The 57,671-nt window shown below is 31.9% G+C and carries 59 protein-coding genes (2 of these 59 cut by a window edge); 37 read left to right on the plus strand and 22 right to left on the minus strand.

Annotated elements, in window-relative coordinates:
• Nucleotides 1–1,129, minus strand: the 5' end (the start) of a protein-coding gene (gene gcvP / locus ACVC3Y_RS04940; protein ID WP_303425401.1) for an aminomethyl-transferring glycine dehydrogenase. It extends 1,715 nt beyond the left edge of the window; the window shows 1,129 of its 2,844 coding nt (coding positions 1–1,129); its start codon is at nt 1,127–1,129; the stop codon falls past the left edge of the window.
• A gap of 119 nt (nt 1,130–1,248) precedes the next feature.
• Here gcvP and ACVC3Y_RS04945 point away from each other — a divergent pair, with 119 nt between their 5' ends.
• Nucleotides 1,249–2,088, plus strand: coding sequence for a hypothetical protein (locus ACVC3Y_RS04945; RefSeq protein WP_452226286.1), 840 nt, complete (start codon nt 1,249–1,251; stop codon nt 2,086–2,088).
• Here the strand turns inward: ACVC3Y_RS04945 and ACVC3Y_RS04950 are convergent.
• The 8 genes from ACVC3Y_RS04950 to ACVC3Y_RS04985 form a co-directional block, all read right to left on the minus strand.
• Nucleotides 2,056–2,319: a glycine dehydrogenase gene (locus ACVC3Y_RS04950; RefSeq protein ID WP_452226287.1), complete on the minus strand. Its 264-nt coding sequence runs from the start codon at nt 2,317–2,319 to the stop codon at nt 2,056–2,058. The genes ACVC3Y_RS04945 and ACVC3Y_RS04950 overlap by 33 nt on opposite strands.
• 1 nt (nt 2,320) lies before the next feature.
• Nucleotides 2,321–2,875 (minus strand): sigma-70 family RNA polymerase sigma factor, encoded by a 555-nt coding sequence (locus tag ACVC3Y_RS04955; RefSeq protein WP_303425406.1) that lies wholly within the window; start codon nt 2,873–2,875, stop codon nt 2,321–2,323.
• A 46-nt stretch (nt 2,876–2,921) separates the two neighbouring features.
• Nucleotides 2,922–3,824, minus strand: a complete 903-nt coding sequence (locus tag ACVC3Y_RS04960) for a TIGR01777 family oxidoreductase (protein WP_452226288.1) — start codon at nt 3,822–3,824, stop codon at nt 2,922–2,924.
• A gap of 3 nt (nt 3,825–3,827) precedes the next feature.
• On the minus strand, nt 3,828–4,259 hold the full coding sequence (locus ACVC3Y_RS04965) for a hypothetical protein (protein WP_452226289.1): 432 nt from the start codon (nt 4,257–4,259) through the stop codon (nt 3,828–3,830).
• Between the two features lie 3 nt (nt 4,260–4,262).
• Complete coding sequence (locus tag ACVC3Y_RS04970; RefSeq protein WP_452226290.1) at nt 4,263–4,688, minus strand: hypothetical protein; 426 nt, start codon at nt 4,686–4,688, stop codon at nt 4,263–4,265.
• A gap of 7 nt (nt 4,689–4,695) precedes the next feature.
• Nucleotides 4,696–6,735, minus strand: coding sequence for a M3 family metallopeptidase (locus tag ACVC3Y_RS04975; protein ID WP_452226291.1), 2,040 nt, complete (start codon nt 6,733–6,735; stop codon nt 4,696–4,698).
• A gap of 349 nt (nt 6,736–7,084) precedes the next feature.
• Nucleotides 7,085–7,564: a 5-(carboxyamino)imidazole ribonucleotide mutase gene (gene purE / locus ACVC3Y_RS04980; protein WP_303425629.1), complete on the minus strand. Its 480-nt coding sequence runs from the start codon at nt 7,562–7,564 to the stop codon at nt 7,085–7,087.
• Nucleotides 7,565–7,607: 43 nt separating this feature from the next.
• On the minus strand, nt 7,608–8,762 hold the full coding sequence (locus ACVC3Y_RS04985) for a 5-(carboxyamino)imidazole ribonucleotide synthase (RefSeq protein ID WP_452226292.1): 1,155 nt from the start codon (nt 8,760–8,762) through the stop codon (nt 7,608–7,610).
• 166 nt (nt 8,763–8,928) lie between these two features.
• On the opposite strand from ACVC3Y_RS04985, the gene ACVC3Y_RS04990 reads away from it, so the two are divergent.
• The 4 genes from ACVC3Y_RS04990 (at nt 8,929) to ACVC3Y_RS05005 (ending at nt 12,377) form a co-directional block, all read left to right on the plus strand.
• Nucleotides 8,929–10,038, plus strand: coding sequence for an adenylate kinase (locus ACVC3Y_RS04990; protein WP_303425424.1), 1,110 nt, complete (start codon nt 8,929–8,931; stop codon nt 10,036–10,038).
• Nucleotides 10,039–10,111: 73 nt separating this feature from the next.
• Nucleotides 10,112–11,110 (plus strand): GTPase ObgE, encoded by a 999-nt coding sequence (gene obgE, locus ACVC3Y_RS04995; RefSeq protein WP_303425426.1) that lies wholly within the window; start codon nt 10,112–10,114, stop codon nt 11,108–11,110.
• 8 nt (nt 11,111–11,118) lie between these two features.
• The gene (locus ACVC3Y_RS05000; RefSeq protein WP_303425428.1) at nt 11,119–11,829 is read left to right on the plus strand and encodes an ion transporter; all 711 of its coding nucleotides are present in this window, start codon (nt 11,119–11,121) and stop codon (nt 11,827–11,829) included.
• A 23-nt stretch (nt 11,830–11,852) separates the two neighbouring features.
• On the plus strand, nt 11,853–12,377 hold the full coding sequence (locus tag ACVC3Y_RS05005; protein ID WP_303425429.1) for a DUF4136 domain-containing protein: 525 nt from the start codon (nt 11,853–11,855) through the stop codon (nt 12,375–12,377).
• A gap of 15 nt (nt 12,378–12,392) precedes the next feature.
• Here ACVC3Y_RS05005 and ACVC3Y_RS05010 read toward each other — a convergent pair whose 3' ends face one another.
• From ACVC3Y_RS05010 to ACVC3Y_RS05020, 3 genes are read right to left on the minus strand one after another with little or no spacing between them, the layout of a single operon-like run.
• A complete protein-coding gene (locus tag ACVC3Y_RS05010; protein ID WP_452226293.1) occupies nt 12,393–13,778 on the minus strand; it encodes a M64 family metallopeptidase in 1,386 nt (461 codons plus the stop codon).
• Between the two features lie 2 nt (nt 13,779–13,780).
• Nucleotides 13,781–14,278: a hypothetical protein gene (locus ACVC3Y_RS05015; RefSeq protein WP_303425442.1), complete on the minus strand. Its 498-nt coding sequence runs from the start codon at nt 14,276–14,278 to the stop codon at nt 13,781–13,783.
• Nucleotides 14,279–14,281: 3 nt separating this feature from the next.
• Complete coding sequence (locus ACVC3Y_RS05020) at nt 14,282–20,374, minus strand: alpha-2-macroglobulin family protein (protein WP_452226294.1); 6,093 nt, start codon at nt 20,372–20,374, stop codon at nt 14,282–14,284.
• Nucleotides 20,375–20,624: 250 nt separating this feature from the next.
• Between ACVC3Y_RS05020 and ACVC3Y_RS05025 the strand changes: the two genes are divergently transcribed.
• From ACVC3Y_RS05025 to ACVC3Y_RS05050, 6 genes are all read left to right on the plus strand, one after another.
• Nucleotides 20,625–21,578, plus strand: a complete 954-nt coding sequence (locus ACVC3Y_RS05025; RefSeq protein WP_303425444.1) for a tetratricopeptide repeat protein — start codon at nt 20,625–20,627, stop codon at nt 21,576–21,578.
• 105 nt (nt 21,579–21,683) lie between these two features.
• Nucleotides 21,684–22,355: a TetR/AcrR family transcriptional regulator gene (locus tag ACVC3Y_RS05030; protein WP_303425445.1), complete on the plus strand. Its 672-nt coding sequence runs from the start codon at nt 21,684–21,686 to the stop codon at nt 22,353–22,355.
• 4 nt (nt 22,356–22,359) lie between these two features.
• A complete protein-coding gene (locus ACVC3Y_RS05035; RefSeq protein WP_303425446.1) occupies nt 22,360–24,015 on the plus strand; it encodes a peptidase domain-containing ABC transporter in 1,656 nt (551 codons plus the stop codon).
• An 11-nt stretch (nt 24,016–24,026) separates the two neighbouring features.
• On the plus strand, nt 24,027–25,382 hold the full coding sequence (locus tag ACVC3Y_RS05040) for an HlyD family secretion protein (RefSeq protein WP_452226295.1): 1,356 nt from the start codon (nt 24,027–24,029) through the stop codon (nt 25,380–25,382).
• Complete coding sequence (locus ACVC3Y_RS05045; protein ID WP_452226296.1) at nt 25,379–26,770, plus strand: TolC family protein; 1,392 nt, start codon at nt 25,379–25,381, stop codon at nt 26,768–26,770. Before ACVC3Y_RS05040 ends, ACVC3Y_RS05045 begins: the two co-directional genes overlap by 4 nt.
• Nucleotides 26,771–26,850: 80 nt before the next feature.
• Nucleotides 26,851–28,206, plus strand: a complete 1,356-nt coding sequence (locus tag ACVC3Y_RS05050; RefSeq protein WP_452226297.1) for a UDP-N-acetylmuramate--L-alanine ligase — start codon at nt 26,851–26,853, stop codon at nt 28,204–28,206.
• 50 nt (nt 28,207–28,256) lie between these two features.
• Here ACVC3Y_RS05050 and ACVC3Y_RS05055 read toward each other — a convergent pair whose 3' ends face one another.
• Nucleotides 28,257–28,796: a hypothetical protein gene (locus ACVC3Y_RS05055; protein ID WP_303425454.1), complete on the minus strand. Its 540-nt coding sequence runs from the start codon at nt 28,794–28,796 to the stop codon at nt 28,257–28,259.
• Nucleotides 28,797–28,932: 136 nt separating this feature from the next.
• Nucleotides 28,933–29,340 (minus strand): nuclear transport factor 2 family protein, encoded by a 408-nt coding sequence (locus ACVC3Y_RS05060; RefSeq protein ID WP_452226298.1) that lies wholly within the window; start codon nt 29,338–29,340, stop codon nt 28,933–28,935.
• Between the two features lie 218 nt (nt 29,341–29,558).
• Here ACVC3Y_RS05060 and ACVC3Y_RS05065 point away from each other — a divergent pair, with 218 nt between their 5' ends.
• A complete protein-coding gene (locus tag ACVC3Y_RS05065) occupies nt 29,559–30,206 on the plus strand; it encodes a hypothetical protein (RefSeq protein WP_452226299.1) in 648 nt (215 codons plus the stop codon).
• Here ACVC3Y_RS05065 and ACVC3Y_RS05070 read toward each other — a convergent pair.
• Nucleotides 30,199–30,798 (minus strand): FMN-binding negative transcriptional regulator, encoded by a 600-nt coding sequence (locus ACVC3Y_RS05070; protein ID WP_303425460.1) that lies wholly within the window; start codon nt 30,796–30,798, stop codon nt 30,199–30,201. The genes ACVC3Y_RS05065 and ACVC3Y_RS05070 overlap by 8 nt on opposite strands.
• An 82-nt stretch (nt 30,799–30,880) precedes the next feature.
• Between ACVC3Y_RS05070 and radC the strand changes: the two genes are divergently transcribed.
• From radC to ACVC3Y_RS05100, 6 genes are all read left to right on the plus strand, one after another.
• On the plus strand, nt 30,881–31,579 hold the full coding sequence (gene radC / locus ACVC3Y_RS05075; RefSeq protein WP_303425463.1) for a RadC family protein: 699 nt from the start codon (nt 30,881–30,883) through the stop codon (nt 31,577–31,579).
• Nucleotides 31,580–31,698: 119 nt separating this feature from the next.
• Nucleotides 31,699–33,000 carry a polysaccharide deacetylase family protein gene (locus ACVC3Y_RS05080; protein WP_303425466.1) on the plus strand — a complete coding sequence of 434 codons (1,302 nt, stop codon included), beginning with the start codon at nt 31,699–31,701 and terminating at the stop codon, nt 32,998–33,000.
• A complete protein-coding gene (locus ACVC3Y_RS05085) occupies nt 32,993–33,679 on the plus strand; it encodes a YjjG family noncanonical pyrimidine nucleotidase (protein ID WP_303425468.1) in 687 nt (228 codons plus the stop codon). The genes ACVC3Y_RS05080 and ACVC3Y_RS05085 overlap by 8 nt, the downstream gene beginning before the upstream one ends.
• A 49-nt stretch (nt 33,680–33,728) precedes the next feature.
• Nucleotides 33,729–34,304 carry a hypothetical protein gene (locus ACVC3Y_RS05090; RefSeq protein ID WP_452226300.1) on the plus strand — a complete coding sequence of 192 codons (576 nt, stop codon included), beginning with the start codon at nt 33,729–33,731 and terminating at the stop codon, nt 34,302–34,304.
• Nucleotides 34,301–35,719, plus strand: a complete 1,419-nt coding sequence (locus ACVC3Y_RS05095; protein ID WP_452226301.1) for a DUF5723 family protein — start codon at nt 34,301–34,303, stop codon at nt 35,717–35,719. The genes ACVC3Y_RS05090 and ACVC3Y_RS05095 overlap by 4 nt, the downstream gene beginning before the upstream one ends.
• Entirely contained in the window at nt 35,709–36,602 is an 894-nt protein-coding gene (locus ACVC3Y_RS05100; protein WP_452226302.1) for a hypothetical protein, read from the plus strand. The genes ACVC3Y_RS05095 and ACVC3Y_RS05100 overlap by 11 nt, the downstream gene beginning before the upstream one ends.
• A 12-nt stretch (nt 36,603–36,614) precedes the next feature.
• Here ACVC3Y_RS05100 and ACVC3Y_RS05105 read toward each other — a convergent pair whose 3' ends face one another.
• Nucleotides 36,615–37,892 (minus strand): replication-associated recombination protein A, encoded by a 1,278-nt coding sequence (locus ACVC3Y_RS05105; protein WP_303425480.1) that lies wholly within the window; start codon nt 37,890–37,892, stop codon nt 36,615–36,617.
• A 119-nt stretch (nt 37,893–38,011) separates the two neighbouring features.
• Here ACVC3Y_RS05105 and ACVC3Y_RS05110 point away from each other — a divergent pair, with 119 nt between their 5' ends.
• Entirely contained in the window at nt 38,012–38,767 is a 756-nt protein-coding gene (locus ACVC3Y_RS05110) for a rhomboid family intramembrane serine protease (RefSeq protein WP_303425483.1), read from the plus strand.
• Nucleotides 38,768–38,777: 10 nt separating this feature from the next.
• On the opposite strand, the gene rlmB is transcribed toward ACVC3Y_RS05110, so the two are convergent.
• The 6 genes from rlmB to ACVC3Y_RS05140 all read right to left on the minus strand — a co-directional run bounded on the left by rlmB (nt 38,778) and on the right by ACVC3Y_RS05140 (nt 47,933).
• On the minus strand, nt 38,778–39,512 hold the full coding sequence (gene rlmB, locus ACVC3Y_RS05115; protein WP_303425631.1) for a 23S rRNA (guanosine(2251)-2'-O)-methyltransferase RlmB: 735 nt from the start codon (nt 39,510–39,512) through the stop codon (nt 38,778–38,780).
• Between the two features lie 271 nt (nt 39,513–39,783).
• On the minus strand, nt 39,784–40,704 hold the full coding sequence (locus ACVC3Y_RS05120) for a hypothetical protein (RefSeq protein ID WP_452226303.1): 921 nt from the start codon (nt 40,702–40,704) through the stop codon (nt 39,784–39,786).
• Nucleotides 40,673–41,539, minus strand: a complete 867-nt coding sequence (locus ACVC3Y_RS05125) for a hypothetical protein (protein WP_303425487.1) — start codon at nt 41,537–41,539, stop codon at nt 40,673–40,675. The genes ACVC3Y_RS05120 and ACVC3Y_RS05125 overlap by 32 nt, the downstream gene beginning before the upstream one ends.
• A 17-nt stretch (nt 41,540–41,556) precedes the next feature.
• The gene (locus ACVC3Y_RS05130) at nt 41,557–42,969 is read right to left on the minus strand and encodes a SusD/RagB family nutrient-binding outer membrane lipoprotein (RefSeq protein WP_452226304.1); all 1,413 of its coding nucleotides are present in this window, start codon (nt 42,967–42,969) and stop codon (nt 41,557–41,559) included.
• An 11-nt stretch (nt 42,970–42,980) separates the two neighbouring features.
• On the minus strand, nt 42,981–46,118 hold the full coding sequence (locus tag ACVC3Y_RS05135; RefSeq protein WP_303425491.1) for a SusC/RagA family TonB-linked outer membrane protein: 3,138 nt from the start codon (nt 46,116–46,118) through the stop codon (nt 42,981–42,983).
• A 120-nt stretch (nt 46,119–46,238) separates the two neighbouring features.
• Complete coding sequence (locus ACVC3Y_RS05140; protein ID WP_452226305.1) at nt 46,239–47,933, minus strand: POTRA domain-containing protein; 1,695 nt, start codon at nt 47,931–47,933, stop codon at nt 46,239–46,241.
• A gap of 181 nt (nt 47,934–48,114) precedes the next feature.
• Here ACVC3Y_RS05140 and rpsL point away from each other — a divergent pair, with 181 nt between their 5' ends.
• The 18 genes from rpsL to rpsN all read left to right on the plus strand — a co-directional run.
• On the plus strand, nt 48,115–48,489 hold the full coding sequence (gene rpsL / locus ACVC3Y_RS05145) for a 30S ribosomal protein S12 (protein WP_008269190.1): 375 nt from the start codon (nt 48,115–48,117) through the stop codon (nt 48,487–48,489).
• A gap of 21 nt (nt 48,490–48,510) precedes the next feature.
• Entirely contained in the window at nt 48,511–48,987 is a 477-nt protein-coding gene (gene rpsG, locus ACVC3Y_RS05150) for a 30S ribosomal protein S7 (protein WP_303425496.1), read from the plus strand.
• Nucleotides 48,988–48,993: 6 nt separating this feature from the next.
• Nucleotides 48,994–51,120 (plus strand): elongation factor G, encoded by a 2,127-nt coding sequence (gene fusA, locus ACVC3Y_RS05155; RefSeq protein WP_452226306.1) that lies wholly within the window; start codon nt 48,994–48,996, stop codon nt 51,118–51,120.
• Between the two features lie 12 nt (nt 51,121–51,132).
• Entirely contained in the window at nt 51,133–51,438 is a 306-nt protein-coding gene (rpsJ, locus tag ACVC3Y_RS05160; RefSeq protein ID WP_010181931.1) for a 30S ribosomal protein S10, read from the plus strand.
• 119 nt (nt 51,439–51,557) lie between these two features.
• Nucleotides 51,558–52,175, plus strand: a complete 618-nt coding sequence (rplC, locus tag ACVC3Y_RS05165) for a 50S ribosomal protein L3 (protein ID WP_303425502.1) — start codon at nt 51,558–51,560, stop codon at nt 52,173–52,175.
• A complete protein-coding gene (gene rplD, locus ACVC3Y_RS05170) occupies nt 52,175–52,804 on the plus strand; it encodes a 50S ribosomal protein L4 (RefSeq protein ID WP_303425504.1) in 630 nt (209 codons plus the stop codon). The genes rplC and rplD overlap by 1 nt, the downstream gene beginning before the upstream one ends.
• Before the next feature lie 7 nt (nt 52,805–52,811).
• Complete coding sequence (gene rplW, locus ACVC3Y_RS05175; RefSeq protein ID WP_055442882.1) at nt 52,812–53,102, plus strand: 50S ribosomal protein L23; 291 nt, start codon at nt 52,812–52,814, stop codon at nt 53,100–53,102.
• 10 nt (nt 53,103–53,112) lie between these two features.
• Complete coding sequence (gene rplB / locus ACVC3Y_RS05180; RefSeq protein ID WP_303425508.1) at nt 53,113–53,937, plus strand: 50S ribosomal protein L2; 825 nt, start codon at nt 53,113–53,115, stop codon at nt 53,935–53,937.
• A 3-nt stretch (nt 53,938–53,940) separates the two neighbouring features.
• Nucleotides 53,941–54,219, plus strand: a complete 279-nt coding sequence (gene rpsS, locus ACVC3Y_RS05185; RefSeq protein WP_072349809.1) for a 30S ribosomal protein S19 — start codon at nt 53,941–53,943, stop codon at nt 54,217–54,219.
• A gap of 4 nt (nt 54,220–54,223) precedes the next feature.
• Nucleotides 54,224–54,631, plus strand: a complete 408-nt coding sequence (gene rplV / locus ACVC3Y_RS05190; protein ID WP_303425513.1) for a 50S ribosomal protein L22 — start codon at nt 54,224–54,226, stop codon at nt 54,629–54,631.
• 7 nt (nt 54,632–54,638) lie between these two features.
• A complete protein-coding gene (gene rpsC / locus ACVC3Y_RS05195; protein ID WP_215966971.1) occupies nt 54,639–55,361 on the plus strand; it encodes a 30S ribosomal protein S3 in 723 nt (240 codons plus the stop codon).
• Nucleotides 55,362–55,381: 20 nt separating this feature from the next.
• On the plus strand, nt 55,382–55,801 hold the full coding sequence (gene rplP / locus ACVC3Y_RS05200) for a 50S ribosomal protein L16 (protein ID WP_055442878.1): 420 nt from the start codon (nt 55,382–55,384) through the stop codon (nt 55,799–55,801).
• Nucleotides 55,802–55,813: 12 nt separating this feature from the next.
• On the plus strand, nt 55,814–56,005 hold the full coding sequence (gene rpmC, locus ACVC3Y_RS05205) for a 50S ribosomal protein L29 (protein ID WP_215967034.1): 192 nt from the start codon (nt 55,814–55,816) through the stop codon (nt 56,003–56,005).
• Nucleotides 56,006–56,018: 13 nt separating this feature from the next.
• On the plus strand, nt 56,019–56,276 hold the full coding sequence (gene rpsQ, locus ACVC3Y_RS05210) for a 30S ribosomal protein S17 (protein WP_013869035.1): 258 nt from the start codon (nt 56,019–56,021) through the stop codon (nt 56,274–56,276).
• Between the two features lie 2 nt (nt 56,277–56,278).
• Nucleotides 56,279–56,647, plus strand: coding sequence for a 50S ribosomal protein L14 (gene rplN / locus ACVC3Y_RS05215; protein WP_183486600.1), 369 nt, complete (start codon nt 56,279–56,281; stop codon nt 56,645–56,647).
• A gap of 13 nt (nt 56,648–56,660) precedes the next feature.
• Nucleotides 56,661–56,972: a 50S ribosomal protein L24 gene (rplX, locus tag ACVC3Y_RS05220; protein WP_303425524.1), complete on the plus strand. Its 312-nt coding sequence runs from the start codon at nt 56,661–56,663 to the stop codon at nt 56,970–56,972.
• Between the two features lie 2 nt (nt 56,973–56,974).
• Nucleotides 56,975–57,526 carry a 50S ribosomal protein L5 gene (rplE, locus tag ACVC3Y_RS05225; protein ID WP_303425527.1) on the plus strand — a complete coding sequence of 184 codons (552 nt, stop codon included), beginning with the start codon at nt 56,975–56,977 and terminating at the stop codon, nt 57,524–57,526.
• Nucleotides 57,527–57,529: 3 nt separating this feature from the next.
• On the plus strand, nt 57,530–57,671 hold the 5' portion of the coding sequence (rpsN, locus tag ACVC3Y_RS05230) for a 30S ribosomal protein S14 (RefSeq protein ID WP_034043320.1). 128 nt of this gene lie beyond the right edge of the window; 142 of the gene's 270 nt are visible here — the first part of the coding sequence; it begins with the start codon at nt 57,530–57,532; the stop codon falls past the right edge of the window.

Consider the following 57,671-nt stretch of genomic DNA (forward strand, 5'->3'; position numbering starts at 1 on the left):
TGAATCCTAATTTTTCAAGTGATTTTGCTAAAACTGAAGCTGCATTATGTACTTGGTTTGCTATAAATTGTAATCCTTTAGGACCATGATAAACGGCATACATTCCAGCCATAACAGCTAGTAATACTTGTGCTGTGCAAATATTAGATGTTGCTCTATCACGTTTTATATGTTGCTCTCTAGTTTGTAAAGCCATTCGTAAGGCTCTATTTCCATCAGAGTCTTTAGTAACACCAATAATACGACCAGGAATATCACGTTTATACACTTCTTTCGTAGCAAAATATGCAGCATGTGGTCCTCCATATCCCATTGGAATGCCAAAACGTTGCGTAGTACCAACCACTACATCTGCACCAAATTTACCAGGAGCCTCTAGTTTTACTAAGCTTAAAATATCTGCTGCAACTGCAACTTTTATTCGTGCTTCGTTTGCTTTAGCTATAAACGATTTGATGTCTGTGACTTGTCCGTTTTTTCCTGGGTATTGAAGAATAGTTCCAAAAAAATCTGAAGAAAAGTCGAAAGTGTTTTCATCTCCAATAACTAATTCTACTCCAATAGGGTTCGCTCTGGTTTGTAAAAGAGAAAGTGTTTGCGGTAAAATGTTTTCAGAAACAAAAAACTTATTTATACCAGCTTTTTTTTGGTCACGTTCTCTAACAGCAAATAGTAGACTCATGGCTTCTGCAGCTGCTGTACTTTCATCTAAAAGCGAGGCATTTGCAAGTTCCATTCCTGTTAGGTCTGTAACCATAGTTTGGTAGTTTAAAAGTGCTTCTAAACGACCTTGTGCTATTTCTGCTTGGTATGGAGTATAAGCTGTGTACCAACCTGGGTTTTCTAAAATGTTACGTTGTATTACTGCAGGTAAAATGGTTGGGTGGTATCCTAAGCCTATGTATGTTTTGTAAACTTTATTTTTTTTGGCAACCTCATTTAGGTACACTAAATATTCTTGCTCACTCATGGCTTCTTCAAGATCTAAATCTTTTTTTAACCTAATATCATCTGGGATAGTTTCGTAGATAAGTTGGTCTAAACTATCTACGCCTATAGTTTTTAGCATTTGTTCTTGGTCTGTTTCTCTAGGACCAATATGGCGAAGTGCAAAAGCGTTTGTATTCATCTTTAAAAAGTTGTGTTTTGTGGCGCAAAAATACGGAATTATTAAAGTTTTTTTGTTTTGAAATATGAAAGTTTTTAACCAAATGAAACTGTTATTAACAGTTTGCTTATTTTTGTTTTATGCGAATAATAAAGCAATTTTTTGATTTTTATATAAATGCTAGTATTCATGTAGCTTTAAGTGTTTTTTCTTTAACTTGGATTACACTTTTAGAGTTTGGGATTTCTTACAATGAAACCGTTTTATTTTTTAATTTTTTTGCAACGATTACTGGTTACAATTTTGTGAAGTATTTTGGCTTAGCAAAGTTTCATCATAGAGGATTGGCTTATAAGTTGAAAGTAATTCAGATTTTTTCATTTCTCTGTTTTATAGCATTATGTTATTATGCATTTATGTTAGAGGTTAAAACGTGGTTGTATATTTTGTTGCTTGGGGGAATTACTTTTTTTTATGCTATCCCTTTTTTACCAAGAAATGTGTTTGTAGATAGTAATCAGAATTTACGAGAAATAAGCGGGTTAAAGATTTATGTAATTGGTTTGGTTTGGTCTGCAGTAACTGTATTGTTGCCTGTTATAAATAATGAAATGAATATTTCAACCGATGTGATTTTAACTGTTTTACAGCGTTTTGTTTTTGTATTGGCACTTATGATCCCTTTTGAGATAAGAGATTTACAATATGATAGTTTAAAATTATCTACAATACCACAAAGAATAGGAGTAGGTAAAACAAAAATGATAGGATTTGTTTTATTAACGTTTTTTTTCTTTTTAGAATTTTTTAAAGATCAAACTAGTACTGAAAATGTTTTTGTTTTATTAACGATAACCCTAATAACCTTAGGTTTTGTGTTGTTTTCTATAAAAAATCAAACCAAGTATTATAGTTCTTTTTTTGTGGAAGGATTGCCAATTTTATGGCTAATTTTGTTGCTCTTTTATAGCTTTATTTAAATTTTCTTTTAAAGCTTTCTTTTCTTCTCTATGCATACATTCTACATTTGCATCGTGCATTTTTTTTGTAAGCTTTTGGTTATTACTTGAATATTTTCTGCAAGCCTTACAAAAGATTAAGTGTATGTTAAGCTTGATTTTTTCTAAAAAAGTAGCCTCTTTGTATTGTGATTTATCACAAACATGATTTGCTTTTTCACAAGCTTTATTTATTTTTATTTGTGTATTCATATTAAAACCAGTTTTTCTCCATGCAAGAAGCCATTGCTGTTCTTGCTCTATGAATGATAACCCATAGGTTAGACGCTGTAATTTTTAATTCATTACAAATAGTTTCTGTGTCTATTCCTTCAATGGTTTTCATTTTAAAAATAGTTGCTTGCTTTTCAGGGAGTTTGCCTAAGCAACTGTATATAGCTTCTCCAAGTTCTTCATTTTCTATAGTATCTTCTGCTGTTTTATCGAAAGGATCTGCAACGCGTTCTTCTAACCAATCTCCTTCAGTTTCAGAATCGCTATTGTAGCTCATTCGTACTTCTGCTTTCCCTTTATTAGAATTGATTTTACGATAATAATCAATAATTTTTCTTTTTAAAATTGAAATTAACCAAGTACGTTCACTTGCTTCTCCTTTAAAGTTTTTCATCGATTTTAAACCAGCAAAAAAAGTGTCTTGAACCAAATCTTTAGCCAAATCTCTATCATTAACACGAGAAATGGTGTAGTTGAATAGATAATCGGAATAGGAATCAATCCATTTGTTTGGATCTATTTGATGGTTTGGCATATTTTTTCAGCTAATTTTTATCAAAAGTAAGCAAAAGTATTTATATCTAATCGATTAAATTTTTTACAGCGGAAGTAATTGTTGAAAACTGAAAGATAAACCCACTTTCTAATAGCTTTTTAGGAATCACATTTCTGCTATTAAGAATAAGTTCTGGTTCTGTTTGCATAAACAGAGCTCCAATTTGTAGCATAAATTTTGGACTAGGAATACCAATAGTAACGTGCATTGCTTTTCTAAAATCTTGCATCATGGTTGCGTTGTCTGTTGGTTTTGGTACACAAAGGTTAAAAGGTCCAACAGCTTCTTTGTTTTGTATTAAAAAATCTACAGCTCTAGCAAAATCGGTTTCATGAATCCAGCTAACCATTTGTTTTCCGTTGCCTTGTTTGCCTCCTAAACCAAATTGAGTAAGTTTTTTTAATGGAACAAAAGCGCCATCAGAATTACCAAAAACAATAGAAGTTCGTAGTATAATTTTTCTTGTTTTAGGATTTACGGTTTTGTAAAATGCTTTTTCCCAAACGGTTGCTACCTCTGCTTCAAAATCGTTACCAAATGTTGTGCTATCTTCTGTTCGTTCTTCTGTAAAAGCTTCTTTATAAATGGAAGTGGTTGAAGAGTTCATCCAGAGTTTTGGTGGGTTTTGACATGTGTCAATTGCTTGACCTAAAAGTTCTGTAGCTATTATTCTAGATTCTTTAATGGCTTTTTTATTAGCGTCTGTAAATTTGCAATTAATAGTTTTTCCTGTAAGATTGATAAGTACATCTAGGTTTTCTAAGTGAGAAATCCAAGAGTTTTCTATGGTCTTTGCGTTCCAAAGAATTTCATTTTCTCGTTTAGGGTTTCTACTTAATATTTTAACAGTATGCCCTTTTTTAGAAAAAAAATCTTCTAAAGTTTGACCAATAAACCCTGTTCCTCCAGCTATTAGTATTGTTTTCATTTTTTAGTGGTTTGTTAGATTTACAATTAATAAAAGGGAATAAACTATAGCAAAAAATACAAATAATGCATTCATGAAGAAACTACCTATTTTAAAAATTTTTTTCTGAGGGATATCATACATAGGATAATATGCAATTTGTGTAATCACTTTTCCAACCCAATAAGCAGCTATTAAACCGGTTATTGCAATTGCTAGATTTGTATGGTTTTTTAAATCGGAAGGCATTAAAATGGCTATCAGCCCAAAGGAAAAATTTAATCCTTGAATATATCTACCATAGGTTTTTGCAATTTCTTGATTTAATGGTTTTAGTTGTTTCACATCGTTATACCAATCAAAAACTTTATGTCTTATATAGGGGTAAATTAGTGCAGTGAAAATTTGACCAATTCCACCAAGAATAATAATCCAATTTGGTATTTCTAGCTTCATCTTTTAATTTCTATCTATACTAACATTTACATTAATATCTTCTTTTTCTATATTCTCATCAAACTTTAAAATGAAGCGTTCTACTTTATCTGGATTTAATTTGCAGTTTTCTATAACTTTATTAGATAGCAATCTTCTTACTAGCATTTTACGTGTAAAAATAATAGACTTAGAAGTAAGAGAAAGTTTTTGGTCTAAGAAAGTTATTTTCATATAATTTTCACCACGTTTGGTGTCCAAATATTTCATGAAAATTATTTCTTCACCATTGGTATCGTAAAAAGAGATGTTTATTGGGTCTCCATCTGTAGATAAGCATGCAGTGCCATCAACAGAAATGATCCCTTTTTTTATTTTAATTTTTTGCGCTTGCATGATGCTTATGGAAAGCATTAAAAACAATATTGTAAGAGCGTGTTTTAATTTCATTATAAATTTATTTTTTAATTAAACCGGCCCTTTTTAATAAAGCTTCTGGTTTAGGTTCTTGTCCTCTAAAGCGTTTGTAGAGCGTCATCGGGTTTTCGGTTCCGCCTTGACTTAGTACGTTGTCTTTAAATTTAGTTGCTACCGTTTTATTGAATATGCCTTCTTCTTTAAAATATTCGAATGCGTCTGCATCTAAAACTTCGGCCCACTTGTAGCTGTAATATCCTGAAGAATATCCGCCTTGAAAGATATGTGAAAAAGCAGTACTCATACAATTTTTAGCTACATCTGGATATAATTGTGTATCTCCAAATGCTTGTTTTTCATGTGCTTTTACGTTTTCAATTCCCGAGGGATCTACAGCGTGCCAAGACATGTCTAATAATCCAAAACTGATTTGACGCAGTGTTTGCATGCCTTCATGAAAAGTTGCAGATTCTTTTATTTTCTCCACCAAATCCATAGGGATTACTTCTCCTGTTTCATAATGTTTTGCGAAAATTTCAAGAGCTTCTTTTTCGTAACACCAGTTTTCTAAAACTTGGCTAGGTAATTCTACAAAATCCCAAAAAACGTTTGTTCCCGATAAACTAGGGTAGGTAGTGTTTGCTAGCATGCCATGTAAAGCATGGCCAAACTCATGAAAAAGAGTAGTTACTTCATTAAAAGTTAAAAGTGAAGGTTTACTTTTTGTAGGTTTTGTGAAATTACAAACTATAGATACATGTGGTCTATCGTTAATACCATTTTTAATACTTTGCGATTTGTAGCTTGTCATCCAAGCGCCATTTCTTTTTCCTTTTCTTGGGAAGAAATCTGCATAGAAAATAGAAACCAATTCTCCATTTTCATCTTTTACTTTATACGTTAAAACATCTTCATGATATTTGTCAATAGTATCCATTTCTTCAAATTGTAAACCGAATAATTTGTTAGCAATGATAAAAGAACCTTCAATTACATTTTCTAGTTTGAAGTATGGTTTTAATTGTTCATCATCTAAATTGAAAAGCTTTTGTTTTAGTTTTTCAGAATAGTATCCAGAATCCCATTTTTGTAAAGTGTCTATGCCATCTAGATCTTTAGCAAAATTTTCTAGATTGGTATATTCTATTTTGGCCGCAGGTTTCGCTTTATCTAATAACTCGTTTAAAAAGCTTTTTACTTTTTCTGGTGTTTTTGCCATACGTTCTTCTAGAACAAAATGCGCATGTGTTTTATAACCTAAAAGGTTTGCTCTTTTATAGCGAAGCGTTGCAATTTTTAGTACAATATCTTGATTATCTAAAGCATCGTTTTTAAAAGCTTTACTTCCTGCTGCTAAGGATAATTCTTTTCGTAATTCTCTATTGTCAGCATAGGTCATAAAAGGAATGTAGCTAGGGTAGTCTAACGTGATTAGCCATCCTTTTTTTTGTTTAGATTCAGCTAATTGTTTTGCTGCTTCTTTTGCGCCATCTGGTAAACCTGCTAAGTCTTCTTCTTTTGTAATTAATAATTCGAATTTATTTGTTTCGGCTAAAACATTTTCACCAAATTGTAATTTTAATTTACTTAGTTGCTTGTCTATTTCTCTTAGTTCTTGTTTTTTGTCCTTAGGAAGATTAGCGCCATTTCGAGAGAAACTTTTATATTTTTTATCTAAAAGGGTTTCTTGTTCTGTAGTTAATTGTAGTTCTGCTTTATTATCGTAAACCGTTTTTACACGTTGAAACAGTTCTTGGTTAAGCGTAATGTCGTTACCAAATTCGGAAAGCATTGGAGATACCTCTTGTGCTATTTTTTGAATTTCTTCATTTGTTTCTGCAGCATTAAGATTAAAAAATATGCTGGATATTCTATCTAATTGTTCGCCTGAAAAATCTAAAGCTTCAATAGTGTTTTCAAAAGTAGGAGCTTTTGTATTATTAACAATAGTATCTATTTCAGCTTTTGCATTTTCTATTCCTAATTTAAATGCCGGAAGGAAATCGGAAGTAGCTATTTTAGAAAAAGGAGCAGTTTGAAATTCTGTTGTGAATTTATTTGTAAGTATATTCTGTGACATTTTGTAATTTTATGTTAAAAGCAGACTTTAATAATTGTGTATAGTAAATAGTTTATATCTTTGTAAAGATTTTTTCATATAGAGCTGGTTACTCGTTGATAAAATTATTGATTAATAGCTAAAAACCTTGATGTAAATCAAGGTTTTTTTTTGGGTAAAAAACAAAAAAAAACACTTAAACGGATTTATGTGCTTTTAATCGAAAAAAATAAATACACTCCTTTTTTTATTAAGAATAATGTGAAATAGTTGAACATTTGCATAAGTTTTTTCATGTGAGATATCATCTCATGTTTAAGAAATTGATTAATAGCGTTATAACCTCAAGAGCAATCTTGAGGTTATTTAGTTATAGACTTTTCGCTGATTCAATGACTTTAATTTTTAAACCTTCTTTGTAAGCAATTACTTTATCTAGTACGCTTTTATTAGAAGTAGCAATAATTTGTGCAGCAAGTATTCCTGCGTTTTTAGCTCCATTTAAAGCGACAGTTGCCACAGGAACTCCTCCAGGCATTTGAAGAATAGACAAGACAGAGTCCCACCCATCTATAGAATTACTGCTTTTTACAGGAACTCCAATAACGGGAAGAGGAGATAAAGAAGCAATCATTCCTGGTAAATGTGCAGCGCCACCAGCTCCAGCAATAATAACGGCAATGCCATTATTGTGTGCGTTTTTACCATAGTCGAACATTTTTTCTGGTGTTCGGTGTGCAGAAACAATATCCACTTCTACTTCTAAATCAAAGCCCTTTAAAATATCTATGGCTTCTTGCATTACTGGAAGGTCACTTTTACTTCCCATGATTACTCCTACTTTCATAATATGTATTAATGTTTTATATCAAAAATCTTAAATTAAAATGGATTTAATTACTTATCACTTTAATCGTATTCTTCACTTTTTCAGCAACTTTACGTGCTTCATTTATATCTGGATGAACAATAGTAACATGTCCCATTTTACGAAAAGGGCGTGTTTCTTTTTTACCATATATATGAGGTGTTACGCCTTCCATACTCATAATCTCTTCTATGTTTTGGTAAACGACATTACCTGTGTAGCCTTCTGCTCCAACAAGGTTTACCATAATTCCGCCAGCTTTATTTGCTGTACTTCCTAATGGGAGATTTAAAATTGCTCTTATATGTTGTTCAAATTGCGAAGTGTAATTAGCTTCAATAGTTTGATGTCCAGAATTGTGCGGTCTTGGAGCAACTTCGTTGATTAGAATTTTATTGTCTTGTGTTAAAAACATTTCGACTGCTAATACACCAACATGATTAAATGCTTCTGATGTTTTTAAAGCAACTTCTTCTGCCTTTTTTGCAATTTCCGGATCTATTCTAGCCGGACAAATTACATATTCTACTTGGTTTGCTTCAGGATGAAATTCCATTTCTACCACTGGAAAAGTTTTTACTTCACCTTTAGCATTTCTAGAAACTATGATTGCTAATTCGTTTTTAAACGGAATTAATTCTTCTGCAATACATTCTCCTTTTGGTAAATCTTTTAAGTCTTCCAGACTTCTCACCACTTTTACACCATTACCATCATAGCCAAATTGAGCCGCTTTCCATACAAAAGGAAAATGTAATCCTCCATTATCTACTGCGTCTTCAATTTCGGAAATGTAAGCGAAACGAGAAAAAGGAGCTGTTGGTAAATTATGATCTATATAAAACAATTTTTGTTTTGCTTTATTTTGGATAACTCGAAGCGTTTTAGATGCAGGATATACGGTAATTCCTTCTTTTTCTAATTTTTCAAGTGCATCTATATTTACGTTTTCAATTTCAATAGTTAGTACATCTACCTGCTTGCCAAAGCTGTAAACCGTGTCAAAATCCATTAGGCTTCCTAGATGAAATTCATTGCTTCCTATTTTGCAAGGAGCTTCTGTACTACCATCTAAAATACAAGTGTAAATATCTAATTTTCTAGTTTCGGTGAGTAGCATTTTTCCAAGCTGCCCTCCGCCAAGAATACCAAGTTTAAAATTTGAAGAAAAATAATTCATTTTATTGCCACGAAAGTGGTAAACTTTAAGTTATAAAAATCGTACTATTTTACAAAAATACACTTAAAATTAGAATGAGTTTTAAAAACTTCCAGTTTCTAGCTTCAGACTTCAAACTAAAAGAATTATCTTTGCTTAGAATTAATTAAAAACAAGTTAGTCTTACATGATTAAGCTAGACGATTTATATTTTAAACCATTTATTTCCGCAGAAAAAATTGATGCTGCTGTACAAAAAATGGCAGACGATATTGCTGCAGACCTAGGAGACGAAGTGCCCGTATTTGTTGGTATTTTAAATGGCTCTTTTATGTTGGTCAGTGATTTTGTGAAAAAATACCCGAAACCTTGCGAAGTTACTTTTATAAAATTAGCTTCTTATGAAGGTATAAAATCTTCAGACGACATACAAAGACTGATTGGCTTAACGCAAGATTTAACAGGACGTACTGTTGTGATTTTAGAAGATATTATAGATTCTGGAAAAACGCTAGCTGAGGTACATCGCATATTTAAAAATGAAAATGCGAAATCTTTGTTAATAGCTACTTTGTTTTTTAAGCCAGAAGCATATAAAAAAGACTTTAAACTACATTATGTAGGTATTGAAATTCCAGATAAATTTATAGTTGGTTATGGATTAGACTATAATAATTTAGGAAGAGATTTACCTGAAATATATCAATTAAAAACCACACAACACATGACAAACTTAGTGCTATTTGGACCTCCAGGAGCAGGAAAAGGAACGCAAGCTAATTTTTTAAAGGAAAAGTATAATTTAGTACACATCTCTACTGGAGATGTATTTCGTTTTAATATAAAAAATAAAACAGCTTTGGGTATGTTAGCGAAATCTTTTATGGATAAAGGAGAGTTGGTTCCAGACCAAGTGACTATAGACATGTTAGAAGCTGAAGTAGAAAAAAATGCTGACGCTAAAGGTTTTATTTTTGATGGTTTTCCTCGAACTAATGCACAAGCCGAAGCTTTAGATAATTTGATGAAATGTAAAGATTCGCAAATTAATGCAATGGTTGCACTAGAGGTCGATGATGAGGTCTTAGTACAACGTTTATTAGAACGTGGTAAAACTAGTGGAAGAGCAGATGATGCAGACGAGAATATAATTAGAAATAGAATTAAAGAATACTACAATAAAACAGCTATTCTAAAAAATTTCTATACAGCACAAGATAAATATTTTGGTGTGGATGGTGTTGGTAGTATCGAAGATATTACAAAGCGATTAAATAAAGTAATAGATAAACTATAAAACACATTTGTTTTAGTTAATAAGTAAGAGTGAAAACTTTTTAACTTTTAACTTTTTAACTTTTAACGGTATTATGACTGAGGGAAATTTTGTTGACTACGTGAAAATGCATGTTTCTTCTGGAAAAGGAGGACAAGGATCTACGCATTTACATCGTGAGAAATATTTAGAGAAAGGTGGCCCAGATGGAGGCGATGGTGGTCGTGGTGGTCATATCATTCTTAGAGGAAACTCTAATCTTTGGACGCTTTTGCACTTAAAATTTAAAAGGCACATACGCGCTACTCATGGAGGTAACGGAAGTAGTGGAAGAAGTTCTGGGGCAGATGGAGAAGACCAGTATGTAGATGTGCCATTAGGAACGGTAGTTAGAGATACAGAAACCAACGAAGTATTATTTGAAATTACCGAAGAAGGAGAAGAAAGAATTGTAGCCGAGGGAGGAAAAGGTGGCCGTGGTAACTGGCACTTTAAAAGTTCTACCAATCAAACGCCTCGTTATGCACAACCTGGAATTCCGTTAGAAGAAAAAGACATTACATTAGAACTTAAATTACTCGCAGATGTTGGCTTAGTTGGTTTTCCAAATGCAGGAAAATCGACATTGCTTTCTGTAGTTACATCTGCAAAACCTAAAATTGCAGATTATGAATTTACAACGCTTAAACCAAATTTAGGTATTGTAAAACATAGAGAATTTCAAACTTTTGTAATGGCAGATATTCCTGGTATTATTGAAGGAGCTGCAGAAGGAAAAGGGCTCGGTTATTACTTTTTACGTCATATTGAACGTAATTCTATACTTTTGTTTTTAATTCCTGCAGATGCAGAAGATATTAAAAAACAATACGATATCCTTTTAGATGAACTAAGACGTTACAATCCAGAAATGTTAGACAAAGAACGTATGATTGCGATCTCTAAATGTGATATGTTAGACGATGAATTAAAGGCAGAATTAAAAGAAGAATTAGATAATAACTTACCAATTGATTATATGTTTATCTCCTCTGTTGCACAGCAAGGCTTAACAGAGCTTAATGATAAACTCTGGAAAATGTTAAATGACTAAGTAATACCATGAAAGCCTATATTAAAAGTATAGTTGAAATAAATGACAATAAATTAAGCAGGTATTTTGCTTTGTTTATACAAGCGTTAATTTTAGTTTCTATTGTTACTTTTTCTGTTGAAACCATTCCAGATCTTAAACCGCAAACGAGAAAGACTCTTCAGTATATTGAACTGTTTAGTGTACTTATTTTTTCTGTAGAATACTTTTTAAGAATTTATGTTGCCGATAATAAGACTAAATTTATATTTAGCTTTTATGGAATAATAGATCTTCTTGCTATTCTTCCTTTTTACTTGTCTTTTGGTTTAGACTTACGATCCTTAAGAGCTTTACGTTTTTTACGTTTATTTAGAGTGTTAAAATTAGTGCGTTATAATAGGGCAATGAACCACTTTACTAGAGCAATAAAATCTGCAAAAGAAGAAATATTACTCTTTATTCTTATAACACTTATTTTAATATATTTTTCTGCAGTAGGGATTTATTACTTTGAAAGCCAGGCGCAACCAGAACATTTTTCTTCTATTTTTGATAGCTTATGGTGGGCAATTATAACCTTAACCACAGTTGGTTATGGAGATGTTTACCCAATTACTGTAGGAGGTAAAGTGTTTACATTTATTATTTTAATGATTGGTTTAGGTATTGTAGCTATTCCAACAGGTATTATTTCCTCAGCTTTAACGAAATCTATAGATAAAAAGGATAAATTTTGATTAATTTTAAGGAAAAGAATTCCATGAAATGTATTAAAATAGTATTTTTTATTTTCTTAATTACTGCTTGTGCTCCAATTTATGTAGTAAGTGATTTTGAAAAAGATACCGACTTTTCTAAATATAAAACCTATAATTATTATTCCGATATAGATACTGGTTTAAGTGAGCTTGATTTTAAACGATTGTTAAATGTATTAGATAATCAATTACAAATTAAAGGGTTTAGACTTTCTGAAAACCCAGATTTCTATATAGATATTAATAGTAAAGAATACCCACAAGAACAGCGAAGTACAGTTGGAGTAGGAGTTGGTGGAACAAACAGAAATGTAGGAGGAGGCGTTTCTATTGGGATCCCTGTTGGGCAAACAAAAATTACAAGGCAAATTGTATTCGACTTTGTAGACGAAAAAGGAATTGGACTTTTTTGGCAAGCAGAAACCGAAAGTGCTTTCAATCCTAATGCAATACCAGAAAAGCGAGAATCTGTGCTTCAGGCTGTTGTAGAAAAAATGTTGGCGAAATATCCTCCCGAAACTAAATAAGGAAATTTACAATTTTTAATTCTTTACTAACTTTTTGCTAGCTATTAAAGTATTATTTTGATAAAAGTTAGTAATGTATAATCCTCGACTTAATGCGCTAATATCCATTTGTGATGTTTCCGAATTAGATAAATTAAGAGCCTTTATTTTTTTGCCATCTATGCTAATAATTTCTACTAAAACATCTTTTCCTAAAGTGTTTTCTATGTTGAAATTTACAAACGTATTGGATGGATTTGGATACATAGAAATATTAAAATCGTTAGCAATCACATCTTGAATACCTAAAGTATTATCTATAGTCCATGAAATTGTTGCTACGTGAATAGATTCGTGATTGTCTATATTTAATTGTGTCGTTGCATCGTGAACTACTACTGTTAAGTTGTTTGTTCCTGTGTCTAAATCGCTTTCAAGTACATTCACGGTTTCTACATTAGTTGCATAAGTACTACTGTTTAGTGTCCATGTGTTTTCTAGTGTAGTACTAGGTATTGTTTGAATGGTATTTATTAGAAATGGTATAGGGAAAGTTGGATTACTTATAGTAGCTTCAGTTGGAGAATAGGAATCTACAGGAGAAACTAAATCGTGAATTTTTTCAATAATACCTTCCTTACAAACAGCGCAAAAAGGAAATCCTAAATAGCGCATTTTGCATGTTTGATGTGGTCTATTCCAATCTGCAGCATTTCCGGAAGTTGCATAAGCGTATACACCAACATTGTCTACACCAATCCAGTTTTTCCAACGTACTAAAGTAGGATCTGTTTCTTGTGTCATATTAATAGCTTCAGCTGCAAGTGCATCTCCAGGATAATATTCATCTTTTAAATTCACAAAAGAATGCCCTAATTCATGAATAGCAATCTCTCCAGAATCCAGCCCTGTAGAAGCAATAGGAAATGGTCCGCCACTTCCTCCGTAATATGGCGAATTCACCAGAATAAGTGCTTGGTCATAAGCAGGGAAATTTGTTGCTAAAACGGTAGAGATGCTTCCTTGGTTTTCTGTATAAAGTAATCTGTGTATATCATAACTATCATACATGGTACCAAAGTAATTATTTACTGTTTGTATTGGTACACTATAGCTTGCTTCGTCTGAAGCAGTTCCTGGATGTGATGCACCACTTTCCATAGATATTACTTTTATAATATGTACATTAAAGTAATTTTCATAGCTAGCAAAAGGTTCTTCTGCAAATAAATCGTTCATAAAACTAGTTGCATCTGTTTCAAATTGGCTAAGCTCACTTGATGTATAACCATCCCCTAAAATAACTAGATTAATACGTTTGTTATCTGCACCAGAATCTTTAATTTTTACTACATCAAAAGTTTGCGAAAAGGCAACTTGTAAATTAAAAGCCAGAAGTATTAAAAGTAATAGTCTTTTCATGCTTATTCTATTTTAGTAGTAATATGTTGTATTGGTTTGGTATTTGTAAATTCTGATATAGCAATATGTTTTGCTTTGGCAGGTAATTGCAATCGTATATGAAATTGCACAGTATCTAAATCTAAAACTTTTTTTTCAAAATTACCAAAATCGTTAATAAACTCCACTGTTTTTTTTAATGGATTTTTTAAAACATGTTTTTCTAGTATATTTAATTCTGCGTCTAGAATGGCATATTCTAAATCGCCATATGTTGTGTTTTCGATCTCTACAGACTTTCCTTTTAACTTTCCCTTTGTATTAATTTGATTGATTAGTGTAATGCTTTTTTTCTCTTTTTCATTTTTTACTATTTGATAGTTTAAAAATAGAATTTTGTTTTGTACACTAGTGATAGTCTCTTTATTTATGGAATCAGTTTCAGGCATTATTTGTTTTTTTGAAGCACAAGAAAACACAACAATACTAGTAATTAAAAATAGGTATACTTTTTTTTTCATTTGTTATTCTACAGTGATTTTAACGCCTTCACTATGACTACTAAATTCTGGTGCATACATACTTTGAATGGTTGTAATACCATTACTCATGTATCCTGAATTATTTACACGTAAATCATATTCGAAAACAAATACACCTTTTGGTAAATAGTCAAAAAAGAAATTTGTAGCGGCATCTTTTGTGCTTTCGTAATACCCCAATCCATCTTGCCATTTGTATTGGCTAAGCACATTTATTGGTTCTAAACCTGCAGCTCGCATATCTTTCATATGTACAAACTCCATAGCACGATCACTTCGTAATTCTATTCGAACTCTTACCAAATCACCAACTTGTAATTTAGTATCTATAGAAACTTCTTGAAGTTCTTCTCCTGAGTCAGTATTCTTTTTTAGGAAGAGTTTTTTCTTCAATTGCAAAGGGGTTTCTGCCGAAGTAATTTTATCTAAATCCTCAAAATACTGCCAATACAAACTTCCCCAAGCAATACCTTTTCCTTTTTTAGAAATCTGTACTTCTGCCATCTCAGGTTTAATTTCTGCACCTTTCCATGCCGTTTTAAAATATCCAGTTCCAGCTTCTATTTTTACGTCTTTCAGTTTTTTAGGATCTAACTCTTGATTACCAATTACAATATCTACCATATCTGTAATACTTAACCAATCGCTTCCTTGCAGTAATAAAGCATAAACGGCTTCGGTAGTTGCTTTGGTGGTTTTCCATCGATTTGTTTGTTTGTTTTTAAGCAGCCAGATTTTAAGATTGTCAATGGTTTCTATATCGTTTTCAATTTCAGAAAACGCTTCAATAAGCAAAGCTTGTGTTTCTATTGGAGCTTGATGCCAATACCACGAATTGGTGTTTTCTTTCCAATACATTCCTAAAGCATCACTAGTAATGCTGTTTTCTTTTAAAGATTTAATAATCGCTTTTGCAGTTTTATTATCGTCTAATCTTTCTGCAATTAAAGCCATCATTCCTTTTGCATACAAGCTTCTAGATAACCAATATTTTTCTATTTGTGTTTTGTAGTACCTGGTAATGTCTTGTACTTCTTTGCTCTTTTTTATTTCAGGAAAAAAGCTACGCATGTATAAATAATGTAATTGCGTGTAGCTTAAATGATCTTTAGACATATCGACATCTTTGTTGAATTTTTGAATGTCTTTGTATTCTTGAATAAATGCAGCATCTAAATAACGTATAGCATTTTCAATCATTTTTGATGCTTCGGAAGCTTCTACTTTTAAATGTTTAAGATGTCCAAAACCAGTAATAATATGTTGCGTGATATAACGGTTTTCTCTTCCGCCAGCAAACCAAGACCAAGCACCATTTTGCATTTGGTTTTGTTCTAGTTTACGTTTTGCAGACTGTAACTCGTTATTCATTTTGTTTAAATCGAATAATAAGGCAATACGTTTTTTTTGTTCGGTTTCACTTTGTGCATCTCGTAACCAAGGAGTTTCTTGAATTAAAAGAGCTTTTAATTCTTGATTTTTTTCTAAGTTTGAAAGTAATGCGTCTGTGTTTTTCCACTGGTTAAAAACCTCCTGAATTCTAGGGTTACTATTTGCAATATGACTTGCCAATGCGTTTGCATAATATCTACTGAAGGTTTGTTCATTACAATCGTAAGGATATTCCATTAAATACGGTAGCGCTTGCACAGCATACCAAGCAGGATTGCTGGTCATTTCTAACGCTAGATTATGATTTTTAAGCGTTGTGGAATGGTTGTTTTTTAGTTTGTCTAAAGTGAAGGTTTTTGTCTCGTTGCTTTTAATCCACATAGGAAGCGTTTCGGTAACCAGCAATCTATTGGTTAACACCGGAAGCACGTTTTGTTCGCCATCGCTATAATCATTAGAATGTGCAATAATTTTATATTGCACAGCAGATATATCTTCTGGAATGTAAAGTAGCCAAGAGACTTGTGTGTTTCCTTTTGCATCTACCGTAAATTGTCTTGTTCCAAATGCGCCAGAATAATTCCCAGTATAATTAGGGCTTGATATTTCGGCTACTGTGAATAGTTTTTTATCAATACGTTCGCCAGTTGTAGCATCAAAAAGTTGTAAAACCGCTTCGCCAGAAATTTGCTTTTCGGTAAGATTTGCAATTTTAGAGCGGATAACAATTTCATCTTCTTCACGTAAAAAACGTGGTGCATTAGGAATTACCATCAACTCTTTTTGTGTAACAGTTTCTAAACGATTTACAGTACTTTCTAGTTTTTTGGTATGTGCTAATAGTTGGAGGTTCCATTTTGTTAATGCTTCTGGAGTAGTAAAACTAAAGCTAATATTTCCGTCTGAATCTGTTTGTAATTGCGGAAAGAAAAAAACGGTTTCTTGTAGGTTTTTTCTAATGGAAACACCTTCGAAGTTGGATTCCTCTTTTGTTTCTGCTTCATTTACTTTAATTCCAGATATTTTTCCTCCTAATGTATCTTGAACTGAAATTTCTTCACTAACAGATATATCTGCCATATCCATTTCAGCAACAGGAGCTCCAGCAACTTGTGTTTTTTGTGAAGCACTTCGTTTTACTAGCATCCTGTTTTCTGTTTTATACATTAGTCTTCTGTATCCAAAATGCAAACCAAACCAATTAATCTGGTCATAATTTTGTTGCGAATATGATGCTGTATAATTGTTTTGGTTGTGTATTCTAAAACCAATAGCGCCAAAACTTTGTCTTGCATTTGTTCTATTTCGAGTATAGTAATTTTGTTGTTTTATTGGATTAAAATTCCATGTATGCGGTTTAAATGGATCTAAAGAAGCGTCATACATACTTGCTAGTAATTCGGCACTTACTTTTTCACCTTGCGGTCCTTTAATTTTAAAACTCCAAGTTTCGTCTGTTCCTGGTTGTAGTTTGTCTCTAAAGGTTTTGGTTTCTATTTCTAATTCTGTTTTAGGATACGGAACAACAATGTTTACACTAGAACCTTGATAACTGTTATAGGCTGAGAAACTATAATGCACCACAAAGCCACCAACATCTTCTTTGTTAACGGGAATGCTAATCGTTTTTTTGTTGTTATTTAAAGTAATGATTTCTTGTTGAATGATTTCCTGATTTTTTTCTACAGCTACGGTTACGTATACCTCTTTTGCTGCAGAAGCAAAGGTGACTTTTGCATTTTCACCTATTTTATAAGCGTCTTTGTTTGTAGTAACATTAAAAAGTTGATGGTCTGCTATGGTTTCATCGTTATTGCTAAACAGCGTTGTTCTTATTTCGTCTTTTACTTCTTGACCAAATAAATCTTTGCTTTCTAGTAGAATGACATAAGCGCCAGATTCCCATTTTTTTAGATTGCCTAAGGTTAATTCTTTCTTTTTTGAAGTATCGAATTTTTGATTAAGAACTAGCTTGCCTTTTTGCCAAGTTGTACTGTTGTGTTCGTCTTTAAACGCTTCATTTGGGAATTTGTTTTTAAATTCACTTTCCGATATGTCTTGATAATCTGGAGCATTCCAAACTCTTGGTCGTAATACCTGTTTTGGTGCTATTAGTTTATAGATTTTAATGCTTCCTTTTGCAGGAGCAAATTCGCCATTTAGGTTTTTAGTGTCTATTTTTAATATGTGCTCTTTATTGCCTTTGTCTAATTTGTCTGCAATAGAAAGGGTGGCCAGTAAAGCATGATAGCCAACATTTACAGTTGTGGTTGCAGTTCTGGTTTCGCCATTAAGATCTGTGATATCTGCAGTTACTACATAATGAAAAACAGGAAGGTTTTTTTGGTCTACACTTTGGTCTGGAAGTGCATTGAATTTTATTTCGAATTCGCCACTATGATTCGTTTTACTTTCTCCATTTGTAATTTCTTGAGGTTCACTAGAAAAAAAAGGACGATACCAATAATACCATCTAGGATATTGTACTTTTCGGTGTACACGATAGACGACTTTAGCGTCTGTAATGTTACTTCCAGCATAAGCTAGTGCATTTCCTTTTATGGTAATTTCATCATTTACTTTATAGGTTTCTGTTACAGGAAGAAATGTAGCTTCAAACTTTGGGCGTTTATATTCTTCGACTGAAATATTGGTGTTTCCGTTTATTTTTACTTTTTCAGAAGAAATACTAATATTGAAATTACCTGTTAATCCTGTACTTGGTAGAATGAATTCGCCTTGAAAAGAACCAAATGTATTCGTTACAAATTCTAAAGTTTTCACTTCTTGGTAATTAGCGTCTTTTAGTGTTACTGTTATTTTTGTGTCTGGAAATACTTCCGAGACATCGGTATTGGTTTTAATAGCAATTCCTTTAAAGAAAACCGTTTGTCCTGGTCTGTAAATACTTCTGTCTGTAAATAAAAAACCTTTATACGTTTCTTTGTTTTCTATGTTGTTATTATAGTTTTTGTATATATAATAATCGCCAAAATATGCTTTTTCATCTTGATGTGTTACTTCCATTTTTACACTACTATATCTTTCGGTGTTTTTATGAAGTACAGCTTCTCCTTTGGTGTTAGCTACTATGTTTTCTATAGTTCGCGTACGATTGTTGTTTTTTAAATAGCTAATTTTAAGTTTCGCATTAGGAATAGGTTTTCCGTTATTTCTGTTAATAACTTGAAAGGTTGTTTTGTCTTGTTTGGCCTTTTCTACAACCGCCAAATTAGTAACTTGAATATTGGCAAAGCCAAAAGTATTTGTATCCTTATTAGGCCTTGCAAAAACAATGTACCTTCCGTTGTTTAGTTTAGGTAAAATAACTTCTGTAGTATGTGTTTGGTAATCTTTTTCATTACGCAATGTGTTTTTCCAACGTGTAACGCTTTCTAGTTTGTTAATAAAAGCTAACTGTTCTTCCTTTCTGTAGGTTTTATTTAATTGTTCTAATTGGCTCTCTGAAATGGTATACACGATAAAAGATACATCGTTCAAGTTTTTATACCGAATTAAGAATCTAGCTTCTTTTTGGATTGGTATATGTGCTTCTGAAGTAATTTGAAGACTTTGTTGTTCGATTTGTTGTTTTAAAACTAGACATTTTTGAGCAGCAATACTTTTAGAGAATTGAGTAATTACGGTATTGCAAAGCGCAAGTGCTTCTTTGTTTTTCCAACGGTTTTCTTCTTTAGTTTCTGGTTGGTATTCTGCACCTTGTTGAAAATATGAGGTAGCTATTTCAAAATCGTATATACCAGAAACCGTATGGTTTTTAAATCGTTTACTTTCTGCTTGTAATGCTTCTAGGTAAATTGCATCTTTATTCGAAAAGGTCGCGTGCTGTCTTACAAATTTTAGTCTTTTAATATTTACATCTGCTAATGCTTTAGGCGATTTGTCTTTACTATGAAACTGAATTAGGTCTTGGTAAATTTTTAAAGCATGTAGCTGTAACGATGTACTATCTTTTGATTTTATATTGAATGAAGAAAAAACGGAAGCTTCACTTAAATAATCTGCTTTGTCTATTTCAAATTTATATGCAGGTTTTGTGATGCTGTTTTCGTCGGTTTCATAAAAACTTAGTGCATTATGATTTAGTAAATCAAAAAGCGTAGGTCTAAAGGTTTTAGAGTTTTTTTGTTCTTGTAAAAGTGCACTATAGTTTTCTAAATTCGTTTGCTGCAACAATAAGCCATTTTCTAAGGAGCTTTGGTAATAAGTATTAATTTCTTTGTATAGGGTTTGTAAATCCCAAGTTCTAAAATCTGTAACATCAACTTTTTCTTCGGTTTTTGTTCTGTTATAAAACTTATATCTATTGTCTTGAAAATATTGCCAATATAAGTTCGCTAGTAAATTCTCTAATAGGTTTTTTGTGGGAGAAATACTTTGGCTTATTTCTTTCTTAAAATCATTTACAATTTTTAGTTGTGCATCTTCTTCTAAGGTAATTGCATATTTACTTTTGTATAAAAGCGTTTTTACAATTTGTGGTGTGTTTTTATCTGTTTTGGCTTTATTACTAATTGTTTCTACAGCTTTTAGTGCAGATTGTGTTAATCCCTTTTGTTCTAATTGTTCAATTTCTTTCCAAAGATTGCTGTAATCTTGGTTTTGTGCTTGCGTAAAATTTGCAAAAAGGACGATCATAAATATAGTGATGCTATTTTTCATGTGTTTATATCTATAGTTTTTCAAAGGTCACATGTAGTATTCATTTTAAACTGTATTCTTGTATATCAAGTTTTTTATGAATGTTTCATATTCCAAGTTTTGTGTAAAACTAACTTCAAAATGTGTTCCAAAAAACAAATAATTAGTCAATACTGCTTTTGGATGAGTGAAGTTAACTTTTTTTTAAAGAATTGTAACTTTTTAGTATTCCTTTTTGAAAGTTTATATTTGTGCTATCGACTTAAAATATATGCGAAATTTTTTAGTTTTTTTGTTATTCCCTTTATTAAGTTTTAGTCAGCAAAGTCTGGATAAAGCTGAAGTATTACTTCAACAAAAAGAATATGAAAAAGCAGAACATTTATTGTCTGTTTATGTTTCAGAAAACCAAGAGGATAATAAAGCAATTGAATTATTTGGTGATGCTTATGGCTACCAAGAAAAATGGGAGGAGGCGATAATAGAATACCAAAAATTGGTGGATGCAAAACCACTAAATGCTAACTACCATTATAAGTATGGAGGCGCTTTAGGTATGAAAGCATTACAAGTAAATAAAATTCTTGCTTTAACTCTTATTGGTGATGTTAAAGAAGCCTTTTTAACCGCTGCTAAATTAGATGCGAAACACATAAATACACGTTGGGCTTTAGTAGAATTATATATGCAATTACCAGCAATTGTAGGAGGAAGTAAAAGTACCTCTATGCAATATGCAAATGAATTAGAAGCTTTATCTAAAGTAGATGGGTATTTAGCAAAAGGCTATATTTATGAATATGATGACGAACCAGAATTAGCCGAGAAATATTATAAACTTGCAATAACTGAAGGAGGATCATTAACTTGTTATGAAAAACTTTCTAGTTTTTATGAAAATACGAATACACCAGAAAAAGCAATAGCAACAATTGAAGCTTCACACGCTAAACATAAAAGAAACGCATTACATTATCAAATAGGCAAAGTAGCAGCAGAATATAACATTCAACTTGTAAAAGGGGAGCAGTGTTTGTTAAGGTATATTGAAGGTTATTCCGCTGAAGATGGAGTACCAATTGCTTGGGCTAATTATAGATTAGCGCAAATTTATAAGCATCTTAACAACAAAGAAAAAGCCTTGAAATATATTGAATTGGCTATTGTATTACTTCCAGAAATAAAAGTTTTTAAAGAGGAAAAAATATTCATTAATAAATTATAATTTAATTCATTGTAACTTTTATAAGACTGCAAAAAGCAGTTTTTTTTATTTTTATTTTTTATTTTAATAGTAATACTATTATATTTGCAATCAAAATATATGTATATGATTAGTTTACTGTCAAATTTAAAGATTAACGTACCAGAAAAAATTTTTCTTAAAGATCCAGAATCTTCAAAATTAGGAAAGCGTATTATAGAACATGGTATTCTTTTAATAGAGGAAATAGGCTTTGATAGTTTTACATTTAAAAAGTTAGGTGTAAAAATTGGATCTAATGAAAGTTCGATTTATCGTTATTTTGAAAGTAAGCATAAACTACTATTGTATTTAACTTCTTGGTATTGGGCTTGGATAGAGTACCAACTTGTTTTTGCTACACATAATATTTCTGATGAAAAATTACAGTTAACAAAAGCGATCGAAATTGTTACAAGAGCAATACAAGAAGATAGTACGTTCTCACATATTAATGAGGTTGTTTTAAATAGAATTATTATTAACGAATATTCTAAATCCTATTTAACCAAAGAAGTCGATGCAGAAAATAAAGAAGGATACTTTATCATTTACAAGCGATTAGTAATTAGAATACGAGACATGATAATTAATATAAATCCGAATTATAAATATGCCTCAAGCCTTGCAAGTACTATAATTGAAGGTGCTTTGCATCAACATTTTTTAAAGGAACATTTTAAGTCGATAACAGATTGTGATGAGAAAACTTCGCCAACACAATTCTTTACAGACCTTACATTTAATGCTTTAAAATAAATATATGAAAAATACTACAATGTCCCCTTGGCAAAGGCTTTTTGGTTTACTTAAATTAGAAAAGCGTGCCGTTTTACAAGTGTTTTATTATGCCATTTTTGCTGGATTAGTTTCGTTGTCCTTGCCTTTAGGTATACAAGCAATTATTAATTTATTACAAGGAGCACAAATAACTACCTCTTGGATTGTTTTAGTCGTTTTAGTAACCCTTGGTGTTGCTTTTGTTGGCGTTTTACAATTGATGCAAATGCGAATTATAGAAACACTTCAACAGCGTGTTTTTACACGTGCTTCTTTTGAGTTTATCTATCGTTTTCCAAAAATCACTATGGAAGAGTTGCGTAATTACTATCCACCAGAATTAGCAAATCGTTTTTTCGACACCTTAAATGTGCAAAAGGGGTTGGCTAAAATATTAGTAGATATTCCAGCTGCCGTTTTACAAATTGTATTTGCACTAATATTGCTTTCATTTTACCATCCTTTCTTTATTGCTTTTGGCGTTATACTTTTAATATTAGTATATGTGGTTTTTAAATTTACTGCTAAAAAAGGAATGGAAACTAGCCTGCAAGAATCTAAAAACAAATACAAAGTGGCACATTGGATTCAGGAAGTAGCAAGAACTATAATAAGTTTTAAACTGTCTGGAAAAACCAAATTAGCATTAACAAAAAACGATGCTTTTGTAGATAAATATTTAAATGCTAGAGAATCACATTTTAGAATTTTAGTACTACAGTTTATACAAATGATTGGTTTTAAAGTAATCGTTACAGCAGGTTTGTTAACCATTGGAGGCGCATTAGTTTTAAATCAAGAAATGAATATAGGACAGTTTGTGGCTGCAGAAATAATAATACTATTAGTAATTAGTTCTGTGGAAAAGCTAATTCTTGGTTTAGAAGCTTTTTACGACATTTTAACTTCTTTAGAAAAAATTGGTCAGGTTGTAGATAAAGAATTAGAAAGTCAAATAGGAGAAGATCCAATTTTTAGTGAAAATTTTAAAATTGAGTTAGAAAATGTAACCTATAATGTACCAAATAGAGATAAAAATATTTTAGAAAATATAACAATGCAAGTAAATGCAAACACTAGTACCTTAATTCGTGGCGAAAGTGGAGCAGGTAAATCTAGTTTGTTACGTTTGTTTGCAGGATTAATAAAACCAACAAAAGGAACAATATTTTTAGATAATTTTTCTTTAAATAACATTCATTTAAATAAATATAGAGGGCAAATAGGGATGTCTTTATCTGAAGAAACTCCTTTTGAAGCTACACTTCGTGAAAATATAACCTTTGGAGATGATAGTCTTACCGATGAAGAAGTTTTCTGGGCAATTGAAAAAGTTGGACTTCAAACATTTATTAAAGAACATCCTAAAGGACTTAACACTGTTATTAATCCAGAAGGAAAACAAATTGCATATACAGATGCTAAAAAGATAATACTAGCACGAGCAATTGTTAGAAAACCAAGACTACTAATCCTTGAAGATCCTTTAGATCAGTTTGAATATAAAGAATGGGAAAAGGTTATGAATTTCTTATTAGATCAGTCAAATAATTGGGCAGTTATAGTAGTAAGTGGAAATAAAAGATGGCAAGAAAAATGCCAAAACACAATTACATTACAAAAAGGAAAAATGATTTAATTTATCATGCTATGTTAAATATATCCAATAATACATTACATAAAGAGTTCGATTTTAATCAATACAAATCCGGACAGAAAACATTTAACAAAAAATACTATAAGTACTTTAATCGGTTTCTTCTAGGCTTTGCCGTTTTTTGTTTTGTTATACTGTTTTTTCCTTGGACACAAAATATAAGTGGACAAGGACAAGTAACCACATTAAAACCAGATCAAAGACCACAAACGATACAGTCTCCAATTCCAGGGAAAATAGAAAAGTGGTTTGTACAAGAAGGAGATCAGGTAAAAAAAGGAGATACTATTCTAGAAATTTCTGAAGTTAAAAGCGATTATTTCGATCCGAACTTGGTTACAAGAACAGGAAATCAAATAAACGCAAAAAATGCATCTGTAACTTCTTATTCTGAAAAAGTAAAAGCTTTAGATAGGCAAATAACTGCACTAAATACAGCAAGAAGTTTAAAACTAGAACAAGCAAAAAATAAATTAATGCAATCGCATTTAAAAGTTAAAAGTGATAGTATAGAATTGGAAGCAGCAAATACCAATTTAAAAATTGCTAAAAAACAATATGATCGTACCGTAACTTTACAAGAGGAAGGGTTAAAAGCATTAAAAGATGTTGAAGAAAAAAGACTAAAACTTCAGGAAACACAAGCGAAACGTATTTCGCAAGAAAATAAGTTTCTAGCTAGTAAGAATAATGTTATTAATGCCCAAGTAGAAATAGCGAGTGTTAATGCTTCGTATAACGATAAAGTATCTAAAGCACAAAGTGATAAGTTTACAGCACAATCTAGTCAGTTTGATACAGAAGCTCAAGTAAGTAAGTTAGAAACCAGTTATTCTAATTATGAAATGCGTAATACGTTACGTTATGTTACTGCGCCACAAAACGGATTTATTAATAAAGCCATTAGAGGTGGTTTAGGTGAAACTTTTAAAGAAGGGGAAAGTTTGGTAAATATTATGCCATCACAATACGATTTAGCTGTAGAAACTTACGTAAAGCCTTTAGATTTACCATTACTTCATGTTGGTGAAAAAGTACGTGTGCAGTTTGATGGGTGGCCAGCAATTGTTTTTAGTGGATGGCCAAACGTATCTTATGGAACCTATGGTGCAAAGGTAGTTGCCATAGAAAACTTTATTAGTTCTAATGGAAAGTTTAGAGTATTACTAGCGCCAGATACTGCCGAAAATATTTGGCCTGAAGCGATTCGTGTTGGTTCAGGAGCAAAAACTATGGCCTTGTTAGAAGATGTACCTATTTGGTTTGAGTTATGGAGAAAATTAAATGGTTTTCCTCCCAATTATTACCAACCAGAATCAAGTAAAACAGATAAAAAAAGTAAAAAATGAAAAGACTGATAACAATTTTTTTGTTTAGTTTCTCTAGTATGCTTTGTGCACAAGAAGAACGCTCTGTTTTACGTTTTGAAGAGTATTTAGCTTTTGTAAAAAAATATCATCCTATTGCAAAACAAGCACAGTTGGTAATTAGTGAAAGCGAAGCAAAATTATTAAAAGCAAGAGGTGCTTTCGACCCTAAATTAACATTAGATTACGATAGAAAGAAGTTTAAAGGCACAACGTATTATGATAAATTAAATACTTCTTTTAAAATTCCTACATGGTATGGTATTGCGCTTAAAGCAAATTTTGAAGAAACAGATGGTGTATATCTAAATCCAGAAAAAACACTTCCTCAAGATGGTTTGTATAGCGCAGGAATATCTTTTTCTGTAGCACAAGGACTTATTATTAATAAAAGAATGGCTTCCTTAAAACAAGCAAAATTTTTTAAACAACAAGCACAGGCAGATCGGGATATTCTGGTAAATAATATTATTTATCAGGCTTCTTTAGTTTATTTTAATTGGTTAAAAACATATAATGAAGTGAATCTTTATAAGGAGTTTTTAAGTAATGCGCAATTAAGGTTTAATGGTATTAAGCAAAATGTAGAAGTAGGTGAAAATGCAGCTATAGATTTAGTGGAAGCTAGAATAGTAGTAAACGAAAGAGCGTTATTGCAAGAAAAAGCAAAAGTGAAATTCATGAAAGCAACGCTAGAATTATCTAATTATTTGTGGTTAGAAAATAACATTCCTATAGAGTTGCAGGAAAATGTAATACCTAATGTTAATAGCGAAGAAAGTATTGATGATAGTTTAAATATTTCAGAATTAGCAATTTATGATTTTAACATAGAAACACATCCAAAAGTGAAATCCTTAAGTTATAAATACGAAAGCTTAAAAATAGAAAAACGTTTAAAAGCCAATATGTTATTGCCAAAAATTGACTTGCAATATAATTTTTTATCACAAACACCAGAAGTAACAAATAGTTTTAATACTGCGAACTATAAAAGTGCTGTGACGATGCGTTTTCCTTTGTTTTTAAGAAAAGAACGAGGGGATTTAAAACTTGCTAAACTAAAAATGCAAAACACAACTTTAGATATTACGGTGTCTAAATTACGTATAAAAAATAAAGTAGATGCCATAAAAAACGAGTTACAATCCTATACTATTCAAAACGATTTAACCGATAAAATGATACAAGACTATGAACAATTGGTTGCTGCAGAAGAACGCAAATTTACTTTAGGTGAAAGCTCTTTGTTTCTAGTAAATTCTAGAGAACGAAAACTTATGGACGCGCGTTTAAAAGCAATTATATTAGAAAACAATTATTTTGAAACCAAAGCCAATCTCTTCAATAATTTAGCTGTAAGTATTTAAAAAGGTACAACAACAGATTCATGAAAATTAGTGAAATTCAGGTCAAAAAACTATCTTTGAAACATCTTCAAAAATAAAACATGAACGTACATTTTATAGCTATAGGTGGATCTGCAATGCATAATCTAGCCTTAGCATTACATAACAAAGGGTATCAAGTAACTGGAAGTGATGATACTATTTTTGAGCCTTCAAAATCTAGATTAGCAGCTAAGCAGCTTTTACCAGAAAGCTTTGGTTGGTTTCCAGAAAAAATAACAACAGATTTAGATGCTATTGTTTTAGGAATGCATGCCAAAGCCGATAACCCAGAATTATTGAAAGCACAAGAATTAGGCTTAAAAATTTATAGCTATCCGGAGTTTTTGTACGAGCAATCTAAACAAAAAACCAGAGTTGTAATAGGAGGAAGTCATGGTAAAACAACCATTACCTCGATGATTTTACATGTTATGCATTATCATGATCGTGATGTGGATTATATGGTTGGTGCGCAATTAGAAGGTTTTGATGTCATGGTAAAACTTACCGAAGACAATGATTTTATTGTTTTAGAAGGGGATGAGTATTTAAGTTCACCAATTGATAGAAGACCAAAATTTCATTTATACAAACCTAATATTGCTTTGTTAAGCGGAATTGCTTGGGATCATATTAATGTGTTTCCAACCTATGAAAACTACGTAACCCAGTTCGATATTTTTGTAAATAGTATTGTAAGAGGCGGAAGCATATCTTATAATGAAGAAGATGCTGAGGTAAAAAGAGTAGTAGAAGCTAGTGAAAATACCATTAGAAAACTACCATATCACACTCCAGAATACACAGTAGAAAATGGACAAACACTTTTAGAAACTTCAGAAGGACCTTTGCCAATAGAAGTTTTTGGAAAACATAATCTTAATAATCTTGCAGGAGCAAAATGGATTTGCCAACACATGGGAATTGACGAAGACGATTTTTATGAAGCTATTTCTACTTTTAAAGGAGCAAGTAAGCGATTAGAAAAAATTGCCGAAAGTAAAAATGCTGTTGCCTTTAAAGATTTTGCACATTCGCCAAGTAAAGTCGAAGCAACAACAAAGGCTGTAAAAGAGCAATATGAAAATAGAACATTAGTTGCTTGTTTAGAATTGCATACCTACTCTAGCTTAAATGCCGAATTTTTAAAAGAATACAAAGGCGCTTTAGATGCAGCAGATGTTGCAGTAGTTTTTTATTCGCCACATGCTGTAGAAATTAAAAAACTAGAAGAAGTTACACAAGCGCAAATTGCCAATGCTTTTCAGCGTGAGGATTTAATTATTTATACCAATCCTGAAGCATTTAAAGACTTCTTGTTTGAACAGAATTTTGATAATACAGCCTTGTTATTAATGAGTTCTGGTAATTATGGAGGTTTAGATTTTGAGGAGGTTAAAAATTTAATAGAATAGCTTTTGCAACATAGCTCATGTTATTTCTATGCTAATAGTATACCGATTATTTAGTCTTCAGCTATTACACGTTTATAAACTCTTTTATTACCTCGAGACTCCAAATTATCATTATCTACAATAGTTAACTCAAAAGTATTTTTATCTATAGCATGTATAATGGATCTAGCTTCATAGTATTTTGCCTTTCTGTTATATTTACTTTCTACATAGGTTACTTGTGTAGTCTTTTCATAAATCAAGCCATCATTATAATACCAGCTAGATTTTGATTGTTTGATAAACATATATTTTTGGCGTAATTGGTATGGTATGGTAGAATGCCTTATAAATTCATAAGTTGTTGTACCGTCTTTTTTTAAATGCCATAAAATTGTAACTTCTATTCCTTCTTCGATTTCATTGGCTTCCCATGTACCATAAAGAAAATTTTTAGGAGGTGGATTTTCTATTTTAGCATACATGTTATAGGTTTTCTCAATGGCATAGGTTCCAAAAGAAAGTACACCAATTACAGTGCCTATTACTGAAATTTTGGTTGGAAGTGTCCACTTTTTCCATTGGGATTTGGTGGGTATAAGTTTTATCATTCAGATTTTGTGTGTATATGGTTGAAAAATAGCTAAGTAACTAAGTTAAGAAATATAAAGGAAATACTTATAATTACTTATTTAGCATACATAGGTTACCATCTGATTGCGTAAAAAAAACAGCAAAATCTTGTATTTATGCTCCAGCATCTGCCAACTTCTTAGTATCTACATATTGCTGAAATCGTGTTATTTTACCATCGTTATTAAGTGTCCAAAAATGCGCCACTTGTGCATTATAGCTTTTACCTGTTTTCTTTACTTTGGCATCATAACGTAAGGTTGCAAAAACTTTATTGTCATGCATGTTATGAAGTTGCACATCTTTCAAATGGAAATATTCATGAACACTACCAAGACGGGCAAATACACCATTTAAAATTGCATCTGGACCAATATATGGATTGCCGCTTGCAAGCGAATTACTTTCGGCTTCATTCCATGTAATATATCGATCCATTAACTCAAGAACCGCAGGCATATCTCCTGTTGCAAAAGCTTTGTAAAGATTGTCTATAACTTGCATGTTTTTTTCGTTTTCCATGATTTTTATGTTTTAACAGGTTGATAGTTAAAAGATTGTGTTGCTAAATTACATTTTTATTCCATAAAGAGAATCCGTATAATCCCGTGTTTTTATACTAATATACTAAAGAGTAAATAGTTGCGTTATGGTCTTGTAAACCAACTAAACCAGAAGCTTATATAGCAGTATTACGTTTTAATTTAATCAATACAAATCCAAACCAAAACCAATTAATTATGAAACGTATTCTATTAACTGTATGCTTTTTTGCCCTTTTCTTTTCGTGTAATTCTGATGATGATAATACTGGTAGTTCACAAGTAGAAGCTAACTTTTTTGCTTTAACTGTGGGTAATTCTTGGGAATATCGATACTATGATTTTAATACTTCTAATAACAGTTTTGAAGCTAGTACTATTGTAGATAATGTTTCTATTGTTTCCACAGAAGAAATTGAAGGCGAAACTTATTTTAAATTTCGATATTTCACAACAGGAAACGATCTTAATTCCCCATATTATCCAGCAAATGGAGAATCCTTTAGATATTTTAGAGTGGATGCTGAAAATTTAGTCGACGATAGTAATATCATTATTTTTCTTAGAGAAGATCATGAAGAAAGATTAATTGGAAACTTGAACGATCCTATTTTTCAGTATTTAAGATTGGCTGAAGATATGCAAGATCTTACTACAAATGCTGGAGTATTTGATGCATTAGATATGGAATTATATGCAAGAGATGAAGATGGTAATTTATATCCTGGTATTTCCCATTATTACTATGCAGAAGGTATCGGGTTGGTTTTAAATACTGCGACATTTCTTTCTTCTACACAGCATTTTCAGGAAAGACGTTTAGAGTCATATCATATTATTAACTAAAAACGCTCTCCAAAAACATTTGAATACTCTCTTGATTAGCGCGAATCAATTCCGCTTTAGCGTTAGCAGTATCTATCGTTTTTTTGTCTTGTGAGAGTTTAAATTTACCTTCAAAAGTATCTATACTAATTTCAAACATTTTAATATAATCTAGAGCAGCTTCCATTCTAGGGTTGTCTGCTTTAAGTTTGTATTTATGCTTTGGAGCTTCAAGAAATTCTGTCATATGGATTAAAGAATTTTTTAAAGCTTCTTTACTTTCAATAGCTTTAACAGTTCCTTTAATGTGTACTTTTATGTAATTATACGTTGGTAATTGTGTTGTAGTATAAATACTTGGCGAAATATAACAATCTGGCCCTGAAAAAATAATAGTAACCTCGTTATTCGCTTTTAGTAATTTGGTTTGCGGATTGTAAATATCAATATGTCCAATCAATTTACCATCAGATTCCCTGTAAATTAATGGCAAATGTGTAATATAAGGTTGGTTGTCTCTTATAGAAATAACAGTAGCCAGAGGATAGGTTTTTATTACTTCTATAATACGAAGTTTGTTATTTTCTTGATGGTGTTTTGGTGGATATTTCAATGAAATGGTAAGTTGTTAACAAGTGGTTATCGAAAATATTCTCTATATTTAATATCTATAAAAGTAACAATTAGCAAGCAATATGTCTAATAAATCCACTTCCTTTTCCATAAAAAATTGGAGTCAAGACGATCAGCCAAGAGAAAAACTTCGAGATAAAGGTAAAGCAATATTAAGTGATGCCGAATTAGTTGCGATTATAATTGGTTCTGGCAATAGAGAAGAAAGTGCCGTTGCTTTATGCAAACGTATTTTGGCTAGTGTAGATAACAATTTAAGTGAACTAGGTAAATTATCGCTTCAACAATTGCAGCAATTTAAAGGAATAGGAGAAGCAAAAGCCATAAGTATTACAGCAGCTTTAGAGATAGGAAGAAGGAGAAGAGGAGGTGAAGCTTTGCATAAAATGAAAATTAATTCTAGTATTTCGGTTTTCGAGTTGATGCAACCTGTTATTGGCGAATTACCTCACGAAGAATTTTGGATTGTATATTTAAACAATTCGAATAAGGTCATTCAGAAAAATCAATTAAGTAAAGGCGGAATCACTGGAACTTTAGTCGACGTGCGATTAGCATTAAAAGCAGCTTTAGAAGTTGGTGCAACGGGAATTATCTTAGCTCATAATCATCCTTCAGGAACTTTAAAACCTAGTAATGCCGATATACAACTTACCAATAAACTAAAAACAGCAGCTCAAAGTTTAGATATTAAAGTACTAGACCATCTTATTATAACCGAAAAAGCATATTTTAGCTTTGCAGATGAAAGCATGTTATAACATGTGAAATTCTAAAAGTAAAAAGTTAGATTCCAAAAAATTAAACAGAAACATTTCTTGGTTTATACCAATTGCAGTTGGAATTTGTTATTTTTATTTTTTGGAATTTTCGAGAGCCTATGTTATTAGTATATACACATAAAATTACACCAAGAGTAAAGTATGTTTTTAAACATATTTGTACTAGAATTTTGGGGCTTCCTGTTACATTTACAACTACAATCGAAGAGTTTATTGCACACGATAGTTTAAAAATATCGTACACAAAACAGCCATTAAGTCACGAGATATTTATACGAAGTAATGAGTTGTTGTTTGAACAAGGTTTAAACGATGTAGATATTAATATACAAGATTGGGAAAACACAAAAGGTTTTTTTTCTACAGGAGAAAAAAGTGTTTTGCCCTACGATATTTTTGCAGCATCCTTTTACTTACTTTCTAGATACGAAGAGTATTTACCACATGTAAAAGATGCCTATGGTCGTTTTACTCCAGAAGAGAGTATCGCATATAAACATGGCTTTTTAAAACAACCAATTGTAGATGTTTGGGCATATAAGTTTAAAAGTATACTCCAAGAAAATTATCCAGATTTTGAATTTGAAACCAAAAAATATCAAGTAAAACCTGTTATTGATATTCCGGAAGCATTTAGATTTAAACAAAAAGGTTTAATGCGAAGCATAGGAGGAACACTTAATGAATTAGTGACTTTTAAATTTAAGAGCTTATATGTTAGATTTTCGGTTTTATTTGGGTTAAAGAGAGATCCGTTTGATACTTTTAAATATATTTTAAACAAACAGAAACAATCGGATTTTAAATTTGTTTTTTTCTTTTTAATTGGAGACTATTCTACTTACGATAAGAATATCAATGTAAATAAAACAAAGTTTGTTTCGCTCATTAAACAAGTTTCCGATTATAGTATTGTTGGCTTAAAGGCATCCTTTTTTGCTATATCAAATTTTAAAATACTAAAAAAAGAAAAGGATAAAATGGAAGCAGTAATAAATACATCGTTATTAGCTTCACGAAATTCATTTTCAAAATTAAACCTTCCAGAATCCTATAGAAATTTAGTAGAACTTGAAGTGCCAGAAGATTATACCATGGGATTTGTAAACCATATTGGGTTTAGAGCAGGAACATGTACTCCTTTTTTCTTTTACGATTTAGATTACGAAGTACAAACACCATTAAAAGTGTACCCGTATAATTTATTAGATTATGCTTTGCTAAAAAACAATTCTCTTTTAGATAAAAAGAGAGTGTTAAACCAAATTATTAAAGAAATTAAGCAAGTAAACGGTTGTTTTGTGCCTATTTTTCATAATTATACTTTTAGTGATATGGATAGATGGAAAGGGTTTAAAGAACTTTTTAATATTATTATAGAATCGCCAAACGATGCATAAAAAAATTACAGATATCTTTTTCGATTTAGATCATACCCTTTGGGATTTTGATAAAAACTCTGGTTTAACTTTTTATAAAATCTTCAAAATAAATAAAGTCGATGTAAATGTTTCTCATTTTTTAAAACTCTATGAACCAATAAATTTAAACTATTGGAAACTTTATAGAGACGAAAAAATAGATAAAGAATCTTTACGATTTGCTAGACTTAACGATACTTTTCAAGCGCTTAATATTTCTGTAAATCAAGAATTAATTCATCAGTTATCGAAAGATTACATCACCCATCTCTCTAGTTTTAATCACTTGTTTGAAGGCACTATAGATCTTCTAGAATATCTAAAACCAAAATATAACTTGCATATTATTACTAATGGTTTTCATGAAGTACAACAGCTTAAATTAGAAAAAGCAAAAATTGATAGTTACTTTAAAACGGTAACAAACAGTGAAATGGTTGGTGTAAAAAAACCAAATCCTAAAATATTTAAGCATGCATTGCAATTAGCTAATACAACCAAGCAACAAAGTATTATGATTGGCGATAATTATGAAGCAGATATTCTTGGCGCTTTACATTATGGTATAGACGCTATTTGTTTTAATTATCATAAGGTTTCTTTAGATTCAAAAATAAAAAAAGTGGATAGCTTAACAGAATTAAAAAGCTATTTCTAAATAAAATATCTTAAATTTAGTATCGTTCTTGTTTAAAAGAAATTAATAGATGCTAAAAATTAGAGTAAAAACCCTTTGTTTTTTTTGTGTAGTTGGAGTCTTTCTTTCCAATTGTGTAAGCGATGTTGATTTTACACAAGCTGAAGACTTCGCAATTTCACCAACTTTAGATACTAGTATAATTTACTTTGAAGAACCTGCAAGTTCTTTTATAGACGAAAATGGAGTAGAGCAAACCATTGTTCGTGATTCTGTTACTATCGAGGTCTTTAACGATCCATTTACTGTAGATAATTTAATAAAAGCGACATTTTTATTTGAAGTAACTAATAGCATTAATAGAGCTTATCAAGCACAAATAGCATTTTTAGACGATGTAGATGTAGTACAACAAAGTTTTACTATTTCGGTAGATACTTCGCCAACAAACCAAGAAATACTTGTTGAGCATCTTGAAGTTTTTGAAAATGAATCCTTACAAGCCTTAAAACAAACTACAAAACTATTAATTACACTAACTTTATTACCAAGTGCAGATGGCTCCGTTTTAGATGAAAATACATTAGGAATGCTTAAATTTAAATCTAAAGCTACCTTTTATCTACTTATTGATCCCTCTACATGAAAAAAATAAGTTTGCTTTTATTTTTATCGATGTGTTTTGTCGGTTTTGCACAAAACAAACAGCTACTTTATGGCTTTTCTGAAATTCCGCAAAGTCTTCAATTAAATCCTGGAGGACAAATAACTAATGATTGGTATATTGGTATCCCTTTCTTGTCACATATACATGCAAATTTTGGTATGACAGGACTAAGCATTTACGATGTTTTTGCAGATGATGGTACCGATTTTAATACAAAATTAAAAAGCACTATTTACGCAATGAAAGAAACAGATTATTTTGCCTTAAACCAGCAATATGATTTGTTTTCAGGTGGTTTTGCGTTTGGTAATGGATTTATAAAAAACAAGTACCTTTCTTTTGGAATGTATCAAGAAACAAATGCATTTATATATTTCCCTAAAGATTATGCTATTTTAGCTTATGAAGGAAACCACGATAATATTAATAGAGTTTTCGATTTAAGCGATTTAAATGTAAGTGCAGAGTTACTTACTGTCTTTCATTTAGGATATAATAAAAAAGTAAATAATAAGTTTACTTATGGTGTTCGAGGAAAAATTTATTCTAGCATATTAGATGTTAAATCCATTAATAATAAAGGCACTTTTGTAACTACAGAAGTAGAAAGTAATTTTTTAAATCACGATTTTATTTTAGATTTAGAATTACAAACTGCAGGTTTGAAGAGTTTTTTAGATGACGAAAATTCAGATATTAGTCAGGATATGAAAACACTTATAAGTAGAGCCTTTTTTGGAGGTAATTTAGGAGTAGGAGTTGATATTGGTTTTACTTATAAACTAACAGAACAATGGACTTTAGAAGCAAGCATACAGGACATTGGTTTTATAAGTTATAAAAAAGATGTTGAGAATTTTAATTTAGATGGAAACTTAACTTACGAAGGTATAAATCCGTTATTTCAAGAATCGGAAGAAGGACAAACAGCCGAAGAATATTGGGATGCAGTAGCAACAGATTTCGAAGACTTATTTCAAGTAGATACTACTTATACGAAATACAAAACAGCAAGACCCATAAAGTTTAATGCTGCCTTACAATATGCATTTGGTAAAAAAAACAATCAAGAATGTAACTGTTTACAAGTAGAAGAAGATTACCAAAATAGAGTAGGAGCCCATTTATTTTTAATGCAAAGACCTAAAAAACCACAAACAGCATTAACAGCATTCTATTACAGAAACCTCTTTTCTAACTTTGGAGTTAAAGCTAGTTATACTCTTGATTCCTATTCATATACTAATTTAGGATTAGCACTTTCTGCAAATATTAGCGGATTACATTTTTACGTTGCTGCAGATAATTTATTAAAATATCAAAACCTAGCAAAAGCACAAAGTGTATCTTTGCAATTGGGATTTAATTATATATTTAAAAACAATGAAAAATAAAATCATCTTATTATTAATAATTTCAGTATTTACATTTAATAATGTAAAAGCGCAAACTAATATTAACAATTACAAATATGTGATTATTCCAAATACATTCGATTTTTTAAAAGAACCAGACCAATACCGTTTAAATACACTTACTAAACTTCTATTTCAAAAGTATGGTTTTACAAGTATGATGGAAGAAGATATATTACCAGATGATGCGATTTCAAATAACTGTCTTGCATTACATGCTAATGTATTAAGAGAACCTGGCGTTTTTAATTCTAAATTAAAAATACAACTTAAAGACTGTAAGAATAATATTGTTTTTACTAGTAATATTGGTAAGTCTAAAGAGAAAAGTTACGATGTTGCTTACAATTTAGCTTTGCGAGAGGCATTTAAATCTTTTGATACTTTTAAGTATCAATACGAAGAAAGTGAAACTATTTTGGCGTATGCTAAAAAGGATAAAGAACAAAATCAATCTGAAATTGAAAAATTAAAAGAAGAAATTAAAACTTTAAAAGAAGAAAAAGTAGCTGTAATAGAAGCGCCTAAAGAAATAGAAGAAGTAAAAGAAGTAAAAGAAGTTAAAAAAGTAAAAGAAGTTGTTCAAGCGAAATCCGAAGAAAAAGAAAGCATAGCATTAGTTAAATCTGTAGAACAAGAAAAGGAAAATTCAACTATTTTATATGCCCAAAAAATTGCGACTGGTTTTCAATTAGTAGATAGTACTCCAAATGTAGTTTACAAAATTAGAAAAACAGGAATGCCTAATGTTTACGTTGTGGAAGGTAAAGAGACTATACTCTATGTATTAGATAACAATTGGATTATAGAGTATTATGAAAACAATACGCTTAAAACAAAAAAACTAAATATTAAGTTCTAGATATACTAACAACTAATAGCCATATTTATCTTTCCATCGTTGTTTTAAAAACTCTCTATGTGCATTTTCTCTAGCGTTATTACTAGGATCATATAGTTTTGTGTTTTTAATTTCGTCAGGTAAGAACTCTTGTTTCGTGAAATTATTCTCGTAGTTATGTGCATATTTATAATTGTCTCCATAACCTAATTCTTTCATTAATTTGGTTGGTGCATTTCTTATTTCTAAAGGCACAGACAAATCACCAGTTTCTCTAACTAATTGTTGTGCTTTACCAATAGCTTGATATGCAGCATTACTTTTAGGAGAGCAAGCTAAATACGTTGCGCATTGGCTTAAAATAATTCTAGATTCTGGATAGCCAATAGTAGTAACAGCCTGAAATGTATTATTAGCTATAACTAATGCTGTCGGATTTGCATTTCCAATATCTTCACTGGCAGCAATTAATAATCGTCTAGCAATAAATTTTACATCTTCACCACCTTCAATCATTCTCGCTAACCAATAAACAGCCCCATTAGGATCACTACCTCGAATAGATTTAATAAATGCCGAAATAATATCATAGTGTTGTTCTCCTGTTTTATCGTAACGTACGGTATTGTTTTGTACTTTTTCTAAAACACTGTCGTTAGTAATTATAATTTTGTCGCTTTCTTCTGCATTTACAAGTAATTCGAAAATATTCAATAGTTTTCTTGCATCACCTCCTGATAGCTTCAATAGCGCATCTGTTTCCTTAAGTGTTATGTTTTTTTTAGAAATGTATTCATCTTTATCTATTGCACGCTTTAAAAGTGTTTCTAAATCGTTTTTATCAAATGCTTTTAAAATATAAACTTGACAGCGTGACAAAAGCGCAGATATAACTTCAAAACTAGGATTTTCTGTGGTTGCTCCAATTAATGTTATCCATCCTTTTTCTACAGCTTGTAATAAGGAATCTTGTTGCGATTTGCTAAACCTATGGATTTCGTCAATAAATAAAATGGGGTTTTTTGTAGTGAATAATCCACCACTTTGTTTCGCTTTTTCAATAACTTCTCGTACCTCTTTAACACCAGAGTTTATTGCGCTCAAGGTATAAAAAGGTCTTCCAGATTCATTAGCAATAATGTTAGCAAGAGTTGTTTTTCCAATTCCTGGTGGTCCCCAAAGAATTAATGAAGGTATCAAGCCAAGCTTTATTTGTTTGGTTAACGTACCATTTTCTCCAATTAAATGGGATTGACTAATATAGTCTTCTAAAGATTTTGGCCTTAAACGTTCTGCTAATGGTTCATTCATAATTGTAAAATTAATACATTCTTGTCAAGTCTTTAATTATATTCTATTTAAATTTTAATAGCAATATGACAATTTATCATTCTATAACAAAATGGATAGTAAATTGCTATCTTTAAAATATGCAAGATCAATTTAAATTTACAACCGGAGTTTTGGGGTATCCAATCGCATTTGTTTTATTGCTTTGGATTGTCTTTTGGTTTGAAATACGTTTCCATGTAAATTTAAATAGTCATGGTATTTACCCTAAAAGATTCTCTGGATTGCAAGGCGTGTTATTTAGCCCATTTATTCATTCCGGAATAAAACATTTGTATTCTAATACCATTCCGTTATTTATATTATCTACAGCACTGTTTTATTTCTATAGACCAATTGCTTGGAAAGTTTTGATTTATGGTATTTTAATTTCGGGGTTCTTAACTTGGTGTATTGGAAGACCTTCTTATCATATTGGTGCTAGCGGACTCATTTATGTTTTAGTTAGTTTTACTTTTTTTAAAGGAATCTTAGCCAAACATTTTAGATTAATTGCACTTTCATTATTGGTTATCTTTCTTTACGGAAGTATGGTTTGGTATACTATGCCAATAGAAGAAGGCATCTCTTGGGAAGGACATTTGTCTGGTTTAGTAACCGGTTTCGTTTTTGCTGTTGCTTTTAGGAAAGAAATAGCAAAACCTAAAAAATATGCTTGGGAGCAAAAAGATTTTAAGGAAGAAGAAGATGCTTTTTTAAAGCATTTTGATGAAAATGGAAACTTTGTAGCATCCATAGAAAATGAAATAGAAGCAGAAGGGCAATCTAATACCGATGTATCTAATACGGAAACAACACTACAGATTAATTATACCTTTAAAGAAAACAAAGAGTAGTTTTCCTAATTTATAAACGTTGTCTAATAGCTTCATATAAAAAAGCGCCACAAGCAACCGAAACATTTAAAGATTCAATTTCACCAAGTAATGGAAGTTTTGCTTTAGCATCTGCTAATTTTAAAACGGAAGGATTAATACCACGACCTTCGCTTCCCATTATTATAGCGCAAGGTTCTTTAAAAGAAACATCGAATATAGTATTCTCGGTTTTTTCTGTAGCTGCAATTACTTTTATGCCCGAAGCTTGTAAATAAAACATAGCATCTTTAATATGATCTACTTTACAAATAGGAATCTTAAATACTGCTCCAGCACTAGTTTTAATGGTATCTCCATTTACAGGAGCACTTCCACTTTTTTGAATAATTATCCCATCAACTCCAGTACATTCTGCGGTTCTTATTATAGCTCCAAAATTACGTACATCACTTAATTGATCTAAAAGTAAAAATAGTGGTGTTTTTCCAGATTCTATCACGTTTAGAACAAGATTTTCAATGTCATAAAATGCAATTGGTGAAATTTGAGCAACAACACCTTGATGGTTGTTTTTAGTAAATCGGTTTAATTTTTCAACGGGTACATAAGAAGTATTTATTCCTTGTTTTCTAATTAAAGTTTCTAATTCATGCGATAACTCTCCTTTAAGTCCCTTTTGAATAAAAACTTTATCAATAGCTTTTTCTGCATTTATTGCTTCAATAACTGCTCTTATACCAAATATTTGTGTGCTGTTTTCCATTGGTGTAAAGGTATAAAAAATCCACATCAACAGATGATGTTTTTTTTAAGATATATTTTTAGTTTTTATGATGAAGTAATCGATTAATTTATACCATATAACACTTCTAATTTTACAATAATTATTGTATTAATTTTGTAATCCTTTACAATTAATTAGTAATAGGTAAACTAGTCTTACAGAAATTGTTTTATATGGTATGCTTTCTTTATTTAAATAAAAAAACCACCTCTATGAGGTGGTTTTAAGTTATAAATAAATCTACTTTATATTATAAAGAAGATAATGTATAGTTGTAACCATTAGAAACTTCCATGATTGCCATTGCAGTTAAGAATGAAAAATCTGTTGCTCCAGCTAAATTTAATGTGTGCTCACTATTTGTAAGTGTACCACTACCAAAAAATTCTTGAGAGTAATCTAAAGTTAAAGGAATAGTATCCGTAAATCCTAATCCACTTAGAGGATTCTCATATAAATCAGCTAATAGGAAATAAGATCCATCTGCTAAACCAGAAACACTTCCACTTTCTGGACAGTCAGCAGTTCCAGCAATATAACCAAGAAGGTTACCAACACCATCTGCTAAAAGTAAATCGTAATCTACATCGCAAATAGAACTTAGAGCTAAATCTCCACTTTCAAATTCACCATCCCAAGATAAAGTTAAATCTAACACGTCGTTAATGAAATCATTCTCTATATCAACATTTAATTCATAAGAAGATACAGATACGTTAGGGCCATTTTCACCAGTTAAAACTAATGTTTCATTACCTTCAGCATCACCAGTTTTGTTAATTTCAATATCTACAGTTGCAGATGTTTGTAACGCAGGAATAATTAATTCATCCATTGTAAAATCATCAGCATCAGCTGTACTTGAACTTGCTATTTTAATTGGCACTCTTACTGAAATATTAACTGGCTCTGCAATGGTTGCAGTTAAAGTAACTACAGGTAATGCATCAGGATCTATAAGTGACTCATCGATTACAGTATTATTCATTGTACTAGATAAAGTAACTTGAGTAGTAGAAAACTCTAAGATAGAGTCTCCTGTATTATCATCACTATCACAAGCAGTAAAAATAACACCTGTACATAAAAGTAATGTAATGTTTTTAAGTATTTTATTCATTTTATTCATTTTGTTTATTTTACTGTTTAACATATGTAGAAGTGTACTCATTATTACCAGCATCAAAAGTAACTGTGTAAATAGCAACAATATCTCCATTAGCTTGAACCATACCATCAGCATGACTAAATACATCATTACCATAGAATCCTTGAGCTAATTTTTGCTCAGGAACAGTAATAGTATTACAAGTATCTTGGAAATTATAACCTTGTGTCGCTGCAGGAGCTACACCTAAACCACCTAAAACCCAAGTTCCAGTAGTTGCAGCATAATAATATCCAGGAGATACTTCTACTATTTGCTCAATTCCTTGTGGTCTAATAAAACCAGAAGTATTGTTTAAAGTAGTAACATCGTATGTACCAGATAAATCAGAAGCACAGTTAACAATAACAGAGAAGGTACCTAATGCATCATTGAAATAAGCAATTGATCCATCTGTTTTAAATAATTTTACTCTAAAAGTAAATTCATCACCAATACGAATGCTTTCTGAAGCTAAAGTTAAGCCAGAAGTATAATCAGCAATACTAGAATAAATTAGATTGAAAGGTAAAGTTGTAGTTTCTGCTGCAATAACCTCGTCGCTAACCGCATCCCCAGAAGTATGCGTCTTTACTATTTGAATTTTTTCTACTCCTTCAAGAGTTCCGAATTCTAATTTTAAATCGAAATCTAAGTCTGTAACAGTAAAATCAATACTAGCATCACTTAAGTCTGCTCCAGATTCAGGAATACCTAAAATTACTCCCGAAGAATCGTTGTTGTCTACTAAAAATCCAGCTGTACTTGAAGCTGTAATAGATTCAGAATCATCCGAATCACAACTAAACACTAAAAGTGTAATAGTTAATATTTTAAATATGTTTTTTAAATTTTTCATTTTTTCTTTTTTTTAGATTATTGCCAGAATAATGTAGAAGTTAATTCATCACCATTATTTAATGTAGCAGTAGCTGCTTCATAACTTGATTGGTTTAATGAAACTTCAGTAGTAGGATAATATAAACGTGTTGGAATTGTTGGGATATCACCTTCAACAGCTGGTGTTAAAGCAGGTACACCTGTTCTTCTCCATTCTGTCCATGATTCAAATCCTTGACCAAATAGAGAAATCCATACTTGTGTAGCGATTTTTTGTCTAGCATCTGCTTGACCAGTTAAACTAATTCCAGCTGCATAGGTTGCACCATCTCCAAGTCCGTTAAATTCGAAACTAGCAATGATACCTTCGTCCATATACATTTTAGCAGCAGTTAATCCACCACCAATTTTACCTTCATTAGCAGCTTCAGCCATTAACAATTTTAATTGAGAATGAGAAAGCATTACACCAGGTAAAGTAGGATCTAAATAAAAATCACCTAAAGGACTAATGTTTCCATAAGTATATCCTAAAGCATCGTTAGGTAAATCACTGTAACCTGCTGGTTTTCCAACAATGTTACCATCTGCATTTTCACCTGCATAAACTGCTAGTCTAGAATCGCTTAATCCAGAAAGGATATCTACAACTGGAGAACAAATCTTGTATTCAGATCTGTTACCATCTACAATAGTTTCATAAATTGGATTAGCATCCGGTGCTATAGCATTATAAATTATTTGAGCACTGTCGGCATTTGAAGTAAACATTTTACCTTCAGTCACTAGAGCTTGTAATTCTGCAGCAGAACCATTAGAACGCATTAAAGCTTTAAACTTTAAAGAGTTTCCAAATTTTTCCCATTTAGTTACATCTCCTGCATATAATAAATCAGAAGAGGCAGTAACATCACCAGAGCCAAATAAAGCATCTGCTTGGTTTAACATTGCAATAATACCTGCATATACTTCTTGAGAAGTACTATAAGCTGGTTGTTCAATTGCACTATCTAAAGCTTCAGCAAATGGTACAGGACCATATAAGTCTGTTAATAATTGAAATGCATTAGCTTGTAAAATTAATGAAATTGCTTGTAAGTTAGAATTACCTTCAGCTTCTGCTAATTCATACATTGATTTAGCATCACTCAATACATCTGCATATAGAGAATTCCATAAAGCATCTATATTACCACGTCTAGGAGAATAACGAGCTTCGTCGTTATACTGAACTTTAGACCAGTGTTGTGCCCAACATTCACCCATATCTCCTCCAATTTGAGCATTATAAATGATGTTTTGGTTCACTCTAATTATATTTCCTAATAATAAATGTGCAGGAATCTCTGTCGCATTATCAGGATCTGTATTTACTTCTTCAAAGTCTTTATCACAGCTAGCAATAACTAAGGATAAAAATAGAAGAAAAATTATTTTTGTATTTTTCATGTTTTATTTTTTTAAAATGATAAGTTTACATTAAAGCCTATTGAACGAGCAGATGGGATTTGACCAAATTCTTGTCCTTGCTCTCCGTTAGCACTACTGAAACCAGTTTCAGGATCTATATGAGGAACATTAGAATATAATAAAGCTAAGTTTCTACCTACAACTGCAAATCTAGCATTTGTAATAAAAGTGTTCTTCAATAAATTAGCAGGTAATGAATACCCTAAAGAAACAGATCTTAATTTAACGTAAGAAGCATCGAAAATTGAACTTTCTTCTACACCGTTACCAAAAGCTCTTTGGTTAAAAGCTTTAGCAGGAGCAACAACATTATTTGTTACATATCCTCCGTTACCGTCAGACATAACTCCGTTACCAATGATTCCAGTTTCTCTTCCTACAAGAGTTTCTTCTAATACACCTGCGTATCTACCCCAAGCGTAAGACATACTATGTAAATCTCCACCAATTTTAGCATCAATTAAAGTACTTAATGTAATACCTTTGTACTCCATATTTAAGCTGAAACCACCTGTCCAATCTGGAGCGATATCACCTAATACTTTATATTCTTGATCTATAACAGGTAAACCGTTTTCATAAATTACTTGTCCATCGTCATTTCTTTCAAAATCTCTTCCTACAAGAACACCATAAGCTTCTCCAGTTCTAGCTTCTAATCTAGCACCCCATTGACCACCTAGGATATAAGAATCAAGTCCTCCTAAAGAGATAACTTCGTTCTTGTTTTTAGCCCAGTTTAAATCAACTCCTAACTTAAAGTTATCATTGTCAATAATAGAAGCTCCTAAAGATAATTCGATTCCTTTATTAGACATTTCACCAGCATTTTTCCAAGCACTTGTTTGCCCTGTAGAAGCTGATAATTGAATAGGTAAGATTAAGTCTTCACTTAACTGATCGTAATATGTTGCACTAAATTTAATTTTACTTTTAAACATTCTTAAGTCTAAACCAGCTTCAAAACCAGTTACAGATTCAGGAGTTAAATCATCATTAAACCTTGTGTTAGGTGTAGATGCTAAATTTCCAAAAGCATTATTTGTTAAAGAATAAGTTTGGTTTAAGCTGTATGGTGTTAATGCACCAGTACTACCTACTTTAGACCAACCACCTCTTAATTTTAGGTAATCTATTTTAGCACCTTCTAAATCTACCATATCAGATACAATAGCAGATAAAGAAACAGAAGGGTAGAAGAATGAGTTGTTATCAGAAGGTAAAACTGAAGCCCAGTCATTTCTTCCAGAGAATTCTACAAATAAATAATCTTTATATCCAATAGAACCAAAACCATATACACTATTAATACGTCTGTTACTAGTTGTATTAAAATAAGTTGGAGTTGCACCAGTTTGAATATTAGATAAGTTATATAATCCAGGTAACTCTAATTGAGCAGCTTCACCAATTAAAGAAGAATAATTTCTTTTCATTCCGTTTGTACCTGCGTTTAGAGAAAAGCTAAAGTTTTCTGATAAATCTGTGTTATAAGATAATAATAACTCAATATTAGTTTCGTCATAATCTCTTTTGAATTCAGCATAATAACCATCAGGATTTTCGTTAGATCCTTGCGCTTTTATTCTTTTTTCAGATTGAGAATATTGATCTCTACTATATTTTGTTGTAACAGAAAATTTATCGTTAAAATCATAAGTAAAGAAAATATTACCAACAAAACGATTTTTATCAAAAGTGTTTCTGTTGTTTTCTAATACCCAGTAAGGATTGTTTTGGAAATTTGCATTCCAGCTTAAAGGTGTTCCTTCTGCTGCTGTACCTGCTGCTGCTAATGGTAAATTTCTCCAATCTTTTAAATCTGAAAAATTAACTTGTCTTGCAGACCAAATAAATTGTTGCATTGGGTTTTCATTAGTATAACCACCAATTGGTAAATTATCACTTACTGTATTAATATAACTTACAGACATTCCAGCATGGAATTTTTTTCCTAAATCCATTTTACCATTAAAACCTAGATTTAATCTGTTTAATTCTGTAAAAGGAACCATACCATCTTGTTCCGATTTACCTAAAGAAAATCTCATAGACCCTTTTTGACCACCTGATGTTACAGTAATACTGTTGCTTAAAGCTACACCTGTATCAAAAAAGTCTTTAACGTTATCTGGATGCGATACCCATGGTAAAGCTTGACCTCCATTTAACTGAGAATCCCATTGGATAAATTCTAATCCTGCATCTAAAGCTGGACCCCAACTTTCATCAACACCATCATTAACACCACCATTAGCACCATCAACAAATTCGAAATAGTAAGGATCTGCTCCTTGACCATATGAATTTTGGTAATCTGGTAATCTTAAAGGATTAGAGAAAGTTGCATTTGAATTTATATTAACAGAAAAAGAACCATCTTTATTGCTTCCTGATTTTGTTGTAATAACAATAACTCCATTTGCACCACGAACACCATATAATGCAGCTGCATTTGGTCCCTTTAATACAGAAATAGATTCAATGTCATCTGCGTTAATGTCAGAAGCTCCATTTGGTAAATCAGCTCCACCTGAAGAACCCGCACCACTATAAGATGAGTTATCTAATGGCACACCATCAACAACAAATAAAGGTTGGTTGTTACCTGTAATCGTAGAGTTACCTCTAAGTACAATTCTAGAAGAAGCACCTACACTACCTGAACTATTTGTAACTTGGATACCTGCAGCTTTACCAGAAAGTGCATTTACTAAGTTACCTTCTCTAGCTTCAGTAAGACCTTCACCGTCTACTTTTTGAACAGAGTAACCAATTGCTTTCTCTTCCTTCTTAATACCAAGAGCTGTTACAACAACTTCGTCTAAAGTATTGTCAGGTTGTAAAGAAACATCCACTTTACTGGAAGCTCCTACAGATTGAGTTTGGTTTGCGTAACCAACATAACTAAAAATTAAAACATCTCCTTGTTTTGCTGTAATTGAATAATTACCATCAAAATCGGTTGATGTCCCAGTAGTAGTTCCTTGAATAATTACTGTTGCCGTTGGAAGAGGCAACCCGTTTTCATCAGAAACTGTTCCTGAAATTGTTTTTTCTTGTGCAAACGTAAATTGCACAACAAACGCCAGTAATAGCGTTAAAATTCCACTAAACTTTGTTTTCATTTTATATTTTATTTGAATTAGTCTATGCCAAAAATCATAATAAAAAGTTAATAAAACAATAATAATTGGTTAAAATTTTGATTTTTTTTTCAAAACCCTGCTTCAAACCCTAATAATATGCTAAAAAATAGCCGTTAAGCTTAAGTGAATTTTAGAATTAGAAAACTGGAATTTTTGATTTTCGCTTTTGCCATTTGCATAATTAAATTTTAGCAAACCAGCTTTAGTTAATAACCCAAAACCAAATCCAAATCCATATAATTTTTCCCTTTGATTTGTTAGGTCATTTTCTAAATAGGAGAAGTCTATAATAGAATGAATATATAGGGAGCTGCTTAATTGGTATCTGTATTCTGTGTTTGCTAGTGCGTAAAGTGAAGCAGTGAGGCTGTTTTCTTCAAAACCTCTAATAGAGTTAATGCCACCAAACCGAAATAATTCATTTTCTAAATAATTGTTAGAAAACAAGCCGGAACTATTAATTCTTATATAAGCACTATTTTTATTGTTTAGATTGAAAATTTTAAACGCATCAATAAAAAATTGCGTTTGGTTTTCAGATGTATTTAAGTAGCTCCTCTTACCATTGCCTAACTCTAAAGCTAGTAAGAGGTTTCTGTTAAAAAGCACATTGTTTTGAAGTTTGCTAAATGTAAATTTCACATTATACATGTTGGAGTTGTAATCTTGTATCTCTGGTTGTGCATTTTCTTCGTCTAATAAATTGTTAGAATTTGTACTGTTTAAACCAAAATGAATACTTGCTTGTGGATTTATTTGGTAAAATAATTTAGCAATTTGGTTTACCGTTGTAAAGGAGGAGTCTTTCTTAAATATTTGCAATCCTACTTCTGCCCCAATAGGAGAATTAAATAAATATGGTAGATTTAGATTTGCGTTAAATGTTTTCTGTTCATTTTCATCGCTTTTATATATTAGTTGAAAAGACTCACCCGAGTTTAGGTTGTTATTTAAATTTAAATTAAGATATCCATTAAAATCAATCTTGTTAGTAGTCTCATTCGTTCCAAAGCCTAAAAAACCATCAAAGTTATTACTTTTCGATTTTTCTACATATAAATATAGTATAGTGGAATCTTTTGTGAAAAGTGCTTCAGGATCTTTAATTTGATTGGCAAATTTTAATTCTTTTAAAGCTTCGTTTTTATTTTTTATTTCTGAAAGATTAAAAAGGATGCCTTTTTTTAATTTTAAATAATGCTTCAAATAGGACTTGGGGAACTTTTCATATCCTTTTACTATAATTTTGTCTACACTTCTTTTTTGTATGACTTCTTTTAAAACTAAAGAAGCCTCTAACGAAGTTTTGTTTTTTATTGTAATGTTTTCAAGTTTCAGTTCACTAAACGGAAAACCTAGATCGCTAATTTTTGAGTTTATGTAATAAAGAGAAGTTTCTATGTTGTTAAAAGGTAAAACAAAATAATCCTCGTATACACTATTAGAAATTTGTTTAAGAATAGATTTGTTGATTAATTCCTCCTTATAATATATATCTATTTCTTTGTATAAGTTTTTTAAATGAAAAAGCCCTAAGTAAGTTGAGTCATTTTCTTTCTTTAGATCTTTTAATTTATTTTCAATGTAGCCTGTTTGATAAAGTTTTTTTTGAATGGAATCCAGTTCGTCTGTTATTCCATTTAAATCTATATGGCTTTTTTTGTAAGAAATAGAGTCTAATACCGAAGTTTCCAAATCTGTTTCGCCAATAATATTTAAATATAAGTTTTGGCTAATTGCTTCCGAATAGAATAAAGTAGTTATTGTAAGTAGAAAGAATAATGATTTATACACGGTAATAATTGCAATTTTTTTATTGTGTAAATCTAACGGAAAAACAACAGTAATAATATAGTTTGAAACCTAATTTTTAATTTTAGTGAAAAATTAATGTACTGGTGTTTGATTTTTTCAAATTAATTCCTACATTTGCAGCCCTCTAAGAAGAGGATTTAAAAAATTATATATAATATATATGCCAACAATTTCACAATTAGTACGAAAAGGAAGAGCCAAAATAACCAAGAAGAGTAAATCGGCTGCTTTAGATTCGTGTCCACAAAGACGTGGTGTGTGTACTCGTGTTTATACGACGACACCTAAGAAACCAAACTCAGCAATGCGTAAGGTAGCAAGGGTTCGTTTAACAAACGGTAACGAGGTTAATGCATACATTGGCGGTGAAGGTCACAATTTACAAGAGCACTCGATAGTATTGGTTAGAGGTGGAAGGGTAAAAGATTTACCAGGAGTTAGATATCACATTGTTCGTGGTGCCTTAGACACAGCAGGTGTTGCAGGTAGGACGCAACGTAGATCTAAGTATGGTGCAAAACGCCCTAAGAAGTAATTTAAACTTTAAGAAGAAGACATGAGAAAAAGAGCAGCGAAAAAAAGACCGCTTTTACCAGATCCTAAATTTAACGACCAGTTAGTAACTCGTTTCGTTAATATGATGATGTGGGATGGTAAGAAGTCTATAGCTTTTAAAGTATTTTATGATGCAATAGCAATTGTAGAAGAAAAGAAAACAGACGAAGAAAAAACAGGTTTAGAGATTTGGAAAGACGCTTTATCTAACGTTATGCCTCACGTAGAAGTACGTAGTCGTAGAGTAGGTGGTGCTACATTTCAAATACCAATGCAGATCCGTCCAGACAGAAAAGTATCAACAGCAATGAAGTGGCTAATTAGTTATGCTCGTAAAAGAAACGAGAAATCTATGGCGCAACGTTTAGCATCTGAAGTTTTAGCGGCAGCTAAAGAGGAAGGAGCAGCTGTAAAAAAACGTACAGATACGCATAAAATGGCGGAAGCAAATAAAGCATTCTCTCACTTTAGATTTTAATAAGAAATGGCAAGAGATTTAAAATATACAAGAAATATAGGTATTGCGGCTCATATTGATGCTGGTAAAACAACAACAACTGAACGTGTGCTTTATTATACAGGAGTTTCACATAAAATTGGTGAGGTGCATGATGGTGCTGCAACAATGGACTGGATGGAGCAAGAGCAAGAAAGAGGTATTACAATTACTTCTGCTGCAACTACTTGTACATGGAAATTCCCGATAGAAAACGGAGAACCAACACCGGAGACAAAAGGATATCATTTTAATATTATTGATACTCCTGGTCACGTAGATTTTACTGTAGAGGTAAATAGATCATTACGTGTATTAGACGGTTTAGTTTTCTTGTTTAGTGCAGTAGATGGTGTAGAGCCACAATCTGAAACTAACTGGAGATTAGCAGATAACTATAAAGTACCAAGAATTGGTTTCGTTAATAAAATGGACCGTCAAGGGTCAGACTTTTTAGGAGTTTGTCAACAAGTAAAAGATATGTTGAAATCTAATGCGGTGCCAATCGTTTTAAATATTGGTGACGAAGAAGATTTTAAAGGTATTATAGATTTAGTAAAGAACCGTGCTATTGTATGGCATGATGCTACTCAAGGAGCTACTTTCGATGTTATCGAGATTCCTGAGGATATGAAAGAAGAAGCTCGTAAATATCGTGCACTTTTAATTGAAGAAGTTGCAAGTTATGATGAAAATCTTTTAGAAAAATTCATGGAAGATGAAGATTCTATTACAGAAGAAGAAGTGCATGCTGCACTTAGAGCTGCTGTAATGGATATGGCAATCATTCCTATGATTTGTGGTTCAGCATTCAAAAATAAAGGAGTGCAGTTCTTGTTAGATGCTGTTTGCCGTTATTTACCTTCTCCAACAGATAAAGAAGGTATCGTAGGTGTAAACCCAGATACAGAAAAAGAAGAATTACGTAAGCCAGATGTAAAGGAGCCTTTCGCTGCTTTAGCTTTTAAAATCGCTACAGATCCTTTTGTAGGACGTTTAGCGTTCTTTAGAGCATATTCAGGTCGTTTAGATGCAGGTTCTTATGTGTTAAATAACCGTTCAGGTAAAAAAGAGCGTATTTCGCGTATTTATCAAATGCATGCAAATAAGCAAAATGCAATTGATTTTATTGAAGCTGGAGATATTGGAGCTGCTGTTGGATTTAAATCTATCAAAACAGGAGATACACTTTCAGATCAAGAGCATCCAATTGTATTAGAATCTATGGATTTTCCTGATCCAGTAATTGGTATTGCTGTAGAGCCTAAGACTAAAGCGGATGTAGATAAACTTGGAATGGGACTAGCTAAATTAGCTGAAGAAGATCCAACATTTACAGTTCGTTCTGACGAAGCTTCAGGGCAGACAATTATTTCAGGAATGGGGGAACTTCACTTAGATGTAATTGTAGATCGTTTAAAACGAGAGTTTAAAGTAGAAGTTAATCAAGGGCAACCTCAGGTTGAATATAAAGAAGCAATTACTGCTTCTGCTGATCATAGAGAAGTTTATAAAAAACAATCTGGTGGTCGTGGAAAATTTGCTGATATCGTATTTACTATTGAACCAGCAGATGAAGGTCAAGTTGGACTACAGTTTGAATCTGTAATTAAAGGTGGTAATGTTCCTAAAGAATTTATCCCTTCTATTGAAAAAGGATTTAAACAAGCAATGGTAAACGGACCATTAGCAGGTTTTGAAGTTGATGCTATGAAAATTACTTTAAAAGATGGTTCATATCATGATGTCGATTCAGATCAATTATCTTTTGAATTAGCAGCTAAATTAGGTTTTAAAAACGTAGCAAAAGCAGCTAAAGCTGTAATTATGGAACCTATCATGAAACTAGAAGTTATCACTCCAGAAGAAAATATGGGTGATATTGTAGGTGATTTAAATAGAAGAAGAGGACAAGTAAGTGATATGGGGGATAGAAATGGTGCAAAAACTGTAAAAGCTACTGTACCATTATCGGAGATGTTTGGATATGTAACTACATTAAGAACATTATCTTCAGGTCGTGCAACATCAACAATGGAATTTTCACACTATGCTGAAACTCCTAAGAATATATCTGAGGAAGTAATCGCTGCTGCTAAAGGAGAACAATCTTAAAAAGTTAAGAAAATGAGTCAAAAAATTAGAATAAAATTAAAGTCTTACGATCATAACTTAGTAGATAAGTCTGCTGAAAAGATTGTAAAAACAGTAAAAAGTACTGGTGCTGTAGTAACTGGACCAATTCCATTACCAACACATAAGAAAATTTTCACTGTATTACGTTCACCACACGTAAACAAGAAGTCTAGAGAACAATTTCAATTAAGCTCTTATAAGCGTTTATTAGATATTTACTCTTCATCTTCTAAAACAATTGACGCCCTAATGAAATTAGAGTTGCCAAGTGGTGTTGAAGTAGAGATCAAAGTTTAAGTTTAAACTTACATGTCCTTAACGATGGTTAAGGAAAAACGGTAAAAATACAATTCAAGGCTGAAACGTATTTTCAGCCTTGTTTTTTAATAAATAGTAACAAATAAATAAATAATAATATGTCTGGGTTAATTGGAAAGAAAATCGGTATGACCAGCATCTTTGATGAAAATGGAAAGAACATTCCATGTACAGTAATCGAAGCTGGACCATGTATCGTTACCCAAGTCAGAACTGAAGAAGTGGATGGTTATGAAGCCATTCAACTTGGTTTCGATGACGCGACAGAAAAAAGCGCTACAAAAGCTGACTTAGGTCATGCTAAAAAAGCGGGTACTTCTGTTAAGCGTAAAATCGTTGAATTTCAAGGTTTTGATGCGGAGTACAAATTAGGAGATGCTATAACAGTAGATCACTTTACAGAAGGTGAGTTTGTGGATATAGCTGGAACTTCAAAAGGTAAAGGATTTCAAGGGGTTGTAAAACGTCATGGATTTGGTGGAGTTGGTCAAGCAACGCATGGTCAACATAACCGTTTAAGAGCTCCTGGTTCTATTGGTGCTGCTTCATATCCTGCGAGAGTATTCAAAGGAATGAAAATGGCAGGTAGAATGGGTGGAGACACAGTAAAAGTTCAAAATTTAAGAGTTTTAAAAGTAGTTACTGATAAGAATCTACTTGTGGTTAAAGGATGTGTTCCTGGTCATAAAAACGCTTATGTAATTATTAGAAAATAATGAAAGTAGCAGTTGTAGATATTAACGGAAAAGACACAGGTAGAAAGGTAGACCTTTCTAAAGATGTGTTTGCTATTGAACCTAATAATCATGCTGTATATTTGGATGTTAAGCAATACTTAGCAAACCAAAGACAAGGTACTCACAAAGCTAAAGAAAGAGCGGAGATTACTGGAAGTACACGTAAGATTAAAAAGCAAAAAGGAACAGGTACAGCAAGAGCTGGATCTATTAAGTCTGGAGTTTTTAGAGGAGGAGGTCGTATGTTCGGTCCAAGACCAAGAAACTATAGCTTTAAATTAAATAAAAACCTGAAGCGTTTAGCACGTAAATCAGCTTTAAGTATAAAGGCTAGTGAGAAGTCAATAGTAGTAATCGAAGATTTAAATTTCGATACTCCTAAGACTAAAAATTTCACTGCAGTTTTAAAAGCTTTAGGGTTAGAAAACAAAAAATCACTGTTTGTGTTGGGTGCATCAAATAATAATGTATATTTGTCGTCACGCAATTTAAAAGGCTCTGAAGTGATAATTAACTCAGAGTTAAGCACTTACAAGATTTTAAATGCAAATCAAGTAGTTCTTTTAGAGAGTTCTTTAGAAGGAATTGAAACGAATTTAAGTAAATAAGAAACAAATGAATATCTTAATTAAACCGATAATCACAGAAAAAGCGACAGCAAATAGCGAGTTAAACAACTGCTATACTTTTCAAGTGAATACAAAGGCGAACAAGGTAGAAATTAAAAAAGCGGTGGAAGCTGCTTATGGAGTTTCTGTTGAAAAAGTTCGTACTATAAATGTCCGTCCAGATAGAAGTACTAAGTTTACAAAAACTGGTATTCAACATGGTAAAACAAATGCAGTTAAAAAAGCAATTGTACAACTGGCGGAAGGTGAGATAATTGATTTATACACTAACATGTAATTAAAGACAAATGTCAGTAAGAAAATTAAAACCAATCACACCAGGACAGCGATTTAGAGTAGTTAATGGATTTGACGCCATTACTACTGATAAGCCGGAGAAAAGTTTATTAGCTCCGAATAAAAGGTCTGGTGGTAGAAACAGTCAAGGAAGAATGACCATGCGCTATATAGGTGGAGGTCATAAAAGAAAGTATCGTATTATCGATTTTAAACGTGATAAAGCAGGAGTTCCTGGTGAAGTTATGTCTATTCAATACGATCCAAATAGAACTGCATTCATCGCTTTATTGAATTATCAAGATGGCGAGAAGAGATACATTATTGCTCAAAATGGCTTACAAGTAGGTCAAACAGTAGTGTCAGGTGACACAGCAGGTCCGGAAATAGGAAATGCTATGCCACTAAGTAATATACCGCTAGGTACTATTATTTCTTGTTTAGAGTTGCGTCCAGGTCAAGGAGCTGTTATGGCTCGAAGTGCTGGTGCCTTTGCTCAATTAATGGCAAGAGATGGTAGATTTGCAACTGTAAAATTACCATCAGGTGAAACACGTTTAGTGTTAGTAACATGTATGGCTACAATAGGAGTTGTTTCTAACTCCGATCATCAATTGTTAGTTTCTGGTAAAGCAGGTAGAACAAGATGGTTAGGTAGACGTCCGCGTACTAGACCAGTAGTAATGAATCCTGTTGATCATCCAATGGGTGGTGGAGAAGGAAAATCTTCTGGTGGTCATCCTCGTTCTAGAAATGGTATACCTGCTAAAGGTTATAGAACCCGTTCTAAAACAAAAGCGAGTAATAAATATATTGTAGAACGTAGAAAGAAATAAGACATGTCAAGATCATTAAAAAAAGGACCTTACGTTCATTATAAATTAGAAAAGAAAGTTGCAGCTAACGTAGAAGCAAACAAAAAGACAGTAATCAAAACTTGGTCAAGAGCAAGTATGATTACTCCAGACTTTGTTGGACAAACAATAGCTGTACATAACGGTCGTCAATTTGTGCCAGTTTACGTAACTGAAAACATGGTAGGACATAAGTTAGGAGAATTTTCACCAACAAGATCATTTAGAGGTCACGCTGGTGCTAAAAATAAAGGTAAAAAGTAGAGCTATGGGAAGTCGTAAAAAACAAATGGCAGACGCTATTAAGGAAGCAAAAAAGGAAATCGCTTTTGCAAAACTTAATAATTGTCCTACATCACCAAGAAAAATGCGTTTAGTAGCCGATTTAGTAAGAGGTGAACGCGTAGAAAAAGCACTTAACATTTTAAAGTTTAGTCAAAAAGAAGCTTCAAATCGTTTAGAGAAATTGTTATTGTCTGCAATTGCAAACTGGCAAGCTAAAAACGAAGATGCTAGCATTGAAGAGGCTGAACTATTTGTTAAAGAAATTAGAGTAGATGGAGGAGCAATGTTAAAAAGATTGCGTCCAGCACCTCAAGGTCGTGCACACAGAATAAGAAAACGTTCAAACCACGTAACATTAGTGGTAGGGGCTAACAATAATACACAAAGCTAAGATAGATATGGGACAAAAAACAAATCCAATCGGAAATCGCTTAGGAATTATCAGAGGATGGGAATCTAACTGGTACGGAGGAAACGATTATGGTGATAAGCTTGCCGAAGACGATAAGATCAGAAAATACGTTCATGCACGTTTATCTAAAGCTAGTGTTTCAAGAGTAATCATTGAAAGAACTTTAAAACTTGTAACCGTTACTATCACTACAGCTAGACCTGGTATTATTATCGGAAAAGGTGGACAAGAGGTAGACAAGTTAAAAGAAGAGCTTAAAAAGATTACAGGTAAAGAGGTTCAAATAAATATATTTGAAATCAAAAGACCAGAACTTGACGCATTTTTAGTAGGATCTAGTATTGCTCGTCAAATTGAAAATAGAATTTCATATAGACGTGCTATCAAAATGGCAATTGCTGCTACAATGCGAATGAATGCTGAAGGAATTAAAATCCAAATTAGTGGTCGTTTAAATGGTGCTGAAATGGCACGTAGTGAACACTACAAAGAAGGACGTATTCCTTTATCAACCTTTAGAGCTGATATTGACTATGCTTTAGTTGAGGCACATACTACTTATGGTAGATTAGGTGTGAAAGTATGGATCATGAAAGGCGAAGTATATGGTAAAAGAGAACTTTCTCCGCTTGTTGGATTATCTAAGAAGCAAGGAAAAGGTGGAAGAGGCGGAAGAGATAATAAGAATCAATCTCGTCGTAGAAAGTAATTTTTTAAAGAAAAGACAAAATGTTACAGCCTAAAAGAACAAAATTTAGAAAAATGCAAAAGGGACGTATGAAGGGGAACTCTGGTAGAGGTCACCAATTATCATACGGTACTTTTGGAATAAAATCATTAGATTCAAACTTTTTAACTTCACGTCAAATTGAAGCTGCACGTATTGCTGCTACTCGTTACATGAAAAGAGAAGGATCATTGTGGATTAAAATCTTTCCAGATAAACCAATCACAAAGAAACCACTTGAAGTACGTATGGGTAAAGGTAAAGGTGCTGTAGAATATTGGGCAGCAGTAGTTAAACCAGGAAGAATCTTATTCGAAATCGGTGGAGTGCCATTAGAAGTAGCGCAAGAAGCTTTACGTTTAGCAGCACAAAAACTACCAGTAAAAACTAAGTTTGTAATTGCTAGAGATTATCAAGCATAATAATTTAAGATGATGAAACAATCAGAAATTAAAGAATTATCTACTGCTGAGTTACAAGAGAAACTTAGTGAGACTAGAAGAAGTTATTCAGACCTTAAAATGGCTCATGTAGTATCTCCTTTAGAGAATCCAATACAGTTACGTTCTGTAAGAAGAGCTGTAGCTAGAATTGCGACTGAATTAACTAAAAGAGAATTACAATAATTCAGCTGAAAAGATGGAAAAAAGAAACTTAAGAAAAGAACGTATAGGTGTAGTTACTAGTAACAAAATGATGAAATCAATTGTTGTTGCCGAAGTAAAAAAAGTAAAACACCCTATGTATGGTAAGTTCGTGTTAAAAACAAAGAAATATGTTGCACACGACGAAACAAACGACTGTAACATTGGAGATACAGTAAAGATCATGGAAACAAGACCTTTATCTAAATCTAAATGTTGGAGATTAGTTGAAATAATAGAAAGAGCTAAATAATTATGGTACAAACAGAATCAAGATTAAAGGTAGCTGATAACACTGGAGCAAAAGAGGTTTTAACCATTCGTGTTCTAGGTGGTACAAAAAGAAGATACGCATCTGTAGGTGACAAAATAGTTGTTACAGTAAAAGACGCAACTCCTAATGGAAACATTAAAAAAGGAGCTGTTTCTACTGCAGTTGTAGTACGTACTAAAAAAGAAGTAAGACGTCCAGACGGATCTTATATAAGATTTGACGACAATGCTTGTGTGCTTTTAAACCCAACGGGTGAAATGAGAGGAACACGTGTATTTGGACCTGTTGCTAGAGAACTTCGTGATAAACAATTCATGAAAATTGTATCATTAGCACCAGAAGTGCTTTAATACATTTATAAAGATGACAAAGCTTAAAATAAAATCAGGAGATACAGTAAAAGTAATTGCTGGAGATCATAAAGGATCAGAAGGAAAAGTACTTAAAGTATTAATCGATAAGAACAAAGCGATCGTTGAAGGTATAAACATGGTTAAGAAACATACTAAACCAAGTGCACAAAGCCCTCAAGGTGGAATCGTAGAAAAAGAAGCTGCTATTCAAATATCTAACTTATCGTTGTTAACTTCTAAAGGAGAAACAACAAGAGTAGGTTATAGAATGGAAGGCGATAAGAAAGTAAGATTTTCAAAAAAATCTAATGAAGTAATATAGTTATGGCATATTCACCTAGACTTAAAGAAGAGTATAATAGCAAAATAGTTGCTGCTCTTACAGAAGAATTTAGTTATAAAAATGTAATGCAAGTACCAAAACTTAAAAAGATAGTTTTATCTAAAGGAGTTGGTGCAGCAGTAGCAGATAAAAAGTTAATCGACTACGCGTTAGAAGAATTGACAACTATAACTGGACAAAAAGCGATAGCAACAATATCTAAAAAGGATGTTGCTACTTTTAAATTACGTAAAGGAATGCCAATTGGCGCTAAAGTAACTTTACGTGGAGAAAGAATGTATGAGTTTTTAGACCGTTTAATAACAATTGCCTTACCACGTGTAAGAGATTTTAACGGAATTAAAGCTACAGGATTTGACGGAAGAGGTAACTACAACTTAGGAGTTGTTGAACAAATTATCTTCCCAGAGATTAATATCGATAAGGTAAATAAAATCTCAGGAATGGATATCACATTTGTAACTTCTGCCGAAACAGACAAAGAAGCAAAATCATTATTAACAGAACTAGGATTACCTTTTAAAAAGAACTAAGTTATGGCTAAAGAATCAATGAAAGCCCGCGAGGTTAAAAGAGCAAAAACAGTAGCAAAATATGCTGAAAAACGTAAAGCTTTAAAAGAAGCTGGAGATTATGAAGCATTACAAAAGTTACCTAAAAATGCTTCGCCAGTGCGTA

The sequence above is a fragment of the Lacinutrix cladophorae genome (assembly GCF_053604645.1).

Coding starts and splice junctions, on each gene's coding strand:
- ACVC3Y_RS04945 (WP_452226286.1), top strand. CDS start 1,249: ATGCGAATAATAAAGCAATTTTTTGATTTTTATATAAATGCTAGTATT.
- ACVC3Y_RS04950 (WP_452226287.1), bottom strand. CDS start 2,319: ATGAATACACAAATAAAAATAAATAAAGCTTGTGAAAAAGCAAATCAT.
- ACVC3Y_RS04955 (WP_303425406.1), bottom strand. CDS start 2,875: ATGCCAAACCATCAAATAGATCCAAACAAATGGATTGATTCCTATTCC.
- ACVC3Y_RS04960 (WP_452226288.1), bottom strand. CDS start 3,824: ATGAAAACAATACTAATAGCTGGAGGAACAGGGTTTATTGGTCAAACT.
- ACVC3Y_RS04965 (WP_452226289.1), bottom strand. CDS start 4,259: ATGAAGCTAGAAATACCAAATTGGATTATTATTCTTGGTGGAATTGGT.
- ACVC3Y_RS04970 (WP_452226290.1), bottom strand. CDS start 4,688: ATGAAATTAAAACACGCTCTTACAATATTGTTTTTAATGCTTTCCATA.
- ACVC3Y_RS04975 (WP_452226291.1), bottom strand. CDS start 6,735: ATGTCACAGAATATACTTACAAATAAATTCACAACAGAATTTCAAACT.
- ACVC3Y_RS04985 (WP_452226292.1), bottom strand. CDS start 8,762: ATGAATTATTTTTCTTCAAATTTTAAACTTGGTATTCTTGGCGGAGGG.
- ACVC3Y_RS04990 (WP_303425424.1), top strand. CDS start 8,929: ATGATTAAGCTAGACGATTTATATTTTAAACCATTTATTTCCGCAGAA.
- obgE (WP_303425426.1), top strand. CDS start 10,112: ATGACTGAGGGAAATTTTGTTGACTACGTGAAAATGCATGTTTCTTCT.
- ACVC3Y_RS05000 (WP_303425428.1), top strand. CDS start 11,119: ATGAAAGCCTATATTAAAAGTATAGTTGAAATAAATGACAATAAATTA.
- ACVC3Y_RS05005 (WP_303425429.1), top strand. CDS start 11,853: ATGAAATGTATTAAAATAGTATTTTTTATTTTCTTAATTACTGCTTGT.
- ACVC3Y_RS05010 (WP_452226293.1), bottom strand. CDS start 13,778: ATGAAAAGACTATTACTTTTAATACTTCTGGCTTTTAATTTACAAGTT.
- ACVC3Y_RS05015 (WP_303425442.1), bottom strand. CDS start 14,278: ATGAAAAAAAAAGTATACCTATTTTTAATTACTAGTATTGTTGTGTTT.
- ACVC3Y_RS05020 (WP_452226294.1), bottom strand. CDS start 20,374: ATGAAAAATAGCATCACTATATTTATGATCGTCCTTTTTGCAAATTTT.
- ACVC3Y_RS05025 (WP_303425444.1), top strand. CDS start 20,625: ATGCGAAATTTTTTAGTTTTTTTGTTATTCCCTTTATTAAGTTTTAGT.
- ACVC3Y_RS05030 (WP_303425445.1), top strand. CDS start 21,684: ATGATTAGTTTACTGTCAAATTTAAAGATTAACGTACCAGAAAAAATT.
- ACVC3Y_RS05035 (WP_303425446.1), top strand. CDS start 22,360: ATGAAAAATACTACAATGTCCCCTTGGCAAAGGCTTTTTGGTTTACTT.
- ACVC3Y_RS05040 (WP_452226295.1), top strand. CDS start 24,027: ATGTTAAATATATCCAATAATACATTACATAAAGAGTTCGATTTTAAT.
- ACVC3Y_RS05045 (WP_452226296.1), top strand. CDS start 25,379: ATGAAAAGACTGATAACAATTTTTTTGTTTAGTTTCTCTAGTATGCTT.
- ACVC3Y_RS05050 (WP_452226297.1), top strand. CDS start 26,851: ATGAACGTACATTTTATAGCTATAGGTGGATCTGCAATGCATAATCTA.
- ACVC3Y_RS05055 (WP_303425454.1), bottom strand. CDS start 28,796: ATGATAAAACTTATACCCACCAAATCCCAATGGAAAAAGTGGACACTT.
- ACVC3Y_RS05060 (WP_452226298.1), bottom strand. CDS start 29,340: ATGGAAAACGAAAAAAACATGCAAGTTATAGACAATCTTTACAAAGCT.
- ACVC3Y_RS05065 (WP_452226299.1), top strand. CDS start 29,559: ATGAAACGTATTCTATTAACTGTATGCTTTTTTGCCCTTTTCTTTTCG.
- radC (WP_303425463.1), top strand. CDS start 30,881: ATGTCTAATAAATCCACTTCCTTTTCCATAAAAAATTGGAGTCAAGAC.
- ACVC3Y_RS05080 (WP_303425466.1), top strand. CDS start 31,699: ATGTTATTAGTATATACACATAAAATTACACCAAGAGTAAAGTATGTT.
- ACVC3Y_RS05085 (WP_303425468.1), top strand. CDS start 32,993: ATGCATAAAAAAATTACAGATATCTTTTTCGATTTAGATCATACCCTT.
- ACVC3Y_RS05090 (WP_452226300.1), top strand. CDS start 33,729: ATGCTAAAAATTAGAGTAAAAACCCTTTGTTTTTTTTGTGTAGTTGGA.
- ACVC3Y_RS05095 (WP_452226301.1), top strand. CDS start 34,301: ATGAAAAAAATAAGTTTGCTTTTATTTTTATCGATGTGTTTTGTCGGT.
- ACVC3Y_RS05100 (WP_452226302.1), top strand. CDS start 35,709: ATGAAAAATAAAATCATCTTATTATTAATAATTTCAGTATTTACATTT.
- ACVC3Y_RS05105 (WP_303425480.1), bottom strand. CDS start 37,892: ATGAATGAACCATTAGCAGAACGTTTAAGGCCAAAATCTTTAGAAGAC.
- ACVC3Y_RS05110 (WP_303425483.1), top strand. CDS start 38,012: ATGCAAGATCAATTTAAATTTACAACCGGAGTTTTGGGGTATCCAATC.
- rlmB (WP_303425631.1), bottom strand. CDS start 39,512: ATGGAAAACAGCACACAAATATTTGGTATAAGAGCAGTTATTGAAGCA.
- ACVC3Y_RS05120 (WP_452226303.1), bottom strand. CDS start 40,704: ATGAGTACACTTCTACATATGTTAAACAGTAAAATAAACAAAATGAAT.
- ACVC3Y_RS05125 (WP_303425487.1), bottom strand. CDS start 41,539: ATGAAAAATTTAAAAAACATATTTAAAATATTAACTATTACACTTTTA.
- ACVC3Y_RS05130 (WP_452226304.1), bottom strand. CDS start 42,969: ATGAAAAATACAAAAATAATTTTTCTTCTATTTTTATCCTTAGTTATT.
- ACVC3Y_RS05135 (WP_303425491.1), bottom strand. CDS start 46,118: ATGAAAACAAAGTTTAGTGGAATTTTAACGCTATTACTGGCGTTTGTT.
- rpsL (WP_008269190.1), top strand. CDS start 48,115: ATGCCAACAATTTCACAATTAGTACGAAAAGGAAGAGCCAAAATAACC.
- rpsG (WP_303425496.1), top strand. CDS start 48,511: ATGAGAAAAAGAGCAGCGAAAAAAAGACCGCTTTTACCAGATCCTAAA.
- fusA (WP_452226306.1), top strand. CDS start 48,994: ATGGCAAGAGATTTAAAATATACAAGAAATATAGGTATTGCGGCTCAT.
- rpsJ (WP_010181931.1), top strand. CDS start 51,133: ATGAGTCAAAAAATTAGAATAAAATTAAAGTCTTACGATCATAACTTA.
- rplC (WP_303425502.1), top strand. CDS start 51,558: ATGTCTGGGTTAATTGGAAAGAAAATCGGTATGACCAGCATCTTTGAT.
- rplD (WP_303425504.1), top strand. CDS start 52,175: ATGAAAGTAGCAGTTGTAGATATTAACGGAAAAGACACAGGTAGAAAG.
- rplW (WP_055442882.1), top strand. CDS start 52,812: ATGAATATCTTAATTAAACCGATAATCACAGAAAAAGCGACAGCAAAT.
- rplB (WP_303425508.1), top strand. CDS start 53,113: ATGTCAGTAAGAAAATTAAAACCAATCACACCAGGACAGCGATTTAGA.
- rpsS (WP_072349809.1), top strand. CDS start 53,941: ATGTCAAGATCATTAAAAAAAGGACCTTACGTTCATTATAAATTAGAA.
- rplV (WP_303425513.1), top strand. CDS start 54,224: ATGGGAAGTCGTAAAAAACAAATGGCAGACGCTATTAAGGAAGCAAAA.
- rpsC (WP_215966971.1), top strand. CDS start 54,639: ATGGGACAAAAAACAAATCCAATCGGAAATCGCTTAGGAATTATCAGA.
- rplP (WP_055442878.1), top strand. CDS start 55,382: ATGTTACAGCCTAAAAGAACAAAATTTAGAAAAATGCAAAAGGGACGT.
- rpmC (WP_215967034.1), top strand. CDS start 55,814: ATGAAACAATCAGAAATTAAAGAATTATCTACTGCTGAGTTACAAGAG.
- rpsQ (WP_013869035.1), top strand. CDS start 56,019: ATGGAAAAAAGAAACTTAAGAAAAGAACGTATAGGTGTAGTTACTAGT.
- rplN (WP_183486600.1), top strand. CDS start 56,279: ATGGTACAAACAGAATCAAGATTAAAGGTAGCTGATAACACTGGAGCA.
- rplX (WP_303425524.1), top strand. CDS start 56,661: ATGACAAAGCTTAAAATAAAATCAGGAGATACAGTAAAAGTAATTGCT.
- rplE (WP_303425527.1), top strand. CDS start 56,975: ATGGCATATTCACCTAGACTTAAAGAAGAGTATAATAGCAAAATAGTT.